The following is a 54,533-nucleotide window of genomic DNA, read 5'->3' on the forward strand; positions in this document are numbered from 1 at the left end:
CGCCGTCGACCTCGAGGTCGATCAGGTCCGAGAGCAGGTCGTCGGTCGGCTTCCAGCAGCGCTCGGCGATCTTGAGGTCGACGTACTGAAACAGCGCCTCTTCGTCGCGCGGCGTCATCGGGCCTGCGGCCCATCGGGCGAACATCGCCCAGTCCTCGCGCGGGAAGCCGAAGATCTCGCAGACGGCGGTGGCCGAGTTCTGGCGTGCGGCAATCGAATCGGTGATGCCAGGCCTGTCGGGCATGTCGGCCTCCTGAAGAATAGGGGTGAAAATTACTATCGGGTCCGCCGGCGCCGAGTTCATCGGCTCGATGGCGTACTTCTGCAAACGTTTAGATAGCCACGCTATCTTCCAGAAAACACCCGGTCAGTCACCCAGATCACAGCAGGCGGGTGAGTCTCATCCCATCGGTCCGGCGATGCGACGCACATCACCCCGAACACGCGAAAAGGCGCAAAGTGCCCCGGAAACCCCGAAAAAGAGGGCACTTTGCGCCTGCTCGCGGGAGAAGCCCCGCGGGCCAGTCGGCTAGCGGTGCACGAGGCGGTGTCCGCGCTGGCCGCCGCCACGGAACATGTCGCGCCAACTGCGGCGCCGCGGCTGTGCGGCGGTCGCGGTCGGCCCGATGAGTTCGGTCCGTTGATCGGCCATCACCGGCTGTGCGCCCGAAACCGGTTGCGCGCCGGTGTCCGTATGGGCGATGGCCGGTGCCGGCTCGGCGACAGCCGCCGCGGTCGCAGGACGCTCCGCCCACTCGACGTCACGCACGCTGCGCACCGAGATCCGGCCGAGCGCGGCGGCGCCGAGGAACACGATCAGCGCGCCCAGGCCGTAGAAATAGGTCAACTCGAGCGCGACACGCTTGGCCTCGGTCGCCGCGACCGGCACACCGGCGTCGCCCAGGCCGAGCGGACCCGCCAGCGCCCGTCCGACGATGAACCACGCGCCGGCCGCGACGGCCAGCCAGCCGCCGAGCATCGCGGTCGCGCGGTTGCGAGACTTCAACAGCAGTAGCCCGCCGAGGGCGGTCACGACGCCGGGCAGCACTTCGAGCCACCCGCGGCCGGTCGTCCACGCCCACGCCTGATCGGGGCTGAATGCGAAGTTCAGCTGCGGCCCGATGAATGGGGCGAGCGCGCCCCAGGCACCCAGCAGTATCAACAGGAATCCGCTCGTGGCGCCGCGGCTGCGCGGCATCCGCATCCGTCCACCCCGGGGGGGGCGTACACGCGTATCGGTCATGATGCCTCCTTGGTCGTGACCGGTGGTTACCCAAGCTGACGGCGCCGTAACCCGCACGATCGCTACCGTGTCATGCATGCGACTCGACGCTGAGGCCGCCCGGAACCTGCTGGCCGACGCCTGGGACCGCTGGGCCCGACGGTGCGCCGAGCTCGCCGACGACGACTGGTCGGCACCCACCCGCTGCACCGGTTGGGATGTCGCGGCGCTGATCGCCCACGTCTGTCCCGAGCCGACGATGTTCGACCGGCTCGCCGAGGCGATCACCGATCCCCCGGCGGCGGTCACCGACGCAGCAATCCTGTTGCGCCGCTTCAACGAACCCGACGGCGTCGCCAACACCGGCGCGGACGCGCTCGCCGAGCGCGCGGTCACCGCAGCCGCGGCGCTCACACCGCAGACCGCGGCTGCCCGGTTCACCGAGACCGCCGAGCGACTGCGCGCCAACCACACCCGCGCCGACACCGTGATCGCCTATCCGTTCGTGGACAGCACCACGCTCGCGGTGATCACCGAGACGGCGTTGATGGAGTCCACGGTGCACCTGCTCGACCTGGCGGCCGCGGTCGGTGGCGTCGACCCCTCCCCCGAGGCGCTGCGCGCCACACGAGACCTGCTGATTGCGGTGCCCGATCCGACGGTGGCGGTCGAGGCACTCGCCGGGCGTGCCGCCCCGTCAACGGCGCTGCCGGCCATCCGCTGACGCGCCAAAATTCGCAGGCGCTCGCCGTCCCGTTCACAGCGAACTGCCAGCTCGGCCCGGAATAGTTTTAGTTTCACTAACGATGTTTCAGGTGGGCGCAACGGGGCGTCCCCCGCAATTCATGTTCGTCCAAAGGATTTTCGTGATGACGACCGATACCCGTGAAGCCCGTCTCCAGCGCCGCATCTCTGACCTGTTCGCCACCGATCCGCAGTTCGCGGCCGCGCGCCCGGAGGAGTCCGTCGCGCACGCGATCGAAGCGGCCGACCTGACCCTGCCCCGGGTGGTCAAGTCTGTCCTGGACGGCTACGCGGACCGGCCCGCGCTCGGACAGCGCGCTGTGGAGTTCGTCACCGACCCCGCGACCGGCCGTACCGCCGCACAGCTTCTCCCCCGGTTCGACACGATCACCTATCGCGATCTGTCCGACCGCGTCGGCGCGGTTGCCGCCGCGCTGGCCGACACCGGCGTGCGTCCCGGAGACCGCGTCGCGATCCTCGGGTTCACCAGCATCGACTACACGACCGTCGACATGGCGCTGCTCCGGGTCGGCGCGGTGTCGGTGCCGCTGCAGACCAGCGCACCGGTCGCCCAGCTGCGTCCCATCGCCGTCGAGACCGAGCCGGTCGCGGTGGCGTCGAGCGTCGACTTCCTCGACGACGCAGTCGAAGTGATGCTCACCGGGCACCTTTCTCAGCGCTTGGTGGTCTTCGACTTCCATCCCGAGATCGACGACCACCGCGAAGCGCTGGAGGCCGCGACCGCTCGGCTCGCGGACTCCCCCGTCGTGGTCGAGACCCTCGCCGATGTGCTCTCCCGAGGGCGGTCACTGCCGACCCCGCCCGCTTATGTGGGCGACAACGACGAGCTCGCACTGCTCATCTACACGTCCGGCAGCACTGGAGCCCCCAAGGGCGCGATGTACCAGCGGCGGATGGTGATGAACTCGTGGCGGCGGTCCAGTATGGCGATGTGGGGCGGCGGAGAAGCGCTTCCGTCGATCACGCTGAACTTCATGCCGATGAGCCACATGATGGGCCGCGGCATCCTCTACGCCACCCTGGGCGCCGGCGGGACCGGGTATTTCGTTGCGCGCAGCGATCTTTCGACGCTCTTGGAAGACCTTGCGCTGGTCCGGCCGACACAGTTGAGCTTCGTGCCCCGCATCTGGGACATGGTGTTTCAGGAGTTCCAGAGCGACGTCGACCGCCGCGTCGCCGATGGCGCGGACCGCTGGGCCGCCGAGACCGACGTACTCGCCGACCTGCGCCAGAACCTGCTCGGCGGCCGATTCATCTCCGCGATGACCGGATCGGCACCGATCTCCGCCGAGATGAAGACGTTCGTCGAGAACCTGCTCGATCTGCACCTCACCGACGGCTACGGATCCACCGAGGCCGGCGCCGTGTTCGTCGACGGGCAGGTGTCGCGGCCCCCGGTGATCGACTACAAGCTGGTCGACGTGCCCGACCTCGGGTACTTCAGCACCGACCGTCCGTATCCGCGGGGCGAACTGCTGGTCAAGTCCGAGACCATGTTTCCCGGTTACTACAAGCGCCCGGAGACCACCGCTGACGTGTTCGACGCCGAGGGCTACTACAAGACCGGCGACGTCGTGGCCGAACTCGGCCCGGACCAACTCGTCTACGTCGACCGGCGCAACAACGTGCTCAAACTGTCGCAAGGCGAGTTCGTCACCGTCGCCAAGCTCGAAGCGGTGTTCGCCACCAGCCCGCTGGTCCGGCAGATCTTTGTCTACGGCAACAGCGCCCGCTCCTACCTGCTCGCCGTGATCGTGCCCACCGACGACGCCCGGGCGCGCTACGACGGCGCGGCACTGAAATCCGCGCTCACCGAGTCGCTGCAGGAGGTGGCCAGGACCGCCGGCCTGCAGTCCTACGAGATCCCGCGCGACTTCCTCGTGGAGACAACGCCGTTCACGCTCGAGAACGGACTGCTCACCGGTATCCGCAAGCTCGCGCGGCCGAAACTCAAGGAGTACTACGGCGACCGGCTCGAACAGCTCTACACCGAGCTGGCCGACACCCAGGCGCAGGAACTTCGCGAGTTGCGGCTGCACGGCGCCGAACATCCCGTCCTCGAAACCGTCAGCCGCGCGGCGGGCGCACTGCTCGGCGCCGCGGCATCCGAGCTGCAGCCCGACGCCCACTTCACCGATCTGGGCGGAGACTCGTTGTCGGCGTTGACATTCGGTAACCTACTCAACGAGATCTTTGAAATCGAGGTGCCGGTCGGCATCATCGTCAGCCCGGCCAACGACCTGGCTGGAATCGCCGCCTACATCGAGACCGCACGGCAGCCCGGCAGCAAGCGGCCGACGTTCGCCGGCGTGCACGGCCGCGACGCGGTCGAGGTCCACGCGAGCGACCTGACGCTCGACAAGTTCATCGACGAGCAGACCCTCGCCGCGGCGCCGACCCTGCCCCGCCCGGCCGCCGAAGTGCGCACGGTGCTGCTCACCGGCGCCACCGGCTTCCTCGGCCGGTACCTGGCGCTGGAGTGGCTGGAGCGGATGGCTCTGGTCGGCGGCACGGTCATCTGCCTGGTGCGGGCCAAGGACGACGCGGCGGCACGTGCTCGCCTGGACGACACCTTCGACTCCGGCGATCCCGAATTGCTGCGGCACTACCGGGAACTGGCCGCCGAGCACCTCGAGGTCATCGCCGGTGACAAGGGTGAGGCCGATCTCGGCCTGGACCGGCAGACCTGGCAGCGGTTGGCCGACACGGTCGACCTGATCGTCGATCCCGCGGCGCTGGTCAATCACGTGCTGCCCTACAGCCAGCTGTTCGGCCCCAACGCGGTCGGCACGGCCGAACTCATCCGCATCGCGCTCACCACGAAGATCAAGCCGTTCGTGTACGTGTCGACGATCGGGGTGGGCGCAGGCATTGCGCCGGGACAGTTCACCGAGGACGGGGACATCCGCGAGATCAGCGCGACCCGCAAGGTCGACGACAGCTACGCCAACGGCTACTCCAACAGCAAGTGGGCCGGTGAGGTGCTGCTGCGCGAGGCCCACGATCTGTGCCGGTTGCCGGTGGCGGTGTTCCGCTGCGACATGATCCTCGCCGACACCACCTACGCCGGGCAGCTCAATGTGCCCGACATGTTCACCCGGTTGATCCTGAGCCTGGTCGCCACCGGCATCGCGCCGTTCTCGTTCTACGAGCTCGACGCCGACGGCAACCGGCAGCGGGCCCATTACGACGGGCTACCGGTCGAGTTCATCGCCGAGGCCATCTCGACGCTGGGCGTGCAGGTCGGCGACGACGCCGAGTTCGAGACCTACCACGTGATGAACCCCTACGACGACGGGATCGGGCTCGACGAGTACGTCGACTGGCTCATCGAGGCCGACTATCCCGTCGAGCGTGTCGGTGACTACGCGACCTGGTTGCAGCGCTTCGACACCGCGATCCGCGCGCTGCCCGAACGGCAACGCCAGGCGTCGCTGTTGCCGCTGCTGCACAACTACCAGCATCCCGAGGTTCCGATCACCGGCTCGTTGGCCCCGACGGACCGGTTCCGGTCGGCGGTGCAGGACGCCAAGATCGGGCCGGACAAGGACATTCCGCATGTCAGTCGCGACGTGATCGTCAAGTACGTCACCGACCTGCAGCGGTTGGGTCTGCTGTAGCCGCTGACGTCACGCCCCGGCGCGGACGCGGTCGACGACAGCAATGATGTTGTCGGAGACGAACTTCGGCTGATACAGCATGACGTTGTGTCCGCTGCCGGTGGCGATGACGTTGGTGGTGCCCAATTCGGCGGCCAGCAGATCGTTGGCCGTGTGGATCTGGGCCAGCGTGTAGTTGTCCGGCGTCAGCGCTTCGGGCGCGGCGAACTTGTCGACGCTCAGCACGATCGCCGGAACGCGGGGCAGCGGCGGCGCGGCGTGGATCCGGGCGAACGCGTCGGTCATCAGCACGGCCTCGTCCCCCGGCTCCGGCGGTGTGGCGGCGTCGCGTTCGAACGCCGCGTTCTGCGCGGGACTGCCCAACGTCATCAGGAACTCCGACACCCCGTCGACCATCACGATGCCCGCCACCAGATCTGGGCGCGTGCGTGCCAGTAGGTCGAGGATCAGCCCGCCGTAAGAGTGCGCGGCGAAGACGAACGGGCCGGCCAGGTGGGCGGCGGCCAACAGCGCGACCAGGTCGTCCACGTCCTGCGCCACGGTGTGCGGTTGGCGCACCGGTGTGGACCGGTCGGGTCCGTCGGGCCGGGTGTCGGGCCGGTCGTAGGCGCAGACCCGGGTGGTCCTGGCCACCGTAGGTTGCACCGCGTCCGGGGTGGCGACGAACCGCGCCCGCTCGACGATGTCGTACGGCGACGAGCGGATCGGATCGTCGGGTGGGATCACGACGTTCCACACCTCGGCGTAGCTGCCCTTGCCCGGGATGACGAACACCGTCGGCGACCCGTGGCCCTGGCACTGCAGATACAGCTGTCGTCCACCACCGATGTCGACCGCACCCACCGGATCGGCGTCGGGTTGGGCAGCACCGGGCGGCGCACTGCAGGCCGCCAGGGCGAGAAGCGCGAGCAAGACGCTCAGCCACCGCCGCACCCGCGAAACGCTACAACGTCACGGCGATGCCCAGCAGCACAATCGCGATCAGCGGGAAGATGCCTTGGACGACGGCGGCGCGCGCCTTTTCCGGTGAGGACACCAGCAGCACGACGGCCGCCGCCAGCATCGACCCGACGCCGGCGAAGATGAGCGCGATACCGACGTAGTTGTAGCCGATGCCGCCGATGATGATGCCCGCGGCGGTGACGATCGCCAGGAACAGGTTGTAGAACCCTTGGTTGAAGGCTAGTTCCTTGGTGGCCAGCGCCTGCTCCTCGGTCAGCCCGAACGTCGCGCGGGTCCGCCGCGAGGTCCAGGTGAACGACTCCATCACCCAAATGTAGACATGCAGCAGCGCCGCCAGCGCGGCGAAGAACAGTCCAGCGAATCCCATTACGCACCTACGCTTTCCACGCGAACCACCGGCGGTATCGCCAACATCAACAGTCCGGTCAGGGCCATCCAGGCGATCACGCAGTAGGCGGCGGGCAGCCCGATCCAGGTGTGCAGCAGCGCGGGCACCGCCAAGACCGCCAGTGCGGCCGACCACTTCGGCAACACCGAGGTGCGCCAGACGACGTAGCCGGTGGCCGCGATCAATACGGCCGACCCGATGTGGCTGTAGTGGTAGACCCACACCGCAAGCCCGAGGAACGGCTGCGAATACTCGACCACGGTGGTGTCCGCGAACTGCACCATCGCGGCGGGTACCGCGACCTCGGCGGCGAGCCCGGCGGCGGTCAGCGTGAGGAACACCGCGCCACCGATGAGCGCCGCGTACACCGCCCCGGTGGGTCCGGCCGCCGACCGCAGCGTCGCGACGAGCACACCGACGAACAGCACACCGCACAGCAGATGGATCAGCGGGATGATCCCATTGGCGGTGAGAAACGCTGAGGCGCTGTCGAAATAGCCGCGGGCATCGGACGGGGTCTCCGGTGAGCCCGCCGTGTACGCCGGTACCGCCGCGCCCGCGGCGGCGATGCCCAGCAGGCCGCCCACCCTGATGGTGCCGCTACCCATCGTCCTCCCTAGTCGAACAGTCCGGCCTGCCCGAGCCCGGTGACCCCGGCGGGCGGCGTCATCCCCAGATGGGTCCACGCCTGCGCGGTCGCGACCCGGCCGCGCGGTGTGCGGGCGATCATTCCGGCGCGCACCAGGAACGGTTCGCAGACCTCCTCGACGGTGGTCGCCTCCTCCCCGACCGCGACGGCCAACGTCGACACACCGACCGGCCCGCCCCCGAAACTCTTTGTCAGCGCGGTCAACACGGCGCGGTCGAGTCGGTCCAGACCGAGTTCGTCGACGTCGTACACCGCCAACGCGGCCTTGGCGACGTCGCGGGTGATCACACCGTCGGCGCGGACCTCGGCGTAGTCGCGGACCCGGCGCAGCAGCCGGTTGGCGATGCGTGGCGTGCCGCGCGAGCGTCGCGCGATCTCGGCCCCGGCGTCGGCGCCCAGCTCGATTCCGAGGATGCCCGCCGAACGGCTCAGTACCCGTTCGAGTTCGGCGGGCTCGTAGAAGTCCATGTGCGCGGTGAAGCCGAACCGGTCACGCAGCGGGCCGGTCAGCGCGCCCGACCGCGTCGTCGCCCCGACCAGGGTGAACGGCGCCACCTCCAGCGGGATCGACGTCGCACCTGGGCCTTTGCCGACGACGACGTCGACGCGGAAGTCCTCCATCGCGAGGTAGAGCATCTCCTCGGCAGGCCGCGCGATGCGGTGGATCTCGTCGATGAACAGCACGTCGTGCTCGACCAGGTTCGACAACATCGCGGCCAGATCACCCGCGCGTTCCAGAGCCGGACCGGACGTGACCCGCAGCGAGGAACCGAGTTCGGCCGCGATGATCATCGCCAGCGACGTCTTGCCGAGGCCGGGCGGCCCGGACAGCAAGATGTGGTCCGGTGTGCCGCCGCGGTTCTTGGCGCCCTCGATCACGAGCTGCAGTTGCTCGCGCACGCGCGGTTGGCCGATGAACTCGCGCAACGACCGCGGCCGCAGGCTGGCGTCGATGTCGCCCTCACCGACAGTGAGCGCCGGTGAGACCTCGCGGTCCTCGGGCACGTCATCGTCGTCGGTGAACCGGCTCATGGGCTACTTCTTACCCAACATCGACAGCGCCGCGCGCAGCGCACTGGCCTGCGTGGCCTCCGGGTCGTTGGCCAGCACCTTGTCGGTGGCCTCCTCGGCCTGTTTGGCCGCGAAACCCAGCCCGACGAGCGCCTCGACCACGGGTGTGCGCACCGACTGACCGCTGAACGCCGTCGCCCCCGACGACGTGGCGAGCCCCACTTTGTCGCGCAGGCTCAGCGCCATCAGCTCCGCAGTCTTCTTGCCCACCTTCGGAATACGGGTCAGCGCGGTGATGTCGCCGTCGCCGATGGCCTGCCGCAGGGTGGGGCCGTCGTACATCGCCAGCGCACCCAGCGCGATGCTCGGCCCGATCCCGGAGACCCCGAGCAGGGTCAGGAACAGATCGCGGGCGTCGGCGTCGGCGAACCCGTACAGCGTCTGCGAGTCCTCACGCACGATCATCGCGGTGATGAGCCGGGCCTCGCTGCCGCGGCGCAGCGTCGCCAGCGTCGACGGTGTGGCCATCACCTTGTAGCCGACCCCGCCCGCCTCGATCACCACGTGGTCGAGGGCGATGTCGAGAACCTCACCGCGTACCGATGCGATCATCGTGCCGCCTTCGCTTTCGCTTTCTGCGCCTTGGCCTTCAGCGTGGCGCGGTACTTGCGTTGCTGCTCGGCCGCCAACGCCTCGGCGGCCGCCATCCGGGCGATCATCGGAGCGCGCCAGCAGTGGCAGATTGCCAGTGCCAGCGCGTCGGCGGCGTCGGCCGGCGTCGGTTTGGTCTGCAGCGCAAGGATTCTGGTGACCATCGCGGTGACCTGCGCCTTGTCGGCGTTGCCGTTCCCGGTGACCGCGGCCTTGACCTCGCTGGGCGTGTGGAAGTGCACGTCGATGTCGCGTTTGGCGGCGGCGAGCGCGATGACGCCGCCGGCCTGCGCGGTGCCCATCACCGTCGACACGTTCTGCTGCGAGAAGACCCGCTCGATGGCGATGACGTCGGGTCGATGCGTGTCCATCCAGTACTCGACGGCGTCGCTGATCGCCAGCAGTCGCCGGTGCAGCGGGTCGTCGGACGGTGTGCGCACCACATCGACGTCCAGCGCGATGACCTGCCGGCCCTTACCGCTCTCGATGACCGACAGCCCGCACCGCGTCAACCCGGGGTCGACTCCCATCACACGCACGCCAGGCCCCTTCTGTGAACATCTGTTCGAGAGCTTAACCGGCGCGCCGGACACTCCCGGGCAGGGACACGCTGACGCTCAGATGAGGAATTGACCGCCCCGACCGCCGGCGGCCACCTGCACCGCAAGTTCGGCGATCCGCCCCTTCGACCGGTTCCACCCGCGGACCAGTTCGCGGCCGACCTGCTGGCCGTCGCGCTCGATGGTGATCACCCAGCGCACACCGAGGAACTTGCCCATCAACCAGAACGGCCAGAGCACCAAGAACAGGACGCCGACGAGGAGTTCGAGCAAACCGAAGGTCAGGTCGAGCGCGTCGCCGGGAAACGGCCACCACCGCCGGTTGATCTGCCACACCGTGCCGCCTGTGTCACGAACCACTGCCACGGGCTAATTGTGCTTGTAGAACCGCCGATTTCGCGTCCGACGCTCTGATTGTGATGTGACGTCGGTGGGTATCGCCGCTACCGTCGCGAAAAAGAATCTGACCCCTATTCAGTGGAGTTGACCTCATCCCTATGCCGGACGAGACCGAACTGCAGACCGCAAGCAATATCGCTGTGACCGCCGCCTGGGCGGCCGGTGCGATCGCCGCCGTGTACGTGTTCGGGGTGGTGCTGACCTGGCTGCTGGCCCGGGTCAGCCGTCGCAGCGACCTGATCAAAGACATCGAGGTCCTCACCCGAAAACCGGTGCGGATGCTGATGATGGTGATCGCCGCGACGATCGCGGTGCGGCGCACCTCGGACACCTCTGACAGCTGGCGCGGCTGGGTCGACCACTGGCTCCTGATCCTGCTGATCGCGTCGATCACGTGGCTGATGACGGGCCTGGTCCGCGTCGTCGAGCGGCGGATGATCGCCCGCTACGGCGGCGGCGGCGAGGAGATCTCCGACGCCGACCGGTTGTGGCGCCGGGTGCGCACCCAGGTCACCGTGCTGCGCAGGCTCGCGATCGCGATCGTCGTCATCCTCGGCGGTGCGGCGATCCTGATGACGTTCCCGTCGTTCTCCGACATCGGCACCACGGTTTTCGCCTCCGCCGGTGTGTTGTCGGTGGTCGCCGGTCTGGCCGCGCAGACGTCGCTGGGCGCGGTGTTCGCCGGCATGCAGATCGCGTTCTCCGGCGCCATCCGCGTCGGCGACATCGTGCAGCTCGAGAACGGCCAGTGGTGGGGCCGCATCGAGGAGATCACGCTGACCTACGTCGTGGTGCGGATCTGGGACGAGCGCCGGCTGGTGCTGCCGTCGACCTACTTCACCACCGAACCGTTCGAGAACTGGACCCGCAGCGCCACCGAGATCATGGGCACGGTCGAGTTCGACGTCGACTTCAACGTCCCGTTCAACGACATGCGCGCCGAGCTGGACCGGCTGCTGGCCCAGAGCGACCTCTGGGACGGCCGGCGCGGCGTGCTGCAGGTGACCGACGCGGTCGGTGGTGTGGTCCGCGTGCGCATCGTCGTCAGCGCGCACAACGCCGGCGCGCTGTTCGACCTGCAGTGCGCGGTCCGCGAAGGCCTGGTCGACTGGGTGCAGCGCACCGGCGGCGTGGTGCCGATCCAGCGCATCGAGCCTGCGGCCGCGGCACCGGAGGCGCAGACACATCGCGAGGTGGCCGGCGAGACCAAGCGCGTCGCCGCGGGGATGTTCTCCGGCAGCCCGGAGGCCGAGGAGCGCGCCAAGGCGTTCGACCACACCGTGGAATGCGACGACGACGAGCTCGCGCGGTCCAACGGCAGCCACTGAGCGAGTGTCAGTACACGACGGGTCCGGCGGGTTCGATCGGCTCACTGGGCTCGTCGGGGTCCGGTACCGGCATCGCACCTGACTGCACTGCGGCGGCGATCTCCTCGATACGGGCGCCAGACGCCCGCCAACCACGCACCCGCTCACGGGCGATCTCGGTTCCGTCGTGCTCCACGAGCACCGTCCACGGCACGCCACACCATTTCAGCACCAGCCAGACCGGCCACATCAGCATGAACGGCAGCACGATCAGAAAGATGACCGCGTCAATCGTGGCGAACCCTGTCTCCCACGGCAGGGTGCGCCACCACCAGCGTCGAACGGTGACCGACTGACCACCGGGCGCGGTCACCTTCGCCATGCGTGGGCCCCGTCGACCGGCTAGTCGTCGTTGTCGAGTTCGGCGGCGACCTCGTCGGAGATGTCGATGTTGGTGTAGACGTCTTGCACGTCGTCGAGATCCTCGAGCGCGTCGACCAGCTTCATGATCTTGCGGGCGCCGTCGGCGTCGAGCGGGACGCTGACCGACGGCTCGAAACCGGCCTCGGCGGACTCGTAGTCGATGCCCGCATCCTGCAAAGCCGTCCGCACTGCAACGAGATCAGTTGGCTCGCAGAGGATTTCGAAGCTGTCGCCGAGGTCGTTGACATCCTCGGCGCCGGCGTCGAGGACCGCCATCAGCACGTCGTCCTCGCTGAGGTCGTTCTTCTCGAGCGTGATCACACCCTTGCGGGAGAACAGGTAGGACACCGAACCGGGATCGGCCATGTTGCCGCCGTTGCGGGTCATCGCGACGCGGACCTCGCCGGCCGCGCGGTTGCGGTTGTCGGTCAGGCACTCGATCAGCACCGCGACGCCGTTGGGGCCGTAGCCCTCGTAGGTGATGTTCTGGTACTCCGCGCCGCCGGCTTCCTCACCGCTGCCGCGCTTGCGGGCCCGTTCGATGTTGTCGTTGGGCACCGACGACTTCTTGGCCTTCTGGATGGCGTCGTAGAGCGTCGGGTTGCCGGCCGGGTCGCCGCCGCCGACACGCGCCGCGACCTCGATGTTCTTGATCAGCTTGGCGAACATCTTGCCGCGCCGGGCGTCGATGACCGCCTTCTTGTGCTTGGTGGTGGCCCACTTGGAATGGCCGCTCATGCAGGTAGTACCTCTCCTGTGCGCTGATTCGTGCGCTAAGTCCGCCCGACGAGTCTACGTGGAGGTATGCGCGCTACCGAACGGCGTCGGGCGACGTCAACGCGACGATCCGGTAGCCGACGCCGGCCGGCCACGCCAGGTGGCCGTGCACGTGCACCTGGATCCACGTCGGCGCGCCCGACGGATCGTCGGTGAACGTGGCGGAGGCGTCGACGATCGCACCGGTCTCCCCCGAGGCCTGCAGCAGCACCGACACCGACAGTGACGCGTCGCTCAGCGCGGCCCGCTGGTAGGGCAGGCTGTCCGGGACGAAGAACGCCGTCGAGAAGTTCGGGACGCGAATCCCCTTGGGCGCGTTCGGTGCTCTGCGCAGCGTCAGGCCGGACACGATCGGTTTGCCGTCGAACCAGGCGGTGCCGACGTACTCCGTGCGCCGGGCCTGGCTGCCGTCGGGGCGGGTGACCAGGGTGTCGATGCGCGGTTGCGGTTCGACCTCGACCGATGTCATGACAGGGTCCCATCGATGTAGCGCTGCAGGTTCGGCGCGACCGCCGCGACGATCTCATCGTCACTCATCGAGGCGACAGGTTCGATCCTCCAGACGAAACGCATCATCGCCAGTCCCATGATCTGCGACGAGATGAGTCCGCTACGCGTGCGCCGGTCGGATTCGTCGGCGCCGAGTTGGGCGACACCCATGAGGCTGCTCTCGACGACGCGGCGCAACTTCTCGCGGGTCGTCTCGTCATGCGCAGCGGTCAGGAGCACCGCGCGCAGCACCGCACCGATCTCATCGTCCCGCCACGCGCCGAGCATCAACCGCAGTAGGGCCGCGCCGAGCTCGTGGCTCGGCGTGGCCCAGGTTGCCGCCACGCTCTCCAGCCACCGCGGCGGCGGGTCGGTCGCAGCGTCGAGCAGCGCTTCCTTGGACCCGAAGTAGTGGTAGACGAGCGCCGGGTCGACGTCGGCGGCCCTGGCGATCGCACGGATCGTCGTGCCCGCCCAGCCGTGCTGGGCGAACTGCTCGCGCGCCGCGGCCAGGATGCGCGCCGACAGGACGCCGCGCTCGTCCCGCGGCCCGGGCGGTGCCTTCTTGGGCATGCGAGGAGATTAGCAGTAATTTCACGTTGCGTTGAGACTAGTTTCAACGTAGCGTGAAATTCGTGACCGGCTTTCGCAAGCAGTTGAACGGCCCGCAGACCACCGGGCGCGAGTACCGCAATCTCAGCTCCGCCCAACACCGGATTCGTCACGACGACAACGTGGCGATCACCGTGCGTGACGGCACCACGCTGCTGGCCGACGTGCACCGCCCCGCCGCCGACGGACGCTTCCCAGCGCTGATCGCCGCGTCGCCGTATCCGCGCCAGATACAAAACCTCGGTGCACCCATGGGCTTCATCGAGGCCGGCGACACCGAATTTTGGGTGTCCCGGGGCTACACGCACGTCATCGCCAACCTGCGCGGCACCGGCGGCTCCGGCGGAACTTTCGGCTTCATGGACGAGCAGGAAAGGCGGGACTGCCACGACCTCGTCGAGTGGGCCGCCGCTCAGCCATGGTGCGACGGCAACGTCGGCATGATCGGCATCAGCTACTTCGCTATCGCCCAACTGGAGGCCGCGGTGCAGAAACCGCCGCACCTGCGAGCCATCTTCCCGATTGCCGCGACGACCGACCTGTACGAGGCGGCCAGCCACCACGGGTTGGTCAGCTCCTCGTTCGTCACGCCATTCCTGTCGATGGTCGGGCTGACCGCCGACCGCGGCGAGGGATTCTGGCGCAGCCTTCCACTCAGAATCGCCCGCGAAGTGCTGCACCTGCCGCCGCTGCACCGCAAGTTCGGCACGATGAACGGCGAGGCGGCCGTGACGATGCTGCGCCAAATGCTCAAGCTCCCGCACAATCCGCACCCCTGGGACGAGTTCTGGCTGGACGTGAACGTCAAGCACCCGACGCGCGACGACTGGTGGGACGCCCGCGATCTCACCCCGCTGCTCAAGAACATCCACATCCCCGTCTACCTGGGCTGCGACTGGGAGAACGTTCCGCTGCACCTGCCGTCGACCTTCATCGCGTGGAAGGCCTTGACTCACAACCCGAACGTGCGCATGGGCATGCTCGACAAGTTCGGGCTGACTTGGCCTTGGGAGAGCCTGCACACCGAGGCGCTGGCCTGGTTCGACCACTGGCTCAAGGGTTTCGACACCGGCATCCTCGACGGTGATCCCGTGCGCTACGCAATGCCCGGCGCCGGGCAGTGGCGCACCAGCCCGTCCTGGCCGCCGCGGGCCGTCGTGCGCGAACTCGCACTGCGCGCGGACGGCGTGCTCGACGCGCAGGAAGGCAAGGAAGGCGCCCGCAAGTACATGGTGCTCGGCGCCGGGCTCGGCCGGGTCAAGAGCAGCGCCATCGACCCGCCCGACCGCCTGGACTGGACAAGTGCACCGCTGTCCGAGGCGCTCGACGTCGTCGGCGAAATCGAGCTTCGGCTCGTCGCGTCGGCCACCGCCGCCGACACTGCATGGATCGCGGTCCTCCAGGACGTCGCGCCCGACGGCCAAGTGACCGATGTGACGGCCGGGTGGCTCCGCGCGAGCCTCCGCGAGGTCGATGAGGAAACCAGCACCCCCGGGGCCCCCGTGCTGCCCTGCCGGACGCCGGTTGCGGTGCCGATCGGCCGCGACGTCGAGTACCGGATTCCCCTGGTGCCCAACGCTCGCCGGTTCGCCGCGGGACACCGCATCCGGCTGACGCTCGCAAGCGACGACCAGGACCCGTCGAGGCCGGCGATCATGAACTTCCGCCACGCCAGCGTCGGCACCAGCAGCCTGAACACCGTGCGGTCGTCATCCCGGTTGCTGCTACCGATCCAGCCCTGACCGGCCTGTTACCTCGGACACAGCTCTGGCCGAGCTAACTTACTCTGAAGTAAGATCTGGTCATGTCCTTCTCGCTTGAGCTGTCGCCGGATCTGGCCCACATCCAGAACTGGGTGCACGAGTTTGCCGCCGACGTGGTCCGGCCCGCCGCCGCCGAATGGGATGAGCGCGAGGAGACGCCGTGGCCGATCATCCAGGAGGCCGCCAAGGTCGGCATCTACTCGATGGAGTTCTTCGCCGAGCAGGCCGGTGAGCCGTCCGGGCTGGGCATGCTCGTCGCGTTCGAGGAGATGTTCTGGGGCGACGCCGGCATCGCGCTGTCGATCCTGGGCACCGGCCTGGCGGCGGCGTCACTGGCCGCCAACGGGACGCCCGAGCAGATCGGTGAATGGTTGCCGCAGATGTTCGGCACCGTCGACGACCCGAAGGTGGCGTCGTTCTGCTCGTCCGAGCCCGGAGCGGGCTCCGACGTCGGCGCCATCCTCACCCGCGCGCGCTACGACGAGGCCACCGACGAGTGGGTGCTCAACGGCACCAAGACCTGGGCGACCAACGGCGGGATCGCCGAGGTGCATGTCGTCGTCGCGTCGGTGTACCCCGAACTCGGCACCCGCGGGCAGGCCACGTTCATCATCCCGCCGGACACGCCGGGATTCCGACAGGGCCAGAAGTTCCTCAAGCACGGCATCCGCGCGTCGCACACCGCCGAGGTGGTGCTCGAGGACGTGCGCATCCCGGGCCGGCTGATCGTCGGCGGCCGCGACAAGTTCGAGGAGCGGATCGCGCGGGTGCGTGAGGGCAAGAGCGCCAAGAGCCAGGCCGCGCTGGCCACGTTCGAGCGCACCCGCCCGACGGTCGGCGCGATGGCGGTCGGCGTCGCCCGCGCGGCCTACGAGTACGCCCTCGACTACGCCCTGCAGCGCGAGCAGTTCGGCAAGAAGATCGGCGAGTTCCAGGCCATCGCGTTCAAACTGGCCGACATGAAGGCCCGCATCGACGCCGCCCGGCTGCTGGTGTGGCGGGCCGGCTGGATGGCCCGCAACGGCAAGGCCTTCGACAACGCCGAGGGGTCGATGGCCAAGCTGGTCGCCAGCGAGACCGCGGTGTACGTGACCGACGAGGCGATCCAGATCCTCGGCGGCAACGGCTATACCCGCGACTATCCCGTCGAGCGGATGCACCGCGACGCGAAGATCTTCACGATCTTCGAGGGCACCAGCGAGATCCAGCGGCTGGTGATCGGCCGAGCGGTCACCGGTTTGCCGATCCGCTGACGCTGCGATTTGTGAGTGAAAACGATCGCTGAGCGAACGGAATCACTCACAAATCACTCGGTGAGTAGGTCGACGAACAGTTTGTGGATGCGACGGTCGCCGGTCATCTCCGGGTGAAACGCCGTCGCGACCGTCTTGCCCTGCCGCACCGCGACGATGTGACCGCCGGCCTCCGCCAGCACCTGCACCTGCGGGCCGACCCGTTCCACCCAGGGCGCGCGGATGAACACCGCGTGCACCGGCCCGTCGACACCCTCGAATGCGATGTCGTCTTCGAACGAATCGACCTGACGGCCAAAAGCGTTGCGTCGCACCGTCATATCGATACCCTTCAGCGGCGTGGCGTCGCGGCCGGCGACCCCGGCGTCGAGGATCTCCGACGCCAGCAGAATCATTCCCGCGCACGACCCGTACGCCGGCATCCCGTCGGCCAGCCGCGACCGCAGCGGCTCGAGCAGGTCGAGTTCACGCAACAGGTGGCTCATCGCGGTGGATTCGCCGCCGGGGATCACCAGCGCGTCGACCGCCTCGAGCTCGCTCAGCCGCCGGACGGTCGACGCCTCGGCGCCGGCCTCGCGCAGCGCGGCCAGGTGCTCGCGGGTGTCGCCCTGCAGCGCCAGCACGCCGACGTGTGAGGTGCTCACGGTGTGTAGTCGCGGCGGTAGCGGGTCAGCCCCTCCTGCATGACCGCCGCCACCATCTCGCCGTACTGGTTGAACAACTTGCCCTGCGTCAGGGCGCGGCCGCCGCACGCCGACGGCGACGACTGGTCGTAGAGCATCCACTCGTCGGCGCGGAATGGGCGCATGAACCACATCGCGTGGTCGAGCGACGCGACCATGAGGTGGTTGCGCTCCTCGACGTGGTTGACCTGGGCCGAACCCAGCAGCGTGAGGTCGCTGAGGTAGGCCAGCGCGCAGATGTGCAGCACCGGGTCGTCGGGCAGCGGGTCGCGGTGCCGGAACCACACCTGCTGCTGCGACGCCTTGCCCGGCGTGTAGTTCATCTGGTCCCGCGGCACGATGCGGACGTCCCACTCGTCGAACTGGCGGAAGCTGGCGTCGTCGAAAACCTTGCTCGCCGACTTGAAGTCGGGGATGTTGTCCGGCGGCGGCGCGGTGGGCATGACGTCCTGGTGCTCGATGCCGCTCTGGTCGGTTTGAAACGACGCCGACATCGAGAAGATCGTCTCGCCGTGCTGGATCGCGCTGACCCGGCGGGTGCAGAAGGAGCCGCCGTCGCGGATCCGCTCGACGGTGTACACAGACGGTGCCCGCGCGTCACCACCCTTGAGGAAGTAGCCGTGCAGCGAGTGCACCTGGTACTTCGGGTCGACGGTGCGCACCGCGGAAACCAGCGACTGACCGGCGACGTGGCCGCCGAAAGTGCGCTGCAGGAACCCGGATTCCGGGCTGAACACGCCGCCGCGATAGATGTTGACCTCGATCTGCTCCAGGTCGAGGATCTGTTCGATCGCCATAAAACAGATGTCTACCAGCCGCGTTCTGCGAGCCGGTGCGGGACCGGGATGTCGTCGACGTTGATGCCGACCATCGCCTCGCCGAGCCCACGCGACACCTTCGCCAGCACGTCGGGATCGTCGTAGAAGGTGGTGGCCTTGACGATCGCGGCGGCCCGCTCGGCGGGGTTGCCGGACTTGAAGATGCCCGATCCGACGAACACGCCCTCGGCGCCGAGCTGCATCATCATCGCCGCGTCGGCCGGGGTCGCGATGCCGCCGGCGGTGAACAGCGTGACCGGCAGCTTGCCCGCCCGCGCCACCTCGACGACGAGGTCGTAGGGAGCCTGCAATTCCTTTGCGGCGACGTACAACTCGTCTTCGGACAGCGACGTCAGCCGGCGGATCTCGCCGCCGATCTTGCGCATGTGGGTGGTGGCGTTGGACACGTCGCCGGTGCCCGCCTCGCCCTTCGAGCGGATCATCGCTGCGCCTTCGGTGATGCGCCGCAACGCCTCGCCCAGGTTGGTCGCGCCGCACACGAACGGCACGGTGAACTTCCACTTGTCGATGTGGTTGGTGTAGTCGGCGGGGGTCAGCACCTCGGACTCGTCGACGTAGTCGACCCCGAGGCTCTGCAGGATCTGCGCCTCCACGAAGTGGCCGATGCGCGCCTTGGCCATCACCGGGATGGTGACCGCGTCGATGATGCCCTCGATCATGTCGGGGTCGCTCATCCGCGAGACACCGCCCTGGGCGCGGATGTCGGCGGGCACCCGCTCGAGCGCCATCACCGCGACGGCGCCGGCGCCCTCGGCGATGCGCGCCTGCTCGGGGGTGACGACGTCCATGATGACGCCGCCCTTGAGCATCTCGGCCATGCCGCGCTTGACCCGGGCGGTTCCGGTCTGGGATCCGTTAGTACCTGCGGTAGTCATCCCCCGGTCGCTTCGCTCCTGCCCACCGATATCCACGCTTATCTCCTCCGATATCTACCGATCCAGTCTACGGACGGCCGCAAATCCATTGATTCCGCGCTTCAGCGGATCGACTGCAACTGCTTCCGCAGTGCGTCGCCGCGCGCGTCGGCAAGTGCGTTGGCTTCTGCGAGCAGCTCACCGAGTTGCAGCGGATAGACGGTTTCGCCTCCGGCGACCAGCTCTCGGATCATTGTCTCATCACACCAGCGGTAGCCGTGAATCGTGCGCCGCTCCAGGGCGGTGTGACCGCCGATCGACGGCTCGAACCGCGCGGTGCGGTGCACGAAAAACAGCTCCTCGCTGCGGATCACTGCGCCGTCGAATTCGAACACCGCCTGCCGCCGCCACAGCGGGCCGACCAGCGCGGCCGCGTCGACCCGCAACCCGGTCTCCTCGCCGATCTCGCGCGCGGCGGCCTGCGCGAGCGTCTCCCCCGGCTCGACCGCACCGCCGACGGTGAACCACCAGCGCGGGGCGTCGGCCAGCCCCGGGTCCGAACCGCGGAACAGCAGCACGGCCCCGGACTCGTCGAGCAGCACCACCCGCGCCGACGTGCGCCAGCTCACCGCCGGCCCACCTCGGCGGCCGGATCCGGCCGTTCGACGATCTCGAAGTACGTTGGCAGCGCCGCCGTCCCGCCCAGCCGCAGCATCCGCACCAACGGTCGTTCGCGCAGCGCCAGCGTGTCGCGCACCGCGTCGTTGTGGAAGCGACGGGCCAGCACCACCCGCGCCTCGGAGTCGGCGAGTTCGGACACCAGCGCCAACGGCACCGACGCGGGATCGACCACCGCCAACGCCGCCGACAGCTCGTTCTCGGCGGCCTCGCGCCCGGACCGCGACGCGCCCTCGGCCGCGTCGGCAAGCGCGGCCAGTCGTCTGCCCTCCGGCGAACCGCCGTAGGCGTCCGCGGCGACCGCCCGCGCGACCACCGCCCGGCGGGCCAGCGCGCCGTCGAGCGCCTGCCACGAGAGGTCGTAGCGCACGTGCAGCCGGTCGAGCCGGTTGGCGGTCTCCAGCGCCCAGCCGGCGACCGCCAGGATGATCACCACCAGCACCGCCAGCGCGATCACCACGATCCAGGTGATCACCGGACCCCTCCGGTCGCCTTCCTGGCGCGGCCGCCGTCGCTGCCGGCCACCCTGACCTTGGTGCCGGCGCCGCTGACGGTCTCGTAGACCCGCATGATCTGGCGGGCGACCACCGACCAGTCGTAGCGCTGAACCGCCTCGCGGGCGGCGTCGACGTACCGCTGCCGCAGCGCGGCGTCGTCGAGCACCGCGATCAGCCCGTCGGCCAGCGCCGCATCGTCGTCGACGGGGAACAGCCGGCCGGCCACCCCGTCGTCGAGCACCCGCCGGAACGCGTCGAGGTCGCTGGCCACCACCGCGGTGCCTGCGGCCATCGCCTCGACGAGCACGATGCCGAAACTCTCGCCGCCGGTGTGTGGGGCGCAGTAGACGTCCGCGCTGCGCATCGCCGAGGCCTTCTGCGCGTCGTCGACCTGGCCCAGGAACCGCAGGTGGCGCGCGAGATCGCCGGCGCTCTCGCGCAGGTCGTCCTCGTCGCCGCGGCCGACGACGAGGATCTCGATGTCGGAAAACCGCTCGACGAGCCGAGGCAGCGCGCGCAGCAGCACGGCCATGCCCTTGCGCGGTTCGTCGTAGCGGCCCAAGAACAGCACCGACTTGCCCGCGCGTGGATATCCGTCGAGCAGCGGGGCCGACGCGAACGAGTCGACGTCCACGCCGTTGGGGATCTCGACGGCGTCGCTGCCGAGGGCCTCCATCTGCCAGCGCCGCGCCAGGTCCGACACCGCGATGCGGCCGACGATCTTCTCGTGCATCGGGCGCAGGATCGGCTCGAACACGGTGAGCGTCAACGACTTTGTGGTCGACGTGTGGAACGTCGCGACGATCGGGCCCTCGGCGATGTTGAGCGCCAGCATCGACAGGCTCGGCGCGTTGGGCTCGTGCAGATGCAGCACGTCGAAGTCACCGTCGGCCAGCCACCGCTTCACCAGCCGGTGCGTCGCGGGCCCGAACCGCAGGCGCGCGACCGACCCGTTGTACGGGATCGGCACCGCCTTGCCGCCGGAGACGACGTAGGACGGCAGGTCGGCGCCCGGCGACGACGGCGCCAGCACGCTGACGTGGTGGCCACGGTCGTGCATGACCTGCGCCAGCTGCAGCACGTGCGACTGCACGCCGCCGTGGACGTCGAACGAATACGGGCAGACCATGCCGATTCTCACGGGCTGGCCTCCAGCCGGGCCCGCCGCTCGGCGGGCAGGTCGGCGATCCACTGCGGTTGCATCATGTGCCAGTCGGCCGGATGCGCGGCGATGTTGCGGGCGAACCGGTCGGCCAGCGCCTGCGTGATCGCGGTGACGTCGCGCGACGAGGTGTCGATCTCGGGGTACACCCGCATGCCCCAGCCGCCGGGCTTGAACCAGCAGTGCACGGGGAACAGCGCCGCGCCGGTCTCGATCGCGAGCTTGGCCGACCCCGCGGGCATCCGGGTGGGCTCGCCGAAGAAGTCGACCTGGACGCCGTTGCGGCTCAGGTCCCGATCGGCCATCAGGCACACCGGGCGGTTGTCGCGCAGCCGCTCGGCGAGCACCTCGAACGGCGGGCGCTCACCGCCGGTCAGCGGGACGATCTCGAAGCCCAGCCCTTCGCGGTAGGCGACGAACCGGTTGTACAGCGACTCGGGCTTGAGCCGTTCGGCGACGGTGGTGAAGGTGCCGTAGTTCTGCGCCAGCCACACCCCGGCCATGTCCCAGTTCCCGCTGTGCGGCAACGCCAGCACCGCGCCGCGGCCGGCGTCGAGCGCTCCCCACAGCAGCTCGATGTCGTCGACGACCAGCTCGCGGCCGATCGCGGCATGGTCCATCGTCGGCAGCCGGAACGCCTCGCGCCAGTACCGGGCATACGACGCCAGCGACGCGCGCATCAACCCGTCGGGCACCCGCTCGGGCGGCACGCCGATGACGCGGGCCAGGTTCTTGCGCAGCTGGGCGGGCCCGCCACCGCGCGCGGCGTAGTGGACTCCGGCGTCAAAAGCGTTGCGGGCGAAGAACTCCGGCACCGCACGGACGACCCGCCACCCGGCGGCGTACCCCCAGTCCGCCAGCCGGCCACCCACCGGGTTGGCACTGGCCGTCGGTCCCGAGGGGGTGGTCGTCACGGCTCCGTCGCCTCCGGTGTGTCCCCGCCTGCGGTGGCGGCGTCGGGTTTGACCAGCTTGTCCATCGCACCCGGCGAGGTGCGCACGCTGTGCACCCGCTGGCCCAGCGTCACCAGGCTGGTCACCGCGAGCACCCACATGCCGATGTGCAGCAGCCACTCCACCCCGAACAGACCGGACAGCCCCGCCGCGACGAGCACGATGATCAGCCGTTCGGGCCGCTCGATCAGGCCGCCCTCCGCCGACAGTCCGCTGGCCTCGGCGCGGGCCTTGATGTAGGAGATGACCTGCGAGGTGACCAGGCAGATCGCGGTCGCGACCACCAGCGACGTGCTCTGCAACCCGAAGGCGGCCCACCACAGCAGCCCGCAGAAGATCGCGCCGTCGCTGATCCGGTCACAGGTGGCGTCGAGCACGGCGCCGAACCGGGTGCCGCCGCCGCGCTGGCGGGCCATCGCCCCGTCGAGCATGTCGGCGAGCACGAAGATCCACACCGCGAACGATCCCCACCACAGCTGGCCGATGGGATACAGCGTGAGCGCGCTGAGCACCGAACCCGCGGTCCCCAGGATCGTGATGCTGTCGGGGGTGAAACCGGCGCGCAGCGCGCCCTTGGCGATCGGCGTGCTGATCTTCTCGTAGGCCGCCCGAGTCATCAGATAGAAGTTGCTCACTGCTGGTTGGCCCATTCCGTCGCCAGTAGTTCGCGGGTCTCCCGCAGCAGTTGCGGCACCACTTTCGAGCCGCCGATGATCGTGATGAAGTTCGCGTCGCCGCTCCACCGCGGCACGACGTGCATGTGCAGGTGCTCGGCCAACGACCCGCCCGCCGACTTGCCGAGGTTGAGCCCGACATTGAACCCGTGCGGCCGCGACACCGACTTGATCACCCGAATCATCTTCTGGGTGAACGCGATCAGCTCGTAGCTCTCGTCGGGAGTGAGGTCTTCGAGTTCGGATACCCGCCGGTAGGGCACCACCATCGAGTGGCCCGGGTTGTACGGGTAGAGGTTGAGCACGACGTAGACCGACTCGCCGCGCGCGACGACCAGACCGTCCTCGTCGGACATCGTCGGGATGTCGGTGAACGGCTCCTTGGACCCGGCCGAGCCGCCCTTCATCGGCGCCTCGGCGATATAGGTCATCCGGTGCGGGGTCCACAACCGCTGCAGGTGGTCGGGGTCACCGACACCGCGGTCGATGATGGTCTGCTCGTCGCGCGGACTCTGCTCCTCGGCGCTCACTTCGATGTGTCCACCTCGAACAGTTCGGCGGTCGGGGTCGCGTTCTGCCGGTCCGCGATCCAGTCGACGATGGCCGCGACCGCGGCGTCGCGGGGCACGCCGTTGATCTGCGTGCGGTCCCCGAAGCGGAAGCTGACGGCGCCGGCCTCGACGTCGCGGTCCCCCGCGACCAACATGAACGGCACCTTCTGGTTGGTGTGGTTGACGATCTTCTTGGCCATCCGGTCGTCGCTGGCGTCGACCTCGGCGCGGACCCCCTGCATCTTCAGTTGCGCCGCAAGGCCGTTGAGGTACGGCACGTGATCGTCGGATACCGGGATCCCGACCACCTGCACCGGGGCCAGCCACGCCGGGAACGCGCCCGCGTAGTGCTCGGTGAGGATGCCGAAGAACCGCTCGATCGACCCGAACAGCGCGCGGTGGATCATCACCGGCCGCTGCCGCGAACCGTCGGCGGCGGTGTACTCCAGCTCGAAGCGCTCGGGGAAGTTGAAGTCGAGCTGGATCGTCGACATCTGCCAGCTGCGGCCCAGCGCGTCTTTGACCTGAACCGAGATCTTCGGGCCGTAGAACGCCGCGCCGCCCGGGTCGGGCACCAGATCCAGCCCGGAAGCGGCGCCCACCTCGGCCAGCACGCTGGTGGCCTCGTCCCACAGCTCGTCGGAGCCGACGAACTTCTTCGGGTCCTTGGTCGAGAGCTCGAGATAGAAGTCGGTCAGCCCGTAGTCGGCGAGCAGGTCGAGGATGAAGCGCAGCAGCGAGGTCAGCTCGTCGCGCATCTGCTCGCGGGTGCAGTAGATGTGCGAGTCGTCCATCGTCAGCCCGCGGACCCGGGTCAGCCCGTGCACGACGCCGGACAGCTCGTAGCGGTACACCGTGCCGAACTCGAAGAGCCGCAACGGAAGTTCGCGGTACGACCGTCCGCGCGAGCGGAAGATCAGGCAGTGCATCGGGCAGTTCATCGGCTTGAGGTAGTAGTCCTGGCCGGGTTTGCGCACGCTGCCGTCGGGGTTGAGCTCGGCGTCGAGGTGCATCGGCGGGAACATGCCGTCGCTGTACCAGTCGAGGTGCCCGGAGATCTTGAACAGCTCGGCCTTGGTGATGTGCGGGCTGTTGACGAACTGGTAGCCGGCCTCGATGTGCTTGCGCCGCGAGTAGTCCTCCAGCTCGCGGCGGATGATGCCACCCTTGGGATGGAAAACCGCCAGACCCGAACCGATTTCGTCGGGGAAGCTAAACAGGTCGAGCTCGGCGCCGAGCTTGCGGTGGTCGCGGCGCTGGGCCTCCTCGATGAACTCGAGGTGCTTGTCGAGCGCCTCCTGCGACTCCCACGCGGTGCCGTAGACACGCTGCATGCTCGCGTTGTCCTGGTTGCCGCGCCAGTAGGCGGCCGAACTGCGGGTCAGCTTGAACGCAGGGATGTACTTCGTCGTGGGAATGTGCGGCCCGCGGCACAGGTCGCCCCACTCCCGTTCGCGGGTACGGGGATTGAGGTTGTCGTAGGCGGTCAGCTCGTCACCGCCGACCTCCATCACGTCGGGGTCGCCGGACTTGTCGTCGACGAGCTCGAGCTTGTAGGGCTCGTTGGCCAGTTCCTCGCGGGCCTGGTCCTTGGACTCGTAGACCCGCCGCGAGAACAGCTGGCCCTCTTTGACGATCTGGCGCATGCGCTTCTCGAGCGCCTCGAGATCCTCAGGCGTGAAGGCGCGTTCGACGTCGAAGTCGTAGTAGAAGCCGTCGGTGATCGGCGGCCCGATGCCGAGCTTGGCCTCCGGGAACAGGTCCTGCACGGCCTGCGCGAGCACGTGGGCGGTGGAGTGCCGGATGACGCTGCGGCCGTCGTCGCTGTCGGCGGGCACGGGCGTCACCTCGACGTCGGCGTCGGGCACCCACGACAGGTCGCGCAGCCGGCCCTCGGCGTCGCGCACGACGACGATCGCGTCGGGGGCGCCCCGGCTCGGCAGCCCCGCCTCGCGCACCGCCTCCCCCGCGGTGGTCCCGGCAGCGACCCGGATCGGGGCTGCTGGGGTGGGGTTTGCGGCGGCGCTCATCGGTGACTCTCCCATTTCACTGTCAACGGACTCAAGACGCGACCATGCTATCGGTGCCGGTGGTCAGGACCCGAAGCCAATAGGGCTCTTCAACAACTCGTGCTCGATGCCGACGAGCTTGCCGAAGAAGCCGAGCGCGCCGAGCAGCCACAGCGAGCCCAGCACGACGGCCGCGGTGAAGACCGCCCCGAGCACCTGCACCCACAGGCCCTGCTCCTTGAACCAGGCCATCGCCTTGTCGTAGCGCTCGCGGACCCAGCCCAGCAGGCGTCGGGCCCAGTCGAACTCGGTGGCCAGGATGCCCAGCCCGACGAACACGATGGCCCAGCCGGGGCCGGGGTACGGGATCGCGAGGATGCCGGCGGCCAGCACGACCAGCCCGATGACGCCGACCGCGATGCGGTAGCCGAACTCGAGCCGGGGCCGTTCACGCAGCTTGTCGCGCCAGCGGGCCCAGCGCCGTTTGACGTCGGTGAGGCTCACGGCTGCCCCGGCTTGAGCTTGACGAACAACGCGTGGGCTTCGGCGACCGTCGTCTCACCGTCGAACACCCGCCCGGAGACGAAGATCTTTCGGCCCTCGATGCCGTCGACACCGGCGTCGACGCGGTACTCGGTCTCGATGCGCGCGATGCTGCGGTAGTCGACGTGCAGGAACGCGGTGCGCTGCGCGCCGCTGCCGCTGAGCTTGAAGGCGGTGTAGCCGAGCAGCGCGTCGAACAGCTGCGCCACCGACCCGCCGTGCGCGGCGCCGTTGCGTCCGAGGTGGAAGCGGCGGAACTGGGCGGTGCCGGCGACCCGCAGATCATCGGTGATGTGCACGTCGAGCGGGATCGCCAGCAGGTTGCCGCGGCCGGGCAGATCCATCCGCCGGCCCGACGGCGACGACCACTCGTCGGCGTAGTACGGCGCCAGCAGTTGGGACACCTTGTCGACGAGGTCGGCCGCCTCCGAGATCACGTCGTCGGGCGCGTCGGCGGCGCGGGCGTGGTCCTGCAGTGTGCGGATCGCGTCGATGAACCGGCCGTAGTCCGGCCCACCCTGCTTCGTCGGTTCGGGCGGGTTGAACCCGCCGCCGGGATGCGCCGCCTCACGTGTGCCCACCCGACCACCGTATTGCCTAACTCACTGGTCGGCGGATCCGGCTTTGCTCAGCGTCTCGAATTCGTCGTCGGACAGCTCGATGCCGGCGGCGGCGACGTTCTCCTCGAGGTGGGCGACCTTCGACGTGCCCGGGATCGGCAGCATGACCGGCGAGCGTTTGAGCAGCCAGGCCAGCGCCAACTGGGACGCCGACGCGTCGTGGTCGGCGGCGATGCGCTGCAACGGCCCGTCCGGCGCGGCCAGCGGCCCGGCCGCCAGCGGGAACCACGGGATGAACCCGATGCCCTGGGCCTCACAGGCTTCCAGCAGCGGTTCAGCGGTGCGGACGGTGACGTTGTACATGTTCTGCACCGACACGATCGGCGCGACCTTCTGCGCGGCCTCGAGCTGTTCGACGTTGATCTCCGACAGGCCGATGTGGCGGATCTTGCCTTCCTGCTGCAGCTTGAGCAGTTCGCCGATCTGGTCCTCGGCGGGGAACTTCGCGTCGATGCGGTGCAGCTGGAACAGGTCGATGGTGTCGACGCCGAGCCGGCGCAGGCTCATCTCGCACTCCTGGCGCAGGTATTCGGGGAACCCGAGGGGCGTCCACTCGTCGGGTCCGGTGCGTAGCAGCCCGGCCTTGGTCGCCACGACGACGCCGTCGTACGGGTGCAGCGCCTCGCGGATCAGCTCCTCGGACACGAACGGCCCGTAGGAGTCGGCGGTGTCGATGAAGTTGACCCCGAGGTCGACGGCGCGGCGCAGCACGCGCAAGCACTCGTCGCGGTCCCGCGGCGGGCCCCAGACACCTTTACCGGTCAGCCGCATCGCGCCGTAGCCGAGGCGGTTGACGGTCAGGTCGCCGAGTGTGAAGGAGCCGGAGGCGTCTGCGGGGGTGGTCATGGTGTGACCGTACGCCGGTGATGCCATGGTTTCGGAGTGAGACTGAGCGACCTCGCCGCGCTGCCGCTGACCTACCGAGAGGTGGGCGGCACCGCAGGCACGCTGCCGAGCGGCTACCACCATGTGCACAAGACCGCGGTGATCGGGCGCGGTCGCGCCCGTTTCGAGGAAGCCGCGACGGCGGGCATGCGGTGGGGCATGCTGCGCGGGGCGGGCATCCGGGTCGAGCCGACGGCGGCGGTCGCCTCCGTCGGCGCCGAGGTGATCGTGCATCTGGGGCCGATCGCGGCGCCGTGCCGGGTGGTCTACGTGGTCGACGAGCCCGACCGCCGGGGGTTCGCGTACGGCACGCTGCCCGGGCACGCCGAATCCGGCGAGGAGCTGTTCCTGGTGACCTACGACGCGGCGACCGAGGAGGTGTCGGCGGTGGTGACGGCGTTCTCCCGCCACGCCACCTGGTGGAGCCGGCTGGGCGCGCCGGTGACGTCGTTCGTGCAGCGGGTCGTCACCGACCGCTACCTGCGAGCGCTGTGAGACGACGCGCATACGTGTAGGTACGGTGTGCGATCCGCTGCTCGACAGGCAGGTTCAGCGCGTAATCTTGGGCGACTGAGCGAAGGATTTTCTGGATGGTTATTGCCAAGGAACCCGACGAGCGCGAGGCTGCACATCTGCGTATCGCGGAGTTGGTGCGCGGGCTGTACAGCCGCACCGACGCAGACACCGTCATCGCGGAGTTGGCCGAGCATGCGGCCGTCGAGATTCCCGGCGCGCAGTACGCCGGCATCACGGTGACCCGTAAGTCGAAAACCGTCGAGACACCGGCGGCCACGCACCTGTACCCGATGCTGCTGGACAAGATCCAGCAACGCCATCAGGAGGGTCCGTGCCTGACCGCGGCGTGGGAGGAAAAAGTCGTCTACGTCGCCGACCTCGAGTCCGATGACCGGTTCCCGCGGTACCGCGAAGATGCCTTGGCCGAGACGCCGATCCGCTCGATCATGGCGTTTCAGTTGTTCATGGAGAACGAGTCGATGGGTGCACTCAACGTCTACTCCGAACAGCCGCACGCTTTCACCGACGAGTCGCGGATCATCGGTCAGGTGTTCGCGGCGCACTCCTCGGTGGCGTGGAACGCCGCCCGCCGCGACGAACAGTTCAAGCGGGCGTTGGCCAGCCGCGACATCATCGGCCAGGCCAAGGGCATGATCATGGAACGCTACGGTGTCGATGCGGTGCAGGCATTCGACCTGCTGCGCAAGCTGTCTCAGGACTCCAACGTGCCGCTGATCAAGATTGCGTCCGACGTGATCGAGAAGACGCGCACACCGGGTTAGACCTGGCTTCTCACCGCGAGATCACCCGCGGCACCTCCGGATTGACGGGTTCCTCCCGTGGCCGCGGGATCTCGACACTGTTCTCCTGCACAATCACCGGGTCGCCGACTTTGACTGTGTTGAAATACCATTCGGCGTCCTCGGGACTCAACGAGATGCAGCCGTGGCTGACGTTCTCGTGCCCGAGCGCGTTGACGGCCCAGGGCGCCGAGTGCACGAAGATGCCGCGATTGGTGATCCGGACGGCCCACTCCACGTCCATCAGGTAGCCGTCGTCGGCGCTGACCGGGATGCCGACGCTGCTCGAATCCATCAGCACGTCACGCTCTTTGGCCAGCACGCTGTAGGTGCCCACCGGTGTCGGGTATTCCGGTCTGCCCATCGACGCCGGGAACACACCGGGCTTGCCGAAGTGTGGGCGGTGGTGCGGTGCGGGCAGGATCGGGGGCGGGCCGGCGTCGACGCCGTCGATGGTGACGGTGAACGTGTGATCGGTGATGTTGGCCACCCCGACCACCGCGGGACCCGTCGCGATATTGGTCTTCACACCACCCACCGACAGCGCAATTGTGCTGTGCGCGGGCCAGAATCGATCCGGCACCCACTGCACGGTCTGATTATCGAGCCACTCGTAGCGGCCGCTCATCGCGGGCAGCGATGTGATGTCGAGGGACCGCTCCGCCAGTCCCCGATCCGGGACGGGGACCCCAAACGTCACGATGATCGGGTGCGCGACACCGACAACCTCGCCTTGAGCCGGAGCGATGGATGCGATGCCGGTGCGCAGCGACGAGACGGCCGCCGCCGCGCTCTCCTCAGCCGGCCCGGCCACCACGCTGGTGGCAATGACCACCGCGGCAAGTACACACCGAACAACCCCACGCAATCTGTTTGACTCCCTTGAAATTACAACGATGTCAATAATGTTATGGGAGCGGCGGCCGTTTGAACCCCCGCGGGCGCATGCAATTCGATTAAGTCTGCGTCACGGTTCGGCCACGGCGGCCGGGTGGTGCTTGTAGACGAAAATTGTTGTCGATAAACGGATTTGGCCCGACGACGAGTGATCTCGTCGCCGGGCCAACCCGGATGGAATTATCCTCAGCGCACCGCCGCTACACGTTCGGGCCGGGCGGAATCGGCTGACCGGGCAACGGGTCTCCCGGCGCGGGTGCGCCGACCGGGTCACCCTTTCCTGCAGCCGCACCGCCCATCGTCGTCAGCGGGGCGCCGACCGCCACGGGCGCTCCGGCCGCGGGCACGACCGGCACGACGGGAACCGGCGGAACGAGCGGCGGCACGACCGGCGGCGGGGCGACCGGCGGGACCACGGGCGGCGGTGCGACCGGCGGCGGCACCACGGGCGGCACCAGCGGCGGCGGCACGACCGGCGGAACCAGCGGCGGCGGCACGACAGGCGGCGCTACTGGCGGCGGGCCGGGGAAGGCCATCGGCACGCCACCGGCCATGTCAGTGAGCGGCGCGCACACCGCGCCCGGCGGGGCGCCGGCGGGTGCCTCCCCCGACGATGTCTGGACACACTCGTAGCCGCCCGCCAATGCGGCCGGGCTCAACGCCATGGTTACCGCACACAGCCCAGCCCCAACGGCTGCTGCGATGTTGACTCGTTTCAAGGCCGTCATCGGCGTCGATCCCTTCGTTCACGCTGTAGAACATTCCGTCAGGCGGGGCGAGCAACTGCCCGCCCGCCTCGAGGTCGCGTTTATACGACCGCGTAAATATCAGCAGCCCGTCGTCGACGACGCACCATGGCGCACCGCTCCGTATCCAAAAGGTGACCGGTTCGGCATGGTAGAGCGTCTTTCCGATGCGGTTCGGCGACTGAAGGGCATTGCTCAATATCGGCGACGCGACGGCCGCGAGCGATGGTGGTTGCCGAACCGTTGCCGAGGAGTGTTCGCGCCGTCATCGAACGCGGGCGTGAATTTCGGCCGCGGTGACGTTTCATGCGCCCTGACCTAGGGCATCACTGTCGCGACAGATCAGGACAAGTCAGAGGTTGGTATGTGATGGCGGTGCAATCGAAACCTGCCGCAGACGCGTCGATCGGCGAGTTGATGAGTCAGTTGTCGACGCAGACGTCGCGGTTGGTCCGCGACGAGATGCGGTTGGCGCAGAAGGAATTTCAGGAATCGGCCAAGCACGCGGGCATTGGCGCCGGGTTGTTCAGCGTCGCGGGCCTGTTTGCGTTCTTCGGCGCGGCGACGATGATCGCGGCGGCTGTGGCGGCCTTGGCGTTGGTGCTCGACGTGTGGGCGGCGGCGCTGATCGTGGCGGCGGTGCTGTTCGTCGTCGCCGGGATCGCGGCGCTGGTGGGCCGCAAGCAGGCCCAAGAGGTCACCCCCGCCGCGCCGAGGACGGTCGAGACCGTCAAGGCCGACATCCAGGAGTTGAAGGACACTCGCTCATGACCGCACCGAATCCCCGTCCCGAGCCTGGCCCGGAGGCCGGCAAGGACGACATCGAGGCCGACATCGAGCAGACCCGCGCCGAGCTCGGCGAGACCGTCGAGGCGCTGCAGGCGAAGCTGGACGTCAAGGAGCGCGCCAAGGAGAAGGTCGACGAGACCAAGGAAGCCGCCAAGGACAAGGCCGCCGAGACCAAAGAGCGCGTCGTGCAGAAGGCCGAGGCGGTCCGCCATACGGCGACCGACAACCCGAAGCAGACGGTCCCGGTGGCAGCGATCGCACTGGCCGCGGCGCTCGGTGTGGGATTCCTGATCTGGCGGCGACGCCGCTGAATCTCGCCGTCGATCACGCAGCGTCGAAGGTGATCAGGTCGATGCTGAGCCGGCCTTCGAGGCGGCTGACGGTGCGTAGCTGTGGTCCCGGTAGTGGTGGGGCGGTGGATCGGTAGGTCGCTCGCGTGGGTGTGGTGAATTCGGCGTGGTGCACACCGTCACGTTCGCTGGTGATGACTGACCAGCCCGGGGCCTCTTTGGCGTAGTTGCACGCCGCGCATGCGCCGAGGCCGTTGCCGGCGCTGGTCGGCCCGCCGCGGCGTCGCGGGACGGCGTGGTCGCGGTGCCGAATCTCGGCGTCGCAGTAGGGCGTTCGACAGGTCTGGTCGCGCAGGTCGATGAACGCCGCCAATCCCTTGGGGAAGGCTCGGGCCTGCGACTGCATGGCCACCAGCTGACCGCTGCGCGGATGGCGGTACAGCCGGCGCAGCATCGCTTTGGCCGCGGCGTCGCGCACCGCCTCACCGGTCAGCCCCCGTGCGATCGCACTGCAGCGGGCCGTATCCCTGCAGCCACGCGGGCGCGTCGTCGTCGCCCATCAGCGTGGTGTCGGCCATGACCAGGTTCAGCGTCACATCCACCGGCTGCTCGGCAGGCCGGCCGGTGACCCGCTCGACCAGGGTGTCGGCCATGACCTGCCCGCGCGAGCGGCCGTCAAAGGTGGTGTCAGCGGCCCGTTTCAAGCTCGCATAGACAGCGACGACGCCCTGACCAACGGGCAGCAAAGCGGTCACATACGTCATCGAGTCGGGCGCCGGGCGGACGGTGACCCGCCGATCCTTAGCCGCTTTGGCGCTGCGGTCCACCACCGCGGCGACGTCGAGCTCGCAGGCGATCTTTTTGGCCTCGGCCGCGATCCGCTTGTCACCCCACCCGTCGAGACGCGCGACGTCGCGGCACATCTGGGCGTCCAACCGGCGGCGGTGCTCGACACTCAAACACGCCGACTCGCGCACGATCAACGTCGCCCGCCACTCTGAAAGCGCCCCGCACTCCAGCGCGGCCAGCGTGTGCGGCATCTCCTCGACCAGGGCCGTCGCGAACCCCAGATGGCGCCCGCCCGTGGCGGGGGCCTCGTGGCGCGCCAACGCCACCTCGCTGGACAACCCGCGGCCCCGCCTGCTCGCGGGCACCCCGGCCGCCTTCTCGGCGGCGTGGCGCTTGGCCCGCCACAAGGCGGTCGCCCTCGCCTGGGCCGCCGCGGCTTTCGACTTCAGCCGCTCCAGGTCCTCGACCTGCTCTTGCAGCTGAGCCTCACTCGCCTGCGGATCCACCTCGAACACATGTTCGATCACGCTTTCGAAGCTACACCCTGCTACCGACAAGTGCCCCGTCGAAACAGCGCAGCGCTTCGGCGTAGTCGGAACCTCAGGGAGCAGGTCAGTGAGATGAGTCGGAAAGAGAAGGACTGTGTCGGCGAGCCGAAGTCAGATAATGAGGTGGTCCCGGCTGGGTTCGAACCAGCGACCTTCCGCGTGTGAGGCGGACGCTCTCCCACTGAGCTACGAGACCGGGGAGTCGGCCGAATGGCCGAACGACGTCGAAGACTAGCACGCTGGACCGCGTCGACCCGAATCCGCCGGTTCACATCTGGTGCCCGGCAGCGGGCACGGGACTAAGGTCACCGATGATGGCTTCCTGGGGTGGGCGCGGGGCGACTCTGGTGGTGTGCGCTGCCGGTGCTCTAACCCTTCCGGCGTGCGGTTCGCAACCGAGCACTGCGGCGCCGTCCACCTCCCCCGTCCCGACGGCGACGGAGCGGTCCGTCGACGGGCCCACCGGGTTCATCGCGCCGTCGGGCAACATCGCCTGCCGCCTGGACGCCACGTACGCGCGCTGCGACATCATGGACCGCGACTGGTCTTCCCCGCCCAAGCCCGCCGATTGCGAATGGGACTACGGGCAGGGGCTGTTGCTCGTCACGGCCGGGCCGGCGGAGTTCATTTGCGCGGGCGACACCGCGTTCGGCGTCGAGGACGTACTGCCCTACGGCGAGGCGGTTCGCGTGGGCCCGATGCGGTGCGAGAGCGCCGAGGCCGGGGTCACGTGTCGCAACGCCGATACCGGCCGCGGGTTCGTGCTGTCGCGCCAGTCTTACCAGTTGATTTGAGCGTTGAACGCCCCGCGACGCACCGGCAAACGTCGGGATTTGTGCAGCGCTACGTCGGTGGACTATCGTCGTGCTTCGCGACGGGCGGCGAAGTCGTTCGTGGCGCGCGGATGTAGCGCAGTTGGTAGCGCATCACCTTGCCAAGGTGAGGGTCGCGGGTTCGAATCCCGTCATCCGCTCGAGGGTGCAGTGGCATCAACCCCAGCGGTGGAGTGGCCGAGTGGTGAGGCAACGGCCTGCAAAGCCGTGCACACGGGTTCGATTCCCGTCTCCACCTCCAAGTTGGACCCCGGCGCGATTAGCTCAGCGGGAGAGCGCTTCCCTGACACGGAAGAGGTCACTGGTTCAATCCCAGTATCGCGCACCACGTTCGACGCAGGGTCAGAACACGTTTCTCGGGCCACAATTGAACCGCATGAACTGTATGTGAACTGGTCACGCAGGGCGCTAGCAACCCAACATGAGAGGTAGCTGGCCCATGACCAAAACCGATTTGAAATCGAGAAACCCGAACGTCCCATTGCCGCCGGGTGCGCACACCCTTAGCACGTGGGCCGACTGGGACCACCACTATCGAATTGTTTGGACAGAAGACCGGTCAGTCGACGGGCACGAGGCGACGGTCCGCGGTGCCGCAATCCAGATGCCCGACGGACATATCGACGACGGCACGCTTGAGGAAGCACCGGGTGTCCATTTTGAGTTCGCGTCCGCGGTCGACATGACGACTGAGCAGGCCCGCGAGTTCGCCGCCCTGATCGTCGAGACGGCCGATTTGCTCGACGGGTGGGCCGCGCGATGACGATTCCAATCCCGGCCGGCGCTGTCGAACTTCCGATTGGGCCGACGTTGGAAGCCCCGACGAATTCCGCAGCTTTGAGGGTCCGAAGTGGACGCTCCCCGATATCCAGTGGAACAGCGGCGATCACGACCCAACGGGGCTGATTTCTGGCACACAGCTGCGCGACGGCACCGTCGAAGGCCGCTGCATCCGGGTCGACGGGTTGCATTGGGACGACATGCTTAACAGTGACGACGCGCGCAGGCTCGGACAGGCGTTGATCGAGGCTGCCGACAACCTGTCTCGGCTCGGCGAGGGGGTGCTCTGCGGTGACCACCGCCGAGAAGCGCACCAACATGGCGCGCGCCCGACGGACCAGTGGAACGCGGCCTTCAGGTGTGCATCGTGGAGACGGTGGTGATGACGCATAGAACTAACATGACGATTGCAGTTAGTTGAAATATCCCGGCACCGATCAGCCACCTCATTTTCCTTGCTGTACCTACACGTAAAGAAGTCAATACGGTGAGATTGCAGACCGACGTCAGATTGCGCGCATCAATCTCGTCGTCGCCCCAGTGAGGTTTCCCAAGGAAGCTTTGCAGCGTTGCTGCGTTCGTGTACTTCTGCTTCAGCGGCAGCGCGGCAGCAAGGGCGCAGGCGGCCGACATCAGCAACGCCATCACCGCCAGAATCAGGTAAAGCTTCGCGTAGCCCCTAAGTGTGAAGTCTTTTCCCAGGAAGACGGCGAAGACCGCGAGCACCAACGTGACCAGACCCGTCGCGCCAGTTAGCGCCGAGTTGGCGCGTGCCGTTACGGATGCCCGGAGATCGTTCTCAGCCTTTAATTGCGCCTCGATGAAAGCTGAGTAGGTCTTGCCCTGGTCTTCGTTCATTTGCAGTCGTTGCCGATTAGGCCAGAACAGCCGCCATCACTTGTCTTTGTAAGCGTCGGGATCTCCGCTGCGGAACTCACTGTCGAACTCCAGCCAGGAGTGATCGGGCGGATCTCTAGGACTGTCGGATCCTGAAGGCTGCATCTGATCGTCCGACTCGTCGTTGGTTGGGGAGGTCAGCTCCTCTTCCCCTTTTTGCCGAAACGGCTACCGAAGCCCAACCCACTCGTGCTGGGTGGATCCTTGGGCTTGTCCTTGGGCTTGTCGCTTGAACCTGACCCCTTAGTCGAGTCGCCTTTCGCCATCATTCAATCCACCGTTTCTTTCGGACCCGACCGATGGTAAACAAGTTCGCGCCATCAGTTTGATGGGTATCGCGACCGGTGCCATCCGGCGCCCCGGGTCCTCGCATGAAAGGAGGTCACGTCCCGTGGCACGCGGAAGTACCCTTCGTCAAACCTGAGCCACGATGCATCTGGGGCAGCTCGACGATTCCCGGCAGGCGCCCGACCGACGGTTGTCGATTTCATTGGCGTGCGCTTCGATGGCTCTGTCATTGGTGCCTCCCAAGTCGATACGACAACATCGTACTCTTTGTTTGCTGATTAAAGCGGTCAGCGATCGCGGACCGCACGCTTCAACAGCGGCGCACAGCCTGCACATAAGGGCTAGGTGCGTGCAATACGTCGGTGCCCGCCGATATGATCCCCGACTATCGTCAAGCGCGTCACCCGAGTAGCAGCGACCCGCGCCACCGGACCCACCCGAAACGACCTCATGTCATGTCCCGGCACCTAGCTATGGCACGTCGAGTTGACTGAGTCGGGGGGCGCGGAAACTGCCGAGTTGGCGCAGTCGCACTACACCTGATTGGCGGCACGCAGATAAGTACACGGGCCTTTTCGCGACTACTTGCTGGCGTGTCCGCCGACAGTGTCTACAGCAAAAAGCTCTGAACATCCGTCGAAGACAGTTTCCAAGGTTCCGAAGCGGGGGCACGGGCCTGGGCGGCGTTCGTGAGTGCCGCGCCAGGACCGCGGCCACGGGCGTGGCTCGCCAACTCTTAGGATAATCACAGTTCAAGGCATGTACCTCGACACTGTCATTGCGGTTGTGTGAAAATCACACACATGGACCACAAGACGCTTGGACTCCGCGTAGCCCAGGCGCGCGGCGAAAGGGACGTTACCCAGGCCAAGCTTGGTGAAATGGTCGGACTGGAACGTTCGGCAATTAGTCGCGCCGAAAAGGGCGAGCGCAGACTCACCATGGCGGAGATGGTCGCGATCGCCGAAGCATTAGGGCGGCCACTTGGGTTCTTTGTCAACGATCCGCTTCCAGCGGTCGTCAATCGAAGGCGAGATCTCGCCAACGCTCCAGAAGATGCGCGTCACGATACGACCGAGGCACTCGATACTGAGATCGAACTGTTCGCCGCCGATGCCCTCATGCTGCTAGAGATGGGCCTTCTCGCACCAGTCAAACGCGACCGCGAGGCTCGAACTCCGCAAGGCCACGAAGAAGCCGAACATCTGGCTTCAGCGGTTCGTGACAGTCTCGGGGCAGGAGACGAGCCAATACTTAATCTTGGTCAGGCTTGCGAGCAACTCGGCCTGTATACCTATGCCGCTTCCCTAGGAACGAACGGCCCAGACGGTGGCTGCGTAGAGGTCACTGCTGACGACGAGAGCATCGCAGTCGCAGTAATAAACGGTGATGTGGATTCCGGTCGGCGCCGTATGACACTCGCTCACGAATTGGGTCACTGGCTCTGTGGTGACGCCTACGACGCGATGGCTGGCGCAGACTGCGAGAAGATGCTCTTTTCGTTCGCCATTCACTTCCTCGCCCCACGCTCGGGTGCAACGCGGGTATGGCTAGACCACGCCGACTGGAATAGCCGCGACCGAGCACTTGCAGTCGCCGCGGTGTATCACCTGAGTTGGTCAGCGGCTGTAAATCAACTGCGCAATCTGGGGTTGATCGACTGGGAAGAAGCCAAGTCGCTGTTACACCAAGAGCCACGGAGGGGTGACTACGTGCACCTCAAGTTAACGTGGGCAAGAGAACCCAAGAGCCCCTACCTTTCGCCCGGTTTCAGTGCAGCATGTATCGAGGGCTACACATCCGGTCAACTCACAGCAGCCCGGACGATTGAACTGCTGCGCGACACCATGTCGCCAGACGAATTGCCCGAAAGGCCAGTCCTCTCACTGGACGATTTGCGAAGGTCATTCGCGGGCCACGGTGACTGAGCCCGCTCAGTGGGTGATGGACACCAGCACGTACACCCACATTTGTCGTGCTGGGCATCAATCCATCATTCAAAGCCTCGCGCCTCAGGCGTGGTACTTATTCCCGCTGAAGTTAACGTCGAAATCGAACGTGGCAGAGACAACCATTCTGGGATCCCAGCCGTCGGTGCAGTCAGCTGGGCAGCACACATCGTTATGACTGATGAAGAGGAAATGACCGCGTTGAGGGTCAAGGTGGCGCTCGGTGGCGGCACATCTCGGCACCTGGGCGAATCAGCTGTTATCGCTTGCGCCAGCCACCGCAAGTTAACAGCTGTCCTCGATGACCGTGCGGCTGTCGCTCAGGCTCGTCGCCTCCGAGTCGCCTCCATCGACACGATGTGGATCGTCGCCGAAGCCTACAAGTCGCTGTTCAACCGGGACCGAGATCAGACTGTTGCGCTTGTCGACGATCTGCTAGCCACCGATATGTACCTGCCCTTCGACGATGGCGAGGCTTTCTTCTCTTGGGCTTGGACGGAAGGGTTATTACCCTGACCGCCAGCTATCACTCTGGACTAGGTGCCTCTGTCCGGACGTCCCGCAGCAAGAACGCCCGTCACCTCGTCCGTTTCTTCGTCGCCGTCTGCGGGCACAATCACGCCCATGCGGTCGGCGATCTAGTACGGAACGTGCGAGACCAGGGGATGACACAAGCGCCCACCCGTTGCCTCTACGGCCACCCCGCTCGCGCCGAACCAAGTCCTCGTCCGACACGTCGCCTGTCTCCCTCACGGCGGCGGACACACGCTATGGGTCTGCAGAACATGCGGCGAAGTCGTGTACGGTCACCACTTGCCGCACACTGCACCGCACTTGAAGGCCCCGGCTCTGTGCGAATCCCAAGCCGCCGACACTAATGCCTTCGCGAATAGATAGGTTTGCGTCGGGACAATCGTCGAGGGGGCGGACGGAACAATGATGGTGCCTGATGGTCGCATGGATTCAGAGAAGCTCGAAGAACTTCTTGGCAATCCCGAAGATACGCACCTGGACCTCAAAGCCGAAGTCGATCTGGACAGCACTGAGGGCAAGCTCAAATTCACCAAAGACGTTGTAGCCATGTCAAATCGCCCACCGGGCGGCTACATCCTTATCGGCGTCGACGACAACGAAACCCCATGTATGCCCGCCGGAACGATCACCAATTCAAAACGGTTCGACGGCGCACGACTGGGAGGGCTCGTCCGCAGGTACATCGAAGGGGAGGTACATCTAAGCGTCCGAGTCCACGAGCTCCGCGGCAATCAAATCGTCATGATCTTCGTGCCGCATCACCGAGACTGCCTACCTGTGCCCTTCAGCAAGGACGGACAGTTCGAGGAGTCAAGCAAGAACAGGATGGGCTTGGTATTCCGAGAAGGTGGCTCTGGGTCCGCGAGGGCGCCGAGAACGTGCGACTCCGGCATTCTCACTGGCCGGACCTCCTCTCTGAATACGTCAAACAGGTTCGCGCGGAGTCCCTTGAGGGCATGCAGGAGGTGTTGCGGGAAGTCATCGACGCCCGCAAATTAACTGCCGGCACAGGCACCGTTCCTCTGCTGCTGAATATGGATGAGGCTACGTTCGCCAACGCGGCGGAAGCACTCTTAGAGGCTGGCAACGATATTCGGCTCCAACAGTTCGTCGGGCCGCTGAGCGAAGCGTTCGGGCTAGCCTTGAATGTCCCTGACTACGAATCGGTGCTAGACAAATGGGTGATCTTCTGTGCGCAGGCGCGTTTCTTCCGGCGCGAAGACCTCGATGAAGCCGCAACTGACCGACTTTACGCCGTCTTCAAAGCGATCGACGTCGGCACCGACGCCGAACGCAAGCGGCTCGCGGTTGTCATCCGCCTCTACGCTTTAGGGAGCTTGGCGGTCAGACAAGAAGCGTGGAATGGCATCCACTCTTTGGTGCTGCGACCAGTAGCCTCAAATCCCTACTATGCGGAATACATCTACTCCTCATGGATCCGTCAGGCACAGGTGAACGCCGGCCGAGCCATGCTTTACGACAATCGGGGTGGACTTATCTCTGCCGCTCGTGAACTACTGACGGACCATCCGGCGATGCGCCCAGATTTGGACGACAGCGCAATCGTGCCAGCCGACCAAGTCGACTCGAACGATGTACTCCTCAACTCGCTTTGCGGATTCGATATGGCGTACTGTCTCATCGTCGTCGCCGAAGGTACCGCCGCGGATCGGCCTACCCCGCATCGACCAAGTTCGATGAAGACCGCGTGCTTCCGTTGACGCAACGCATCGTCAATGACGAGAACGTTCGACGCCAACTCTTTTCCGGATCGACAGACAGCGGTATATCAGCAGCACTAATTGAGGTGTACGACAGAGCAATCCGAGAATCTGCCCGAACCCCAGGTAACCGCTGGTGGGCGATGCCTCAAAGTGCAGTCGCCTTTGTCAGCCAGCATCCGCCCGTCTCTAGCCGATGACGTGGTATCCGGCTTGGCGAAGGGCATCCTCATGGGTGTACCGGGCGGAATCTCTCGCAACTGACCGCGCTCGCTGAAATTCCCCACTGACGCTCATCGAAATTCCCCACCCGTGTGGCTCCGCCGAGAAGGGCGGGCCTCCCTCGAAGCTGCTGGTGTCTGACGCCAGTTGCTTCACCGAAGGAGGCCCGCTTTCTCATGCTCACATGGGAGGACGATTTGGAAGTACATGCCCTACGCCGTCGTGGCTGGTCGATCTCAGCGATCGCCCGCCACACTGGTTTCGACCGCAAGACGGTCCGCAAGTATCTGGCCGGTGGCGGCGAACCGGGGGTCCGTGCCCGCAGCGGTCCGGACCCGTTCGATCCGTTCGTCGACTACGTCACCGCCCGGTTGACCGAGGACCCGCACCTGTGGGCGCGCACCCTGTTCGACGAGCTCGAGCAGCTGGGGTTCGGCCTGTCGTATCAGAGCCTGACGCGCAACATCCGGGCCCGGGATCTGCGTCCGGTGTGCGAGGCGTGCCGCACGGCCACACAGCGCCCGAACGCGGTGATCCCGCACGCCCCGGGTGAGGAAACCCAATGGGACTGGCTGGAATTGCCCGATCCGCCGGCATCCTGGGGGTGGGGCAAGACCGCGCATCTGCTGGTGGGCTCGCTAGCGCATTCGGGCAAGTGGCGCGCCGCCCTGGCGCCCTCGGAAGACCAGCCGCACCTGGTCGCCTGCCTGGACCGGGTGACCCGAGGCCTGGGCGGGGTCACGCGGGTGTGGCGTTTTGACCGGATGGCCACGGTGTGTGATCCCGGCTCGGGTCGGGTGACCGCGTCGTTCGCCGGGGTGGCCAAGCACTACGGCGTCTCAGTGGCGGTCTGCCCGGCTCGGCGGGGCAACCGTAAGGGTGTGGTGGAGAAGGTCAATCACACTGCGGCGCAGCGCTGGTGGCGGACGCTGGCCGACGAGGCCACCGTGGAGCAGGCTCAGGTGAGCCTGGATCGCTTCGCCGCGGTGCGCGGCGACACCCGGCTGCGGGCCACCGCCGACGGCCGGTCCTCGGTCGCTGTGGTGGCCAAGACCGAGCCGTTGGCACCTGCGCCGGCGTCGCCGTATCTGGTGATCGTGTCGGAGACTCGCACAGCGTCGCGGCAGGCGTTGGTGTCCTATCGCGGTAACCGTTATTCGGTGCCCCCGGAACTGGCGGCGGCTCAGGTCGTGGTCAGCCATCCTGTCGGTGGCCAGTTCTGCGACATCGCCACCACTGGCGGGATCGTGATCGCCCGCCACCGGATGGCCGCCGACGGGCTCGGGGTGATGGTGCGCGACAGCGGCCATGTCATCGCCCTCGATACCGCCGCGATGGCCACCGCCACCACCGGACGCCCACACCGCCGCAAAGAACGCATCCCACCCGGCCCAGCCGCCAAAGCCGCTGCCGCACAACTACTGCGGCTCGATGCCGAAACAATCCAAACATCAACTCCATCAACCAATTCCACCGTCATCGACCTGTCCGCCTACGAGCGGGCCGCCCGGAACAGGACCATCCAATGACCCCCACCCCACGCACCCCGAAGACCACTAGGGCCGCCGCCGAGGAGGCGCCGTCGGCAGCCGCGAGCCGCTATCAACAGCTGCGCTCGCATCTGGCCGAGCTCAAACTGGCTGCCGCCGCCGAAGCCTTGCCCGCCGTCTTGGACCAGGCCAGCGCCGAAGGACTCTCGCTCACCGTCGCCTTGGAGCGGCTGCTGGCCGTCGAAGTCGAGGCCAGCACCGCGCGCCGCCTAGCGGGCCGGTTGCGGTTCGCTTGCCTGCCCACCCCGGCCACCCTCGTAGATTTCGATGTCGATGCCGCCGCCGGGATCGACCGCAAGCTCATCGATGAGTTGGGCACGTGTCGCTACCTCGAATCGGCGACCAACATCTTGCTCATCGGCCCACCGGGCACCGGCAAGACACACCTCAGCGTCGGCCTCGCCAGAGCTGCCGCGCACGCCGGCTACCGGACCTACTTCACCACCGCCGCGGATCTGGCCGCCCGCTGTCACCGCGCCGCCATCGAAGGACGCTGGGCCACCACCATGCGCTTCTACGCCGGACCGACGCTGCTGGTGATCGACGAACTGGGCTACCTGCCGTTGCCCGCCGAGGCCGCATCGGCGCTGTTTCAGGTTGTCTCCCAACGATATTTGAAGACCAGCATCGTCATCACCACCAACCGCGGGGTGGGTGCTTGGGGCGACATCCTCGGCGACACCACCGTCGCCGCCGCCATGCTCGACCGCCTGCTGCACCGCTCCGTGGTAATCAACCTCGACGGCGAGTCCTACCGCCTACGCGACCACCAAGCGGCCGCCGAAACGCTACGCCGAACCACCACCGGCAACCGCCAACAACTACACTGACCGCTGCTCACAGGTGAGGAATTTCGGCGAGCACACCTGAGGACTTTCGATGAGCGCGATCACAACGGTGCTGCCGCTCGCGATGAGCTGCACGAGTGTCGAGCCCTCGATAGTGGCGGCGCGGATCAGTTCACCCGCGATGGCCGAGTGGGGGCGCCGTTCGTCGGTGTTGCGGCGGGGCGAACTACGTCAGCGGACGCTCCCCCCGATGCCTTTCCGGCTCCTTCACTGAATCGAAGATACTAATCAATTACCTACCTGCCTTGTCGAGGTGGAATTGCCCTTCGTCATCCGCGGAACTCCCACCGGGAAACCCCATCCGCACACCCCCAGGCGCTGGCCGAATGACATCATCGGGGGCCACAACCCAGTGGCGAGGACGAGGCGTCAACCGACGCTTATATGTGCGGAAAGTCTCGTTGCACCGCACTGAACGCCCACCCAGAAACCACACGTGCACCACCACCTCCTTACCCGCTTCCAACGCCTTCAACAGAACCGTCGACCGCTCAAAGAACCCCTGCGAGTGATCATCTGGGTTGATCCACAAGCGCTGAGCGTCCGCACTGTGCGCGCGCTCACGTTCGAGCAACGCTTCGTACGCATCCGCCACATGAAGGCCCCCACCAAGCCGCCGCCACCGATGCACCACTAAGCCGAACCACGAGGCTCCCCCCGTGCAGCAGCCCGACCCCATCGCACATCGGCAGCCCGCCGTGCCTTTCGGGTCGCATGCGACTCCACCGCGGCCGGCAACTCCGTCGTCACCTGCTGCACCAGCCGTGCAGCAGCCCAACCCCATCGCACATCGGCAGCCCGCCGTGCCTTTCGGGTCGCATGCGACTCCACCGCGGCCGGCAACTCCGTCGTCACCTGCTGCACCAGCCGTGCAGCAGCCCAACCCCATCGCACATCGGCAGCCCGCCGTGCCTTTCGGGTCGCATGCGACTCCACCGCGGCCGGCAACTCCGTCGTCACCTGCTGCACCAGCCGTGCAGCAGCCCGACCCCATCGCACATCGGCAGCCCGCCGTGCCTTTCGGGTCGCATGCGACTCCACCGCGGCCGGCAACTCCGTCGTCACCTGCTGCACCAGCCGTGCAGCAGCCCGACCCCATCGCACATCGGCAGCCCGCCGTGCCTTTCGGGTCGCATGCGACTCCACCGCGGCCGGCAACTCCGTCGTCACCTGCTGCACCAGCCGTGCAGCAGCCTGACCCCATCGCACATCGGCAGCCCGCCGTGCCTTTCGGGTCGTATGCGACTCCACCGCGGCCGGCAACTCCGTCGTCACCTGCTGCACCAGCCGTGCCGCTGCCTGCTCAAGCAACCGAACCTCCCCGGACAGCTTCACCTTCACCTTTACGTCCGCGGCCTCGTCATAGAGGTCCAACAGCTCCGGTTTCGGTCCAAAATTGACGAAATCTGGCCCAGAACAGCGGTATCGGCGGCGCTCCAATCCAATGTTTGACCTAGCTGCGCAGCTTCGGCAGTCTTCTCTTTCTCCAGCTCACGCAACACTTTCCGCGCCTCAGTACTCTTTGCGGCCATCACGCTCACCCCCAGACTCTGCGTTTGTGCGTGCCCGGACCCCGGTGAAGATTGAAGACCTGTCCGGAGCTGAGCGGCGCACAATGAACATTTCTGCTTCCATCGCGCTGTGCGGTCGCCGATGACGAACCGCCGTTCACAGTTCGGCGCCCGCTCCGGAGGCGTACGGCATCGTTCGGGTAGAGCGCGCGGTCGTCCGCATTGAAGACGGGTTCCGGGGGGCTGCAGTAGACCCTCGCCAGCGACCGACGGAGCGGCCATGCCTGATGAACCACCCGAAATGCTCGCCTACGAGACTGAGTCGTCCGCTGAGCTAAAAGAGATGGCGGGCGACAAGGTTGCCGGCGGCGCCGCGGGCGCCGCCGTTCTCGGCACCGGCTCCGGGGCCGCCGGATACCTCGACGACGGCTCACCGCCTTATTTCCCCGGCGGCGAAGTCGAGGCCCTCGGCCAGGGCGCCGAAGGCTCGCTCGGCGTGGGCGGCACCGTCAACCCCCGTTCCGACGACGAGGAATAGACGTCTACGTCAGCGACCGAAATGTAGGGAAACACCCGATTCCTCCGGGCCCGGTTTCTGCCTAATCTTGATTCGCCTCGGACGGGATCGACTACCAAGTCAATCGTCCGGACAGATCTGGGTTCACAGCTTGCCCATCGGGGGCGTGTGCGTAGCTGCGGGCCGTCCCGTCCGAGGCCACCGGACCTCGAATTCTCCTGCGGCTCAGCGCCTATGGCCCCGTGAAAGGGCCCTGCCTACCGCGACAGCTGCACCGGGAATGTCATCCCACCACACCCCGTAGACCCCGCCAGCGAGCCCGCGTCGATCGACGTCGTGCACGGGATGCCGTCCGAGGTTTGCGTCCAACTCCAGGTGCTGCCCTGCAACCGCATCTCTTTGATGGGCGCCCCGCCGCCCATGTCGAGGCTGGTGCAGTCCGGCCCGCACGGCGTGAACACCCACGTCTGCGTCATCGGAGGGTTGCCGATCGTCGCGGTGTAGCTCCCGCTCAGCGGTTCAGCCGCCGCGGTATTTGCCAGCGCGAGCGATGCGGCCACTGCCGCCGCGCCTGCGATGCCCACCCGAAAAATTGCCATCATTGGTCTCCCCCATCGTTACCCGACCCTGCGCGCCCCCTGCGCGCTGATCATCATCGCAGCAGACGGGCAACAATTTCCCGCATACCGATGAAATTGTCGCCCGAGAAGACGGTCCGTCCGCCTGTGCGGCACCGCAACGCGTCTTGTAGATTTCGTCCATGCGACTGACCGCGGCGTTCTTTGCCAACCATGCCGAGGTCGTCGACAACATGCTCAACGTCGAAGGCGCATTCTGGGCCAGCACGACCGTCGCGCCCAACGCCACCGCCTTCCGCTGCGACGCCGTCGTCCTCTGCGACACCGAACCCGACGACGTCGGCGACGAGTTCACCCTCGTCGTCGACAGCGAGGGCCCCAGCGGGCGGCTGGCCCCGTTTTCCCAGACCTTCTCCGTCACCGGCGAGTCCCTGTTCATCTGCATGCCCGCGACCGTGCTGCCCGTCGAAGCCGGCGGCGGCTACCACCGCTACCGGTTCCGCCTCGACGGCCAACACGAGTTCGTCGAGGTGCGACTGGCGGTGCGGCTGAGCTTCTCGTGACCCGAAATCACTCGGCCCGCCGTGGGCACCTACTACGCTTTGCGAAGACCAACCGGTCATGACGACCCGAGGGTGGGACATGATTCGCCGACTGCTTGCCGCCGCTGCCATCGCCGGCGCCGCCATCTGCGCGGCTCCGCTCGCCACTGCGGACGAGAACAGCTATCCCGACAGCCCCGGGCGCTACGCGACCGACGTGCCCGGGATGAACTACGACGCCCACCTCGCCGGGCCGTGCACCAACATGGAGCTGTTCACGTTCGGCCGCGGCCCCGGCGGCGAAGTCCTGCAATGCCGTTGGATCGCCAACCAGTGGCCACCTGTCTACACCGGCTTCTGGGTCGCCGCCTACGAGTTGTTCGGCGTCCAGGAAGTCGGCGCCCCTTGCCCCAAGCCGCAGTCCGCCGCCCAGGCACCCGACGGCCGGCCGTTGCTGTGCCTCGGTCAGCGCGGCTGGCAACCCGGCTTCTTCACCCGCGAGGGCTTCTTCCCGAGATGACCGCTCAGGCGCCGCGCAGCGTCTGACTCGGCGGCGTGCCGAACGTGCGCTTGTAGAAGCTGCTGAACCGGCCGGCGTGGGAGAAGCCCCACCGCCCCGCGATCGCCATCACGGTGTCGACGCTCGGATCGGCGATCTGCAGGTCCCGGTGCGCACGTTCGAGGCGGATCGAGCGCAGATACTCCAACGGCGTGGTCCCCAGGTGGCGGCGGAACGCGTACTGCACCGACCGCGGTGTCACGTTGACGGCCGCGGCGATATCGCCGAGCGTGATGTCGCGGTGCGCGTTCTCGTGGATGAACGTCGTCGCACGCCGCAGCAGCGCCGGCTGCGTGTGGGAGGTATCGGCATGGTTGCGCATCGCGGTTTCAAATACCCCGACGGACGTTCGCAAAACGGCTTCTCGACCGTTTCACACCGCTGACATGATTTGCCGATGACCGATCGGATCGAAGTCCAGCGCCTTATCTCCGCCCCGCCGTCGCAGATCTTCGGTGTGCTGGCCGACCCGCAGGGCCACGTCGCCATCGACGCCACCGGCATGCTGCAGGACGCCGACGGGTCACCCGTCCGCGCCGCCGGCGACACCTTCGTCGTGCACATGGACCGCGAAGCGCTCAACGACTTCCCGCTGGGCAAATACGACGTCACGGTGTCGATCCAGGACTTCGAGCAGGACCGGCTGATCTCCTGGACGATCCTTGGCCAGATCCGCCCGCAGATCGGCCACGTCTACGGGTACCGCCTCGAACCCCACGCCGACGGCACCCTGGTCACCTCGTTCTACGACTGGTCCGACATCGACCAGCACTGGCGCGACGCCGGGATCTTTCCCGTCGTCTCCGAACTCGCCCTGCGCGCGACCCTCGGAATTCTCGACCGCACCGTGCGCCGCGGCTACCCGAGATCGTCAACCCAGGGTTGACGACACCATCATCGTCAACCTAGAGTTGACGCCATGAACCAGCCCGCCAAAATCACCAACCCGGTTCGGCTCGATGACCTCATCGACGTCATCAAGCAGGTCCATGACGAGCCGCTTGACCAGCTGACCGACGCGGTGCTGGCCGCCGAGTCGCTCGGCGAGATCGCCGACCACCTCATCGGGCACTTCGTCGACCAGGCCCGCCGCTCAGGCGCCTCCTGGACCGACATCGGCAAGTGCATGGGCGTCACCAAGCAGGCCGCTCAGAAGCGGTTCGTGCCCAAGACTCCCAGCGGCGCCGACCTGCTCGACCCCAACGCCGGTTTCGGCCGGTTCACCCCCCGCGCCCGCAACGTCGTGGTGGAGTCGCAGAACCTCGCGCATGCCGCCGGCAACACCGAGATCAGCCCGGAGCACCTGCTGCTGGCCCTGTTCAAGGATCCCGACGGCCTCGCGGTCAAGCTGCTGGCCGGCCAGGGCGTCACCGCCGACACCGTGACGGCGGCCGTGCAGCTGCCGGCCCGCGTCGACGCCGAGCTGCCGGCACTCACGCCGTTCGACGCCGCGGCCAAAAAGGTGCTCGAGCTGACGTTCCGCCAAGCACTTCGCCTGGGACACAACTACATCGGCACCGAGCACATCGTGCTCGCGATGTTGGAGGCCGAAGAGGACGACGGCATCCTGCACCGCCTCGGCGTCGACCGGGCGCGCTTCGAAAGCGATCTGGCCGCCGCGCTCGAACCGTTCACGAAAGGCTGATCTCACAACACCGGTCCGGGGCGCGTCTACATGATGTGAGAGTGCGACCGTTCGAAGACGTGGTGACCCAGTACGGCGCCACCGTGTTCAAAGTGTGCCGCGCGGTCGTCGGGCCCGTCGACGCCGAGGACGCCTGGTCGGAGACCTTCCTGTCCGCCCTGCGCGCCTACCCCGACCTGCCCGCCGACGCCAACGTCGAGGCCTGGCTGGTCACCATCGCCCACCGCCGCGCGCTCGACGTCGGCCGCGCCCGGTCGCGTCGACCCACCCCGACCGACACCATGCCCGACATGCCGGCACCCCGCGCCGACCCGGCCGCCCGCGACCCCGACCTCTGGGAAACGCTGGCCCGCCTACCCACCAAACAACGCCAGGCCGTCGCCTACCACCACATCGCCGGGCTGCCCTTCGCCGAAATCGCCGAACTGCTCGGCAACTCCCCCGACGCCGCCCGCCGCGCCGCCGCCGACGGCATCAAGACACTGCGCAACATCTACCGTGAGGACCAATCATCATGACCGCCAACATCTTCCATGAAGCCGCCGACCCCGCGACCCTCGACCGGCTGCACCGTCGGCTGGAACACGACGCCGAGACCGCCCAGTTGCTCGACATCGCCTACCGCACCGTCGACAGCCCCGTCGGCCCACTGCTGCTGGCCGCCACCCCCGCCGGCGTGCTCCGCGTGGCCTACGCGATCGAGGACCACGACGCGGTCCTTGCCCGCCTCGCCGCCACGGTCAGCCCGCGCATCCTGAACGCCCCGCGCCGGCTCGACACCCTCGCCGCGCAACTCGACGAGTACTTCGCCAAGCGCCGCACCACCTTTGACGTTCCCGTCGACCTGCGCCTCACCGACGGGTTCCGGCGCACGGTGATCGAGCATCTGCGCGCCATCGGCTACGGCCGACGCGAAAGCTACGCCGCCGTTGCCGCCGCCGTCGGCAACCCGCGCGCGGTCCGCGCCGTCGGGACCGCCTGCGGGCACAACCCGCTGCCGGTCGTCATCCCGTGTCACCGGGTGGTGCGCTCGGACGGCTCGGCCGGCCAGTACGTCGGCGGGGCGCAGGCCAAGTCGACGTTGCTCAACCTCGAGGCCGCCTGAGGGAATGAAATCGCGCGGCCCGCGGTAGAACTTCGCATGAAACTCAACGACGCGGCCCGCGCGCTGATCGGCAGGGGTGCCGACGCGACCCTGGTCACCCTCAACCCCGACGGCAGTCCCCAGGCGACGCTGGTGTGGATCGCGCTGCAGTCGACACCGGACGGCGATGAACTGGTCACCGCACACCTCTCCGAGCACAAGAAGGTGCGCAACGTGCGCCGCGACCCACGCGTCGCGGTCACGATCCTGTCCCCCGACGGTGTCGGTGAGGCGATGCGGCCCTATCTGGCGATCACCGGGACCGCGCGCATCGTCGAGGGCGGGGCGCCGGAACTGCTCAAGGAACTGGCGCAGACACTGAGCAACCCCGACGTGTTCCCGCCCGCCGACGCGCCGCCGGGATACCTGACCCGGATCCGCATCGACAAGGTCGGCGGGATCGGTCCGTGGGCCTCCTGACCGGGAAGCCGCTGTAACACGTTTCAGTCTGTGCGATCATGCGTGGATGCGTCGCTGGTTCGTGCTCTTCGTCGCCGCGCTCGTGGCATCCGCCGGAATCGTGGTCGCGCCTGCGTCGGCGGCCTCGTCGCCGATCGGCCGGCTCGGTGAGACCCTGCAGGTCAACTTCCAGGGCCTCGTCGCCGACATCACCGTGCACAGCGTGGACCCGTCGCCGATCCCGCCCGGCTTCGGCTATCCCCCGCGGGCGCCGCGCTATCAGGTGTGGCGCGCCTGGATCACCGTGCACTCGGTGAAGGTGCCCACGCCCTACGCCCAGAGCATCACCTACAGCTTCCGCGGCGTCACCCCGACCGGCGACGCCTACGAGCCCCGCAACACCGACGCCCCCGACGCGCTGCAGAAGTTGCTGGGCAACGCGCCGGCCGGGTCGACGGTCAGCGGCGCGGTGTTCTGGGACTGCTACCGCGACCTGGTGTCGAATGTGGTGCTGATCGACCGGGTCACCGGTCAGCACCTGGCCCAGTGGAACCTCTAGCCGCCGTTGGGTATTGAGGTCACCGAGGCCGTCGACGACGACCTCGCCGAACTGGCCGACGTGGCCGCACGCACCTTTCCGCTGGCGTGTCCGCCCGCGGTGACGGCGGACAACGTCGCGGCGTTCATCGCGGAGAACCTGTCGCAGCAGCGTTTCGGCGACTATCTGCGCGACCCGGACCGCACGGTGCTCGTCGCGCGCGCCGACGACGGGTCGCTGTCGGGTTACGCCATGCTGGTCCGCGGCGTCCCCGATGACGACGACGTCCAGCGCGCGGTCGTCGCCCGGCCCGCGGTCGAGGTGTCGAAGATCTACGTGCTGCCCGAGCGGCACGGCGCCGGGGTCGCCGCGGAACTGATGACCGCCTCACTGCGGGCGGCGGGCACGCTCGGCGCGGCGGTGGTCTGGCTCGGGGTCAACCAGCAGAACCGTCGGGCGCAGCGGTTCTATGCCAAGCAGGGTTTCGAGGTGGCCGGCACCAAGACCTTTCGGCTCGGTGCCGCGATCGAGAACGACTACGTGATGGTGCGCCCGCTTCAGCCGTAGTTGGTGCCCTCCCGCGACAGCGCGAGCAGCCGCGAGATCGCGCGCAGGTACTTCTTGCGGAACCCGCCGGCGAGCATCTCCTCGCTGAAGATGGTGTCGAGTTTGGCGCCCGACGCGACGACCGGGATGCCGGCGTCATAGAGCCGGTCGGTCAGCGCCACGAGCCGCAGCGCGACGTTCTGGTCGTCGATCGGATGCACGCGGGTGACGAACACCGCGCTCACCCCTTCGATCAGGGTCAGGTACCGCGACGGGTGCATGGTGGCCAGGTGCGCGCACAGCGCGTCGAAGTCGTCGATCGTCGCGCTGGACGACTGGGCCGCGCGCTCGGCGACCTCCGCGTCGGTCAGCGGCTCCGGCGCCGGCGGCAGATCCCGATGCCGGTAGTCGGGTCCGTCGATGCGCACGGTCTCGAAAATCGCTGCGAGCGTGTTGATTTCACGCAAGAAATCCTGGGCGGCGAAGCGGCCTTCACCGAGTTGTTCGGGCAGCGTGTTCGACGTCGCCGCCACCGACACGCCCCGCTCGACGAGCGCCGACAGCAGCCGCGAGACCAGCGTCGTGTTGCCCGGATCGTCGAGCTCGAACTCGTCGATGCACACCAGCACGTGGTCGGCGAGCAGTTCGATGCACTCCGCGAAGCCGAAAACGCTTGCCACTTGGGTCAACTCGCCGAACGTCGCGAACGCCTTCGGCCCCGGCACCCGGTAGTACGACGACGCCAGCAGGTGGGTCTTGCCGACCCCGAAGCCGCCGTCGAGGTACAACCCCACCCCGGGCAGCACCTCGCGGCGGCCGAACAGCTTCTTCTTGCCTTCGCGCCGCGCCACCGCCTGATCGCAGAACCGCGCACACGACTGCACCGCCGCGGCCTGCGACGGCTGCCCCGGATCGGGGATGTAGGTGTCGAAGCTGACGTCGGCGAACGTCGGCGGCGGCACCAGCTGGGCGATCAGCCGTTCCGGCGTGACCTGGGGATGGCGGTCGACCAGATGCTGCACCCCGCTGGACCCGTCCATGCACGCACCCTATCGACGTGCTGCAATCGTGTTCATGGCCGATACCGCCGCTGCGGCGCAGTTCACAGTGCTGGCACCCGAGGAGGCCGCGATCGACGGCGCCGATGCGCGGCTGGTCGACCTCTACGCCTACCCCGACGACCTGACGACCTACCGGGTGCGCGGCAACATGATCACCAGCGTCGACGGCGGCGCAACCGCCGACGGCAAGACCGGCGCGCTGGGCGCCGCCGGTGACCGCACCGTGTTCGAGCAGATGCGCTACGCCGCCGACGTGATCCTCGTCGGCGCATCGACCGTGCGCACCGAGAACTACTCCGGTGCGCAGGTCCCGCTCGCCCAGCGCAGCGCCCGCCAGGCCCGCGGGCAGGCCGAGGTGCCGCCGATCGCGGTCATCACCCGCTCGGGCCGCCTCGATCCCGACACCCTGTTCTTCACCCGCACCGAGGTCGCGCCGCTGGTCCTGACGTGCACGGCCGCCCACGCCGACACCCGCGCCCGGCTCGGCGGGGTCGCCGAGGTCATCGACGCGTCCGGGTCCAGCGCTGAGGACGTCGACCCGGCAACCGCGCTGCAGGCGCTGGCCGACCGCGGGCTGCGGCGGGTGCTGACCGAGGGCGGCCCGGGAATCCTGGGGCTCCTGATCGCTCACGACCTGCTCGATGAGCTGTGCCTGACGGTGGCGCCGTTCCTGGTCGGCGGCGCCGCACCGCGGATCGCCTCCGGTCCCGGCGAGGTGCTGACCAGGATGCGCCCGGCCCACGTGCTCACCGACGACGACGGTTACCTGTACCTGCGCTACACCCGCTAGGTCCCCGATCGACCGGGCGGCCATCAGTACTGTGGTCGGCATGCAACGGCGTGGTCAGCTGGTCCGGGTTCTGAGCCTGGCAACCGTGGCGGCGGTCGTCGCGGCCTGCTCACCGGGGTTGGCCGCCAACCCGCGCTTCGCCACCAACTCCGGCGCGGGCCCGCAGGGCGAGCCGCCGCCCACCCAGCAGGCCAGCGGTCCCCCGCCGATCGAGAAGCCCAAGAACGACATGGAGTGGCGCGACTGCACGTCGCGAGTCTTCGGCGACGCGTCGGTGCCGCCGTTGCCCGGCGTGACGCTGGACTGCGCCAGCTACGACGCCGACCTCGACCCGATCAACGGGGCGTCGGGGTCGGTGAGCATCGGCGTGGTCCGCGCCCGCGGCCCGCAGACCCCCGAGGACGCCGGCCCGCTGGTGATGACGACCGGCACCGACCTGCCGTCGTCGCTGCAGCTGCCTGTATGGCTGTCACGCTCGGGCGCCGACGTGCTCAACACCCGCCCGGTCGTCGCCGTCGACCGCCGCGGCCTCGGCATGTCCGGTGCGCTGGACTGCCGCGACCTGTTCGACCGCCAGGAGATGCTCGACCAGGCGCAGTTCCAGGCCGGCGACGACCCGGTGGCCAACCTCGGCGCCATCGTGCAGACCGCGACGACCAGCTGCACCGACAGCATCGCCCCCGGCGACTCGGCCTACGACAACTCGCACGCCGCCGAGGACCTCGAACGGCTGCGCAGCACCTGGGACGTGCCGACGCTGGCGCTGCTCGGCATCGGCAACGGCGCCCAGGTCGCCCTCGCCTACGCGGGTTCGCACCCCAACAAGGTCGCGCGGCTGGTGCTCGACTCGCCGCTGCCGCTCGGCATCGCCGCCGAGGCCGCGATGGAGCAGCGCGTGAAGGGCGAACAGGCCGCGCTCGACGCGTGGGCCGCCCAGTGTGCGGCGACGAACTGCCCGCTGGGCGGCGACGCCAAGGGCGCCGTCGACGCGGTGCTGTCCGCCGCCCGCGAGGGCCGCGGACCCAACGGCGCCGCCGTCGCCACCGTCGCCAACGCCATCTCGACCGCGCTGGCCTATCCGCGCGGCGACCGCATCGCCTCGGGCAACGCCCTGGCCGCCGCGATCGCCGCCGCCCGCAGCGGCGACACCAACCCGCTCACCGACCTGATCACCGAGGCCGAAAGCCTACGCGACACCGACGGCCAGTTCGTCAACGGCTGCAGCGACTCGCTGAACCGCCCGACGCCCGACCGGGTGCGCGAACTCGTGGTCGCCTGGAACAAGCTCTACCCGCAGTTCGGCACCGTCGGCGCGTTGAACCTCGTCGACTGCCTCAACTGGCCCAGCGGCACCCCGCCGGAGGAGCCGAAGAACCTCAAGATCCCGGTGCTGCTGCTGGGCACGCACAACGACCCGATCGTCGGCAATGAAGGTGTCGCCGCGGTCGCCGCCACCGCCATCAACGCCGGCTCGCCCAACCGGCGGGTGATGTGGCAGGGCATTGGACACGGCGCGTCGATCTACTCGCCGTGCGCGCTGCCGCCGGTGCTCGGCTACGTCGACAGCGGCAAACTGCCTGAGACCGACACGTTCTGCCCGGCCTGACGGCTCATGCCCACACAGGTCCGGTACGGTGCGGTCGTGCGCGATCTTGTGACCGCCCCATTCCGGCCCCGGACGTCGCCGCCCGACGTGGCGACGGTGTTGAAGCTCATCCTGTGGCCGCTGGCGATCCTGTTCATCATCCACCGCAGCTACGTGCTCGCCACCAACGGCTACATCACCGACGACTACGGGCCCGTCTACCGGGCGGTCGTCAACTTCAAGATGGGCTGGGACATCTACAACGAGCACTTCAACCACGTCGACCCGCATTACCTCTATCCGCCAGGCGGCACGCTGCTG

Annotated in this window: 62 protein-coding genes, 4 tRNA genes and 2 pseudogenes (2 of these 68 cut by a window edge); 34 read left to right on the top strand and 34 right to left on the bottom strand. The window is 67.7% G+C overall.

Annotated features, from left to right (window positions below; genetic code table 11):
* Both BLW81_RS22895 and BLW81_RS22900 read right to left on the bottom strand, forming a co-directional pair.
* A protein-coding gene (locus tag BLW81_RS22895; protein WP_083409166.1) for a cytochrome P450 family protein crosses the window boundary here: on the bottom strand, positions 1–244 show its 5' portion. It extends 65 nt beyond the left edge of the window; 244 of the gene's 309 nt are visible here — the first part of the coding sequence; its start codon is at positions 242–244; its stop codon lies beyond the left edge, outside the window.
* A gap of 285 nt (positions 245–529) precedes the next feature.
* A complete protein-coding gene (locus tag BLW81_RS22900; RefSeq protein ID WP_083409167.1) occupies positions 530–1,243 on the bottom strand; it encodes a hypothetical protein in 714 nt (237 codons plus the stop codon).
* Positions 1,244–1,319: 76 nt separating this feature from the next.
* On the opposite strand from BLW81_RS22900, the gene BLW81_RS22905 reads away from it, so the two are divergent.
* A complete protein-coding gene (locus BLW81_RS22905) occupies positions 1,320–1,946 on the top strand; it encodes a maleylpyruvate isomerase N-terminal domain-containing protein (RefSeq protein ID WP_083409168.1) in 627 nt (208 codons plus the stop codon).
* Positions 1,947–2,091: 145 nt separating this feature from the next.
* The gene (car, locus tag BLW81_RS22910; protein WP_083409169.1) at positions 2,092–5,607 is read left to right on the top strand and encodes a carboxylic acid reductase; all 3,516 of its coding nucleotides are present in this window, start codon (positions 2,092–2,094) and stop codon (positions 5,605–5,607) included.
* 9 nt (positions 5,608–5,616) lie between these two features.
* Here car and BLW81_RS22915 read toward each other — a convergent pair whose 3' ends face one another.
* The 7 genes from BLW81_RS22915 to BLW81_RS22945 form a co-directional block, all read right to left on the bottom strand.
* Entirely contained in the window at positions 5,617–6,540 is a 924-nt protein-coding gene (locus tag BLW81_RS22915) for an alpha/beta fold hydrolase (RefSeq protein WP_083409170.1), read from the bottom strand.
* Between the two features lie 10 nt (positions 6,541–6,550).
* Entirely contained in the window at positions 6,551–6,937 is a 387-nt protein-coding gene (locus BLW81_RS22920; RefSeq protein WP_083409171.1) for a DUF1304 domain-containing protein, read from the bottom strand.
* A complete protein-coding gene (locus BLW81_RS22925) occupies positions 6,937–7,566 on the bottom strand; it encodes a hypothetical protein (RefSeq protein WP_083409172.1) in 630 nt (209 codons plus the stop codon). Before BLW81_RS22925 ends, BLW81_RS22920 begins: the two co-directional genes overlap by 1 nt.
* 8 nt (positions 7,567–7,574) lie before the next feature.
* Complete coding sequence (gene ruvB, locus BLW81_RS22930; protein ID WP_083409173.1) at positions 7,575–8,639, bottom strand: Holliday junction branch migration DNA helicase RuvB; 1,065 nt, start codon at positions 8,637–8,639, stop codon at positions 7,575–7,577.
* A gap of 3 nt (positions 8,640–8,642) precedes the next feature.
* Positions 8,643–9,230: a Holliday junction branch migration protein RuvA gene (gene ruvA, locus BLW81_RS22935; RefSeq protein ID WP_083409174.1), complete on the bottom strand. Its 588-nt coding sequence runs from the start codon at positions 9,228–9,230 to the stop codon at positions 8,643–8,645.
* Positions 9,227–9,808, bottom strand: a complete 582-nt coding sequence (gene ruvC, locus BLW81_RS22940) for a crossover junction endodeoxyribonuclease RuvC (RefSeq protein WP_083409175.1) — start codon at positions 9,806–9,808, stop codon at positions 9,227–9,229. The genes ruvA and ruvC overlap by 4 nt, the downstream gene beginning before the upstream one ends.
* A gap of 78 nt (positions 9,809–9,886) precedes the next feature.
* On the bottom strand, positions 9,887–10,195 hold the full coding sequence (locus tag BLW81_RS22945; RefSeq protein WP_157897801.1) for a hypothetical protein: 309 nt from the start codon (positions 10,193–10,195) through the stop codon (positions 9,887–9,889).
* Positions 10,196–10,326: 131 nt separating this feature from the next.
* Here BLW81_RS22945 and BLW81_RS22950 point away from each other — a divergent pair, with 131 nt between their 5' ends.
* The gene (locus BLW81_RS22950; protein WP_083409177.1) at positions 10,327–11,556 is read left to right on the top strand and encodes a mechanosensitive ion channel family protein; all 1,230 of its coding nucleotides are present in this window, start codon (positions 10,327–10,329) and stop codon (positions 11,554–11,556) included.
* Positions 11,557–11,563: 7 nt separating this feature from the next.
* Here the strand turns inward: BLW81_RS22950 and BLW81_RS22955 are convergent, their stop codons facing one another.
* The 4 genes from BLW81_RS22955 to BLW81_RS22970 form a co-directional block, all read right to left on the bottom strand.
* Complete coding sequence (locus BLW81_RS22955; RefSeq protein WP_197680335.1) at positions 11,564–11,917, bottom strand: hypothetical protein; 354 nt, start codon at positions 11,915–11,917, stop codon at positions 11,564–11,566.
* A gap of 20 nt (positions 11,918–11,937) precedes the next feature.
* Positions 11,938–12,696, bottom strand: a complete 759-nt coding sequence (locus BLW81_RS22960; protein WP_083409178.1) for a YebC/PmpR family DNA-binding transcriptional regulator — start codon at positions 12,694–12,696, stop codon at positions 11,938–11,940.
* A gap of 73 nt (positions 12,697–12,769) precedes the next feature.
* A complete protein-coding gene (locus BLW81_RS22965) occupies positions 12,770–13,204 on the bottom strand; it encodes a hypothetical protein (RefSeq protein ID WP_083409179.1) in 435 nt (144 codons plus the stop codon).
* Positions 13,201–13,797 carry a TetR/AcrR family transcriptional regulator gene (locus tag BLW81_RS22970; protein ID WP_083409180.1) on the bottom strand — a complete coding sequence of 199 codons (597 nt, stop codon included), beginning with the start codon at positions 13,795–13,797 and terminating at the stop codon, positions 13,201–13,203. The genes BLW81_RS22965 and BLW81_RS22970 overlap by 4 nt, the downstream gene beginning before the upstream one ends.
* A gap of 62 nt (positions 13,798–13,859) precedes the next feature.
* Between BLW81_RS22970 and BLW81_RS22975 the strand changes: the two genes are divergently transcribed.
* On the top strand, positions 13,860–15,578 hold the full coding sequence (locus BLW81_RS22975; protein ID WP_235632067.1) for a CocE/NonD family hydrolase: 1,719 nt from the start codon (positions 13,860–13,862) through the stop codon (positions 15,576–15,578).
* A gap of 62 nt (positions 15,579–15,640) precedes the next feature.
* Positions 15,641–16,852 (top strand): acyl-CoA dehydrogenase family protein, encoded by a 1,212-nt coding sequence (locus BLW81_RS22980; protein ID WP_083409182.1) that lies wholly within the window; start codon positions 15,641–15,643, stop codon positions 16,850–16,852.
* Between the two features lie 53 nt (positions 16,853–16,905).
* Here the strand turns inward: BLW81_RS22980 and pdxT are convergent, their stop codons facing one another.
* The 12 genes and pseudogenes from pdxT to BLW81_RS23040 form a co-directional block, all read right to left on the bottom strand.
* Entirely contained in the window at positions 16,906–17,496 is a 591-nt protein-coding gene (gene pdxT / locus BLW81_RS22985; protein WP_083409183.1) for a pyridoxal 5'-phosphate synthase glutaminase subunit PdxT, read from the bottom strand.
* Positions 17,493–18,332 carry an acyl-CoA thioesterase II gene (tesB, locus tag BLW81_RS22990; protein ID WP_083409184.1) on the bottom strand — a complete coding sequence of 280 codons (840 nt, stop codon included), beginning with the start codon at positions 18,330–18,332 and terminating at the stop codon, positions 17,493–17,495. Before tesB ends, pdxT begins: the two co-directional genes overlap by 4 nt.
* An 11-nt stretch (positions 18,333–18,343) precedes the next feature.
* Positions 18,344–19,249: a pyridoxal 5'-phosphate synthase lyase subunit PdxS gene (gene pdxS, locus BLW81_RS22995; protein WP_083409185.1), complete on the bottom strand. Its 906-nt coding sequence runs from the start codon at positions 19,247–19,249 to the stop codon at positions 18,344–18,346.
* Positions 19,250–19,350: 101 nt separating this feature from the next.
* Positions 19,351–20,381 (bottom strand): annotated as a pseudogene (locus BLW81_RS23000) (NUDIX hydrolase).
* Entirely contained in the window at positions 20,378–21,544 is a 1,167-nt protein-coding gene (locus tag BLW81_RS23005; protein ID WP_083409186.1) for a glycosyltransferase family 4 protein, read from the bottom strand. Before BLW81_RS23005 ends, BLW81_RS23000 begins: the two are co-directional and overlap by 4 nt.
* Positions 21,541–22,479 carry a phosphatidylinositol mannoside acyltransferase gene (locus BLW81_RS23010; RefSeq protein ID WP_083409187.1) on the bottom strand — a complete coding sequence of 313 codons (939 nt, stop codon included), beginning with the start codon at positions 22,477–22,479 and terminating at the stop codon, positions 21,541–21,543. Before BLW81_RS23010 ends, BLW81_RS23005 begins: the two co-directional genes overlap by 4 nt.
* Positions 22,476–23,153 carry a phosphatidylinositol phosphate synthase gene (gene pgsA / locus BLW81_RS23015; RefSeq protein ID WP_083409188.1) on the bottom strand — a complete coding sequence of 226 codons (678 nt, stop codon included), beginning with the start codon at positions 23,151–23,153 and terminating at the stop codon, positions 22,476–22,478. Before pgsA ends, BLW81_RS23010 begins: the two co-directional genes overlap by 4 nt.
* Positions 23,150–23,722, bottom strand: coding sequence for an ATP adenylyltransferase (locus BLW81_RS23020; RefSeq protein ID WP_083409189.1), 573 nt, complete (start codon positions 23,720–23,722; stop codon positions 23,150–23,152). The genes pgsA and BLW81_RS23020 overlap by 4 nt, the downstream gene beginning before the upstream one ends.
* The gene (gene thrS / locus BLW81_RS23025; protein ID WP_083409190.1) at positions 23,719–25,773 is read right to left on the bottom strand and encodes a threonine--tRNA ligase; all 2,055 of its coding nucleotides are present in this window, start codon (positions 25,771–25,773) and stop codon (positions 23,719–23,721) included. Before thrS ends, BLW81_RS23020 begins: the two co-directional genes overlap by 4 nt.
* 63 nt (positions 25,774–25,836) lie before the next feature.
* The gene (locus BLW81_RS23030) at positions 25,837–26,256 is read right to left on the bottom strand and encodes a TIGR02611 family protein (protein ID WP_083409191.1); all 420 of its coding nucleotides are present in this window, start codon (positions 26,254–26,256) and stop codon (positions 25,837–25,839) included.
* Complete coding sequence (locus tag BLW81_RS23035; protein ID WP_083409192.1) at positions 26,253–26,876, bottom strand: PaaI family thioesterase; 624 nt, start codon at positions 26,874–26,876, stop codon at positions 26,253–26,255. Before BLW81_RS23035 ends, BLW81_RS23030 begins: the two co-directional genes overlap by 4 nt.
* A gap of 21 nt (positions 26,877–26,897) precedes the next feature.
* Positions 26,898–27,761 carry an aldo/keto reductase gene (locus BLW81_RS23040; RefSeq protein ID WP_157897803.1) on the bottom strand — a complete coding sequence of 288 codons (864 nt, stop codon included), beginning with the start codon at positions 27,759–27,761 and terminating at the stop codon, positions 26,898–26,900.
* A gap of 36 nt (positions 27,762–27,797) precedes the next feature.
* Here BLW81_RS23040 and BLW81_RS23045 point away from each other — a divergent pair, with 36 nt between their 5' ends.
* Complete coding sequence (locus BLW81_RS23045) at positions 27,798–28,295, top strand: DUF1990 domain-containing protein (protein WP_083409194.1); 498 nt, start codon at positions 27,798–27,800, stop codon at positions 28,293–28,295.
* Positions 28,296–28,390: 95 nt separating this feature from the next.
* Positions 28,391–29,098: a GAF and ANTAR domain-containing protein gene (locus BLW81_RS23050; protein WP_083409195.1), complete on the top strand. Its 708-nt coding sequence runs from the start codon at positions 28,391–28,393 to the stop codon at positions 29,096–29,098.
* Positions 29,099–29,108: 10 nt separating this feature from the next.
* Here BLW81_RS23050 and BLW81_RS23055 read toward each other — a convergent pair whose 3' ends face one another.
* Both BLW81_RS23055 and BLW81_RS23060 read right to left on the bottom strand, forming a co-directional pair.
* Positions 29,109–29,984 (bottom strand): L,D-transpeptidase, encoded by an 876-nt coding sequence (locus BLW81_RS23055; protein WP_083409196.1) that lies wholly within the window; start codon positions 29,982–29,984, stop codon positions 29,109–29,111.
* A gap of 229 nt (positions 29,985–30,213) precedes the next feature.
* Positions 30,214–30,678 carry a hypothetical protein gene (locus tag BLW81_RS23060; RefSeq protein WP_235632069.1) on the bottom strand — a complete coding sequence of 155 codons (465 nt, stop codon included), beginning with the start codon at positions 30,676–30,678 and terminating at the stop codon, positions 30,214–30,216.
* A gap of 37 nt (positions 30,679–30,715) precedes the next feature.
* Here BLW81_RS23060 and BLW81_RS29495 point away from each other — a divergent pair, with 37 nt between their 5' ends.
* The 3 genes from BLW81_RS29495 to BLW81_RS23070 are packed head-to-tail and all read left to right on the top strand — an operon-like array spanning position 30,716 to position 31,859.
* Positions 30,716–31,081, top strand: a complete 366-nt coding sequence (locus tag BLW81_RS29495) for a hypothetical protein (RefSeq protein ID WP_157897804.1) — start codon at positions 30,716–30,718, stop codon at positions 31,079–31,081.
* 47 nt (positions 31,082–31,128) lie between these two features.
* Positions 31,129–31,530 carry a phage holin family protein gene (locus BLW81_RS23065; protein WP_173839667.1) on the top strand — a complete coding sequence of 134 codons (402 nt, stop codon included), beginning with the start codon at positions 31,129–31,131 and terminating at the stop codon, positions 31,528–31,530.
* Positions 31,527–31,859, top strand: a complete 333-nt coding sequence (locus BLW81_RS23070; protein WP_083409199.1) for a DUF3618 domain-containing protein — start codon at positions 31,527–31,529, stop codon at positions 31,857–31,859. The genes BLW81_RS23065 and BLW81_RS23070 overlap by 4 nt, the downstream gene beginning before the upstream one ends.
* 13 nt (positions 31,860–31,872) lie before the next feature.
* On the opposite strand, the pseudogene BLW81_RS23075 reads toward BLW81_RS23070, so the two are convergent.
* Both BLW81_RS23075 and BLW81_RS23080 read right to left on the bottom strand, forming a co-directional pair.
* Positions 31,873–33,154 (bottom strand): annotated as a pseudogene (locus BLW81_RS23075) (HNH endonuclease).
* A 145-nt stretch (positions 33,155–33,299) separates the two neighbouring features.
* Positions 33,300–33,371, bottom strand: a tRNA-Val gene (locus BLW81_RS23080).
* A gap of 115 nt (positions 33,372–33,486) precedes the next feature.
* Here BLW81_RS23080 and BLW81_RS23085 point away from each other — a divergent pair.
* The 5 genes from BLW81_RS23085 (at position 33,487) to BLW81_RS23105 (ending at position 34,771) form a co-directional block, all read left to right on the top strand.
* Positions 33,487–33,969, top strand: a complete 483-nt coding sequence (locus BLW81_RS23085; RefSeq protein ID WP_235632070.1) for a DUF6636 domain-containing protein — start codon at positions 33,487–33,489, stop codon at positions 33,967–33,969.
* 106 nt (positions 33,970–34,075) lie between these two features.
* Positions 34,076–34,148 (top strand) — tRNA-Gly (locus BLW81_RS23090).
* 27 nt (positions 34,149–34,175) lie between these two features.
* Positions 34,176–34,249, top strand: a tRNA-Cys gene (locus tag BLW81_RS23095).
* 12 nt (positions 34,250–34,261) lie between these two features.
* Positions 34,262–34,336 (top strand) — tRNA-Val (locus BLW81_RS23100).
* A gap of 111 nt (positions 34,337–34,447) precedes the next feature.
* Complete coding sequence (locus BLW81_RS23105) at positions 34,448–34,771, top strand: hypothetical protein (protein ID WP_157897805.1); 324 nt, start codon at positions 34,448–34,450, stop codon at positions 34,769–34,771.
* 371 nt (positions 34,772–35,142) lie between these two features.
* Here BLW81_RS23105 and BLW81_RS23110 read toward each other — a convergent pair whose 3' ends face one another.
* A complete protein-coding gene (locus BLW81_RS23110) occupies positions 35,143–35,646 on the bottom strand; it encodes a hypothetical protein (protein WP_083409201.1) in 504 nt (167 codons plus the stop codon).
* Between the two features lie 1,130 nt (positions 35,647–36,776).
* On the opposite strand from BLW81_RS23110, the gene BLW81_RS23115 reads away from it, so the two are divergent.
* From BLW81_RS23115 to istB, 6 genes are all read left to right on the top strand, one after another.
* Positions 36,777–37,901 (top strand): helix-turn-helix domain-containing protein, encoded by a 1,125-nt coding sequence (locus BLW81_RS23115; protein WP_083409202.1) that lies wholly within the window; start codon positions 36,777–36,779, stop codon positions 37,899–37,901.
* Positions 37,902–38,096: 195 nt separating this feature from the next.
* Positions 38,097–38,438 carry a PIN domain-containing protein gene (locus tag BLW81_RS23120; RefSeq protein ID WP_083409203.1) on the top strand — a complete coding sequence of 114 codons (342 nt, stop codon included), beginning with the start codon at positions 38,097–38,099 and terminating at the stop codon, positions 38,436–38,438.
* A gap of 441 nt (positions 38,439–38,879) precedes the next feature.
* Entirely contained in the window at positions 38,880–39,455 is a 576-nt protein-coding gene (locus BLW81_RS23125; RefSeq protein ID WP_157897806.1) for an AlbA family DNA-binding domain-containing protein, read from the top strand.
* Positions 39,413–40,177 (top strand): hypothetical protein, encoded by a 765-nt coding sequence (locus BLW81_RS23130; RefSeq protein WP_157897807.1) that lies wholly within the window; start codon positions 39,413–39,415, stop codon positions 40,175–40,177. Before BLW81_RS23125 ends, BLW81_RS23130 begins: the two co-directional genes overlap by 43 nt.
* A gap of 398 nt (positions 40,178–40,575) precedes the next feature.
* Positions 40,576–41,928: a Mu transposase domain-containing protein gene (locus BLW81_RS23135; RefSeq protein WP_083409206.1), complete on the top strand. Its 1,353-nt coding sequence runs from the start codon at positions 40,576–40,578 to the stop codon at positions 41,926–41,928.
* Positions 41,925–42,779, top strand: a complete 855-nt coding sequence (gene istB, locus BLW81_RS23140; RefSeq protein ID WP_059166926.1) for an IS21-like element helper ATPase IstB — start codon at positions 41,925–41,927, stop codon at positions 42,777–42,779. The genes BLW81_RS23135 and istB overlap by 4 nt, the downstream gene beginning before the upstream one ends.
* A 651-nt stretch (positions 42,780–43,430) precedes the next feature.
* Here the strand turns inward: istB and BLW81_RS30055 are convergent.
* On the bottom strand, positions 43,431–44,138 hold the full coding sequence (locus BLW81_RS30055; protein ID WP_235632071.1) for a hypothetical protein: 708 nt from the start codon (positions 44,136–44,138) through the stop codon (positions 43,431–43,433).
* A gap of 450 nt (positions 44,139–44,588) precedes the next feature.
* Here BLW81_RS30055 and BLW81_RS23150 point away from each other — a divergent pair, with 450 nt between their 5' ends.
* Positions 44,589–44,846 (top strand): hypothetical protein, encoded by a 258-nt coding sequence (locus BLW81_RS23150; RefSeq protein ID WP_157897808.1) that lies wholly within the window; start codon positions 44,589–44,591, stop codon positions 44,844–44,846.
* Positions 44,847–45,082: 236 nt separating this feature from the next.
* Here the strand turns inward: BLW81_RS23150 and BLW81_RS23155 are convergent, their stop codons facing one another.
* Positions 45,083–45,427: a hypothetical protein gene (locus BLW81_RS23155; protein WP_083409208.1), complete on the bottom strand. Its 345-nt coding sequence runs from the start codon at positions 45,425–45,427 to the stop codon at positions 45,083–45,085.
* A 158-nt stretch (positions 45,428–45,585) separates the two neighbouring features.
* On the opposite strand from BLW81_RS23155, the gene BLW81_RS23160 reads away from it, so the two are divergent.
* Together BLW81_RS23160 and BLW81_RS23165 are read left to right on the top strand one after the other, a co-directional pair.
* Positions 45,586–45,966 carry a hypothetical protein gene (locus BLW81_RS23160; protein ID WP_083409209.1) on the top strand — a complete coding sequence of 127 codons (381 nt, stop codon included), beginning with the start codon at positions 45,586–45,588 and terminating at the stop codon, positions 45,964–45,966.
* Between the two features lie 79 nt (positions 45,967–46,045).
* Positions 46,046–46,465 (top strand): hypothetical protein, encoded by a 420-nt coding sequence (locus tag BLW81_RS23165; protein WP_083409210.1) that lies wholly within the window; start codon positions 46,046–46,048, stop codon positions 46,463–46,465.
* Between the two features lie 4 nt (positions 46,466–46,469).
* Here BLW81_RS23165 and BLW81_RS23170 read toward each other — a convergent pair whose 3' ends face one another.
* Positions 46,470–46,826, bottom strand: a complete 357-nt coding sequence (locus BLW81_RS23170; protein ID WP_083409211.1) for a helix-turn-helix transcriptional regulator — start codon at positions 46,824–46,826, stop codon at positions 46,470–46,472.
* A 75-nt stretch (positions 46,827–46,901) separates the two neighbouring features.
* Here BLW81_RS23170 and BLW81_RS23175 point away from each other — a divergent pair, with 75 nt between their 5' ends.
* Genes BLW81_RS23175 through BLW81_RS23205 form a run of 7 tightly spaced genes read left to right on the top strand, consistent with a single transcriptional unit; the run spans position 46,902 to position 50,797 of the window.
* The gene (locus BLW81_RS23175) at positions 46,902–47,390 is read left to right on the top strand and encodes an SRPBCC family protein (RefSeq protein ID WP_083409212.1); all 489 of its coding nucleotides are present in this window, start codon (positions 46,902–46,904) and stop codon (positions 47,388–47,390) included.
* A 33-nt stretch (positions 47,391–47,423) separates the two neighbouring features.
* On the top strand, positions 47,424–48,149 hold the full coding sequence (locus BLW81_RS23180) for a Clp protease N-terminal domain-containing protein (RefSeq protein ID WP_083409213.1): 726 nt from the start codon (positions 47,424–47,426) through the stop codon (positions 48,147–48,149).
* Between the two features lie 41 nt (positions 48,150–48,190).
* On the top strand, positions 48,191–48,667 hold the full coding sequence (locus tag BLW81_RS23185) for an RNA polymerase sigma factor (RefSeq protein WP_083409214.1): 477 nt from the start codon (positions 48,191–48,193) through the stop codon (positions 48,665–48,667).
* Positions 48,664–49,254, top strand: coding sequence for a methylated-DNA--[protein]-cysteine S-methyltransferase (locus BLW81_RS23190; RefSeq protein WP_083409215.1), 591 nt, complete (start codon positions 48,664–48,666; stop codon positions 49,252–49,254). The genes BLW81_RS23185 and BLW81_RS23190 overlap by 4 nt, the downstream gene beginning before the upstream one ends.
* Before the next feature lie 36 nt (positions 49,255–49,290).
* The gene (locus BLW81_RS23195) at positions 49,291–49,713 is read left to right on the top strand and encodes a PPOX class F420-dependent oxidoreductase (RefSeq protein ID WP_083409216.1); all 423 of its coding nucleotides are present in this window, start codon (positions 49,291–49,293) and stop codon (positions 49,711–49,713) included.
* Between the two features lie 46 nt (positions 49,714–49,759).
* The gene (locus BLW81_RS23200) at positions 49,760–50,251 is read left to right on the top strand and encodes a hypothetical protein (RefSeq protein WP_083409217.1); all 492 of its coding nucleotides are present in this window, start codon (positions 49,760–49,762) and stop codon (positions 50,249–50,251) included.
* Between the two features lie 6 nt (positions 50,252–50,257).
* Positions 50,258–50,797, top strand: coding sequence for a GNAT family N-acetyltransferase (locus BLW81_RS23205; protein ID WP_083409218.1), 540 nt, complete (start codon positions 50,258–50,260; stop codon positions 50,795–50,797).
* On the opposite strand, the gene zapE is transcribed toward BLW81_RS23205, so the two are convergent.
* The gene (zapE, locus tag BLW81_RS23210) at positions 50,788–51,816 is read right to left on the bottom strand and encodes a cell division protein ZapE (RefSeq protein ID WP_083409219.1); all 1,029 of its coding nucleotides are present in this window, start codon (positions 51,814–51,816) and stop codon (positions 50,788–50,790) included. The genes BLW81_RS23205 and zapE overlap by 10 nt on opposite strands.
* Positions 51,817–51,850: 34 nt before the next feature.
* Here zapE and BLW81_RS23215 point away from each other — a divergent pair, with 34 nt between their 5' ends.
* The 3 genes in view from BLW81_RS23215 to aftC are tightly spaced (at most 40 nt apart) and all read left to right on the top strand, a layout consistent with a single transcriptional unit that may run on beyond the window.
* Positions 51,851–52,627 (top strand): pyrimidine reductase family protein, encoded by a 777-nt coding sequence (locus BLW81_RS23215; protein ID WP_157897809.1) that lies wholly within the window; start codon positions 51,851–51,853, stop codon positions 52,625–52,627.
* 40 nt (positions 52,628–52,667) lie between these two features.
* The gene (locus BLW81_RS23220; RefSeq protein WP_083410762.1) at positions 52,668–54,233 is read left to right on the top strand and encodes an alpha/beta fold hydrolase; all 1,566 of its coding nucleotides are present in this window, start codon (positions 52,668–52,670) and stop codon (positions 54,231–54,233) included.
* Positions 54,234–54,239: 6 nt separating this feature from the next.
* Positions 54,240–54,533 carry the beginning of an arabinofuranan 3-O-arabinosyltransferase gene (gene aftC / locus BLW81_RS23225; RefSeq protein WP_083409220.1) on the top strand. It continues 1,038 nt past the right edge of the window, so 294 of the gene's 1,332 nt are visible here — the first part of the coding sequence; its start codon is at positions 54,240–54,242; its stop codon lies beyond the right edge, outside the window.

It is taken from the genome of Mycolicibacterium rutilum, from assembly GCF_900108565.1.
GTDB classification, from domain to species: Bacteria; Actinomycetota; Actinomycetes; order Mycobacteriales; family Mycobacteriaceae; genus Mycobacterium; species Mycobacterium rutilum.

Excerpts from the sequence above, each read along its gene's own strand:
- BLW81_RS23190 (WP_083409215.1), top strand. The coding sequence starts at position 48,664 with ATGACCGCCAACATCTTCCATGAAGCCGCCGACCCCGCGACCCTCGAC.
- BLW81_RS23150 (WP_157897808.1), top strand. The coding sequence starts at position 44,589 with ATGCCTGATGAACCACCCGAAATGCTCGCCTACGAGACTGAGTCGTCC.
- BLW81_RS23170 (WP_083409211.1), bottom strand. The coding sequence starts at position 46,826 with ATGCGCAACCATGCCGATACCTCCCACACGCAGCCGGCGCTGCTGCGG.
- ruvA (WP_083409174.1), bottom strand. The coding sequence starts at position 9,230 with ATGATCGCATCGGTACGCGGTGAGGTTCTCGACATCGCCCTCGACCAC.
- istB (WP_059166926.1), top strand. The coding sequence starts at position 41,925 with ATGACCCCCACCCCACGCACCCCGAAGACCACTAGGGCCGCCGCCGAG.
- BLW81_RS23050 (WP_083409195.1), top strand. The coding sequence starts at position 28,391 with ATGGTTATTGCCAAGGAACCCGACGAGCGCGAGGCTGCACATCTGCGT.
- BLW81_RS22955 (WP_197680335.1), bottom strand. The coding sequence starts at position 11,917 with ATGGCGAAGGTGACCGCGCCCGGTGGTCAGTCGGTCACCGTTCGACGC.
- BLW81_RS23040 (WP_157897803.1), bottom strand. The coding sequence starts at position 27,761 with ATGACCACCCCCGCAGACGCCTCCGGCTCCTTCACACTCGGCGACCTG.
- BLW81_RS23120 (WP_083409203.1), top strand. The coding sequence starts at position 38,097 with ATGACTGATGAAGAGGAAATGACCGCGTTGAGGGTCAAGGTGGCGCTC.
- BLW81_RS23110 (WP_083409201.1), bottom strand. The coding sequence starts at position 35,646 with ATGAACGAAGACCAGGGCAAGACCTACTCAGCTTTCATCGAGGCGCAA.
- BLW81_RS23065 (WP_173839667.1), top strand. The coding sequence starts at position 31,129 with ATGGCGGTGCAATCGAAACCTGCCGCAGACGCGTCGATCGGCGAGTTG.
- BLW81_RS23115 (WP_083409202.1), top strand. The coding sequence starts at position 36,777 with ATGGACCACAAGACGCTTGGACTCCGCGTAGCCCAGGCGCGCGGCGAA.
- BLW81_RS23220 (WP_083410762.1), top strand. The coding sequence starts at position 52,668 with ATGCAACGGCGTGGTCAGCTGGTCCGGGTTCTGAGCCTGGCAACCGTG.
- ruvB (WP_083409173.1), bottom strand. The coding sequence starts at position 8,639 with ATGAGCCGGTTCACCGACGACGATGACGTGCCCGAGGACCGCGAGGTC.
- BLW81_RS23175 (WP_083409212.1), top strand. The coding sequence starts at position 46,902 with ATGACCGATCGGATCGAAGTCCAGCGCCTTATCTCCGCCCCGCCGTCG.
- BLW81_RS23180 (WP_083409213.1), top strand. The coding sequence starts at position 47,424 with ATGAACCAGCCCGCCAAAATCACCAACCCGGTTCGGCTCGATGACCTC.
- BLW81_RS22960 (WP_083409178.1), bottom strand. The coding sequence starts at position 12,696 with ATGAGCGGCCATTCCAAGTGGGCCACCACCAAGCACAAGAAGGCGGTC.
- BLW81_RS23105 (WP_157897805.1), top strand. The coding sequence starts at position 34,448 with ATGACCAAAACCGATTTGAAATCGAGAAACCCGAACGTCCCATTGCCG.
- BLW81_RS22970 (WP_083409180.1), bottom strand. The coding sequence starts at position 13,797 with ATGCCCAAGAAGGCACCGCCCGGGCCGCGGGACGAGCGCGGCGTCCTG.
- BLW81_RS23135 (WP_083409206.1), top strand. The coding sequence starts at position 40,576 with ATGCTCACATGGGAGGACGATTTGGAAGTACATGCCCTACGCCGTCGT.
- zapE (WP_083409219.1), bottom strand. The coding sequence starts at position 51,816 with ATGGACGGGTCCAGCGGGGTGCAGCATCTGGTCGACCGCCATCCCCAG.
- BLW81_RS23160 (WP_083409209.1), top strand. The coding sequence starts at position 45,586 with ATGCGACTGACCGCGGCGTTCTTTGCCAACCATGCCGAGGTCGTCGAC.
- BLW81_RS22980 (WP_083409182.1), top strand. The coding sequence starts at position 15,641 with ATGTCCTTCTCGCTTGAGCTGTCGCCGGATCTGGCCCACATCCAGAAC.
- BLW81_RS22965 (WP_083409179.1), bottom strand. The coding sequence starts at position 13,204 with ATGACATCGGTCGAGGTCGAACCGCAACCGCGCATCGACACCCTGGTC.
- BLW81_RS22950 (WP_083409177.1), top strand. The coding sequence starts at position 10,327 with ATGCCGGACGAGACCGAACTGCAGACCGCAAGCAATATCGCTGTGACC.
- BLW81_RS22900 (WP_083409167.1), bottom strand. The coding sequence starts at position 1,243 with ATGACCGATACGCGTGTACGCCCCCCCCGGGGTGGACGGATGCGGATG.
- BLW81_RS23070 (WP_083409199.1), top strand. The coding sequence starts at position 31,527 with ATGACCGCACCGAATCCCCGTCCCGAGCCTGGCCCGGAGGCCGGCAAG.
- BLW81_RS23125 (WP_157897806.1), top strand. The coding sequence starts at position 38,880 with ATGGATTCAGAGAAGCTCGAAGAACTTCTTGGCAATCCCGAAGATACG.
- tesB (WP_083409184.1), bottom strand. The coding sequence starts at position 18,332 with ATGGCGATCGAACAGATCCTCGACCTGGAGCAGATCGAGGTCAACATC.
- BLW81_RS23060 (WP_235632069.1), bottom strand. The coding sequence starts at position 30,678 with ATGGCGTTGAGCCCGGCCGCATTGGCGGGCGGCTACGAGTGTGTCCAG.
- BLW81_RS22925 (WP_083409172.1), bottom strand. The coding sequence starts at position 7,566 with ATGGGTAGCGGCACCATCAGGGTGGGCGGCCTGCTGGGCATCGCCGCC.
- BLW81_RS23130 (WP_157897807.1), top strand. The coding sequence starts at position 39,413 with ATGCAGGAGGTGTTGCGGGAAGTCATCGACGCCCGCAAATTAACTGCC.
- BLW81_RS23195 (WP_083409216.1), top strand. The coding sequence starts at position 49,291 with ATGAAACTCAACGACGCGGCCCGCGCGCTGATCGGCAGGGGTGCCGAC.
- BLW81_RS29495 (WP_157897804.1), top strand. The coding sequence starts at position 30,716 with ATGTTGACTCGTTTCAAGGCCGTCATCGGCGTCGATCCCTTCGTTCAC.
- BLW81_RS23155 (WP_083409208.1), bottom strand. The coding sequence starts at position 45,427 with ATGATGGCAATTTTTCGGGTGGGCATCGCAGGCGCGGCGGCAGTGGCC.
- BLW81_RS23215 (WP_157897809.1), top strand. The coding sequence starts at position 51,851 with ATGGCCGATACCGCCGCTGCGGCGCAGTTCACAGTGCTGGCACCCGAG.
- thrS (WP_083409190.1), bottom strand. The coding sequence starts at position 25,773 with ATGAGCGCCGCCGCAAACCCCACCCCAGCAGCCCCGATCCGGGTCGCT.
- BLW81_RS23165 (WP_083409210.1), top strand. The coding sequence starts at position 46,046 with ATGATTCGCCGACTGCTTGCCGCCGCTGCCATCGCCGGCGCCGCCATC.
- pdxS (WP_083409185.1), bottom strand. The coding sequence starts at position 19,249 with ATGACTACCGCAGGTACTAACGGATCCCAGACCGGAACCGCCCGGGTC.
- BLW81_RS22920 (WP_083409171.1), bottom strand. The coding sequence starts at position 6,937 with ATGGGATTCGCTGGACTGTTCTTCGCCGCGCTGGCGGCGCTGCTGCAT.
- car (WP_083409169.1), top strand. The coding sequence starts at position 2,092 with ATGACGACCGATACCCGTGAAGCCCGTCTCCAGCGCCGCATCTCTGAC.
- BLW81_RS23200 (WP_083409217.1), top strand. The coding sequence starts at position 49,760 with ATGCGTCGCTGGTTCGTGCTCTTCGTCGCCGCGCTCGTGGCATCCGCC.
- BLW81_RS23085 (WP_235632070.1), top strand. The coding sequence starts at position 33,487 with ATGATGGCTTCCTGGGGTGGGCGCGGGGCGACTCTGGTGGTGTGCGCT.
- BLW81_RS22905 (WP_083409168.1), top strand. The coding sequence starts at position 1,320 with ATGCGACTCGACGCTGAGGCCGCCCGGAACCTGCTGGCCGACGCCTGG.